This window comes from Dactylosporangium sp. NPDC049525 (assembly GCF_040676755.1).
Lineage (GTDB): Bacteria > Actinomycetota > Actinomycetes > Mycobacteriales > Micromonosporaceae > Dactylosporangium.
The window spans coordinates 135,363-193,033 of the sequence record NZ_JBFAPO010000014.1; the positions used below are offsets into that span (position 1 = coordinate 135,363).

Below are 57,671 nucleotides of genomic sequence, written 5' to 3' on the forward strand. Positions count from 1 at the left end.
CGCATTTGACAGACCCCCTTGGGACTGCCCGGGCAAGGGTGTAAGAAGTCATGCCGGGTGGCGGCAGTCAGTCGGCGGCTGGGCGGGGGACGATCGTCGGTGGGCGATGAAGGTTCCTCGTGCTCGGCCGCCTGCGCGAGCCGCCGCCACCACGACCACGGAGGCGCGCTGACTTGTCACCGGCTTGCGAACCAGGCGTGGTGGAATGTCCGGTGCCGGATCTCCACCGATACTTATGACCGCGGCGCATTCGTACCTCTGGCTAGGAGGGCGCAGCAAACGCCAACGCCGCTTCGACGCTCATCCCTGACGAATACTCCGAACAGCTCACCGACAAGACCGTCGCCCGCCAGGCCGAAGCGATCGCCAAAGGCGATCGGTGTGTCGCCGGGCATCGTGGCCGGTCGGCTCAGCCATCTGCAGCAGAACTTTGACGCGGTATTTCAAGCTCCGGCGCAAACTGCAGGACGTCACGTCGTAGTCCCTGCGTCTGGGCGTCGGTCGGGACATCCGCTGCGGCGTCCCCGGCGGTCATCGGCCCGGGCCGTTCGATGTCCGGTCCAGCAGCTGGCCGATAAACATGGCGTGGCGCAAAGTGGCCCAGGTCCGCCTCTTACAGAACAACCTCGCCTCCACCCAGCCCGGAAGCCTTCCCCACCTGTAGCAACGGTAGAGTGTTTGCCGCGGACATCGATACGCGCGGTGCCAAGGTCGCAGCCACCGCCTGGTTGGTGGGTGTTGAGCCGGATGACTTCAGTGTTCGTTGCAGGTCGTCGAACTGCCTTCGAATGCCCACAGCGGCAGGTCCAGGTAGCAACGAGTGCAGCGGCGCGTTGTCACCTTCCGGTCGCTGGCGGGTTCGCAGTCACAGCGGCCGCACGTAGGGCACTGCGGTTCACCGCAATGGTCGCAGGGCGGCTTCCACGCGGTGAACTCTTTGTCGCACGCTTCGCAGTAGCCGCTGTGGCCGACCGGGCCGCTGTCCAGCGGCACTGGAAGCGCATCCCATGCGGGTGAATCGGTCACCCACACCGCGAAAATGTAGCTGCCGGCTGCGACCGCCTCGAAGTGCATCTCACTGGACCGCACACCGCTGAGGAAGTCCGGTCGTTCGACACCTCGGGCGGTGCCACCCCGCAGCGCCTGCTGCAGCTTGACACCGGTCTGGACGCTACCGCGAGCGATACTGAAAAGGTCGCCGTGTCGGGCGGCGAACTGGCAACGCCCGTTCGTATCGAGCAGCATGACGTAGCCCGGTGCCGACAGTCGTTGCGCCGCGGCAACACAGCATGCCTCGCGGGAGGCTGATGTCGCCTGCCACAGGTCGACCACCGACGCCGCGTTCACCCCGTTGACGAAGGTGGTGGTGACCATGTCGAGCGGCAGTAAGATCGCTGCGGCGAACGCATCGACGAGGTCCTCCTCGATGGACGCGCCGCTGTCGGGCAGGTCCCAGAATGCGTCCGTTATCGCGGTGACGCGCGTGCAGAGGTGATGCCCGAACTCGTGCAACGCTGAGAAGGCGCACCGACCCGGTGATGCGTCCCTGGCCACGGTGATACGCGGAGGGTTGTCCCTGCCGTTGTAGAGTGCCGCGACCGAGCAGTCGGAGCCGATAGCGGCTGGCTCGACCCAGGTGAGCACGATGTCGTCGACGGTGGGGATGACGGCGGCTGGATTGTCGGCCAACTCGCGAAGGTCGACGCCGATCCCGGCTAGATGCGCGAGCATCAGCGGAACCAGTTCGTCGACCAGCTTCGACCGACTGCCGGACGTGCCTGTGGTCATCGTCGTCCTACGAGGATTCTCCCAGCTCCGCGAGGCGGTGCTGGAGATAGATGTCGACTTTTGCTGCCCAGCTCGCCTGCGCTGAGGTGGTTGAGGCGGATGCCGGCCGGCTGGACACGGTGCGGGCGGCGTGCGTCGAGACAGATTCTGCCGCCGCCCACCGTTGTGTGTCCTCGGTGCCATCCGCCTGTGCCAGCCGCCGTAGGGCCAGTCGACGGTGGGGGCTGCTCACTTCGACGACTAACTCGTCGTCGAGAGCAGGATTCGCGTCCAGCACGGTTTGCGCATCGGTGTCCAGGTACGGTGCTAGCTTCTCCGCTTCGGCCCGCGTGACACGGCCGCCCCGGTTGATCCGCATGAATACCTCCATGCCGATTCCGGTCTGTTCTGCCAGTGCGCTGGGTCGCAGGCCGAGATCCCGAACCCGCTGGGCGAGCGGCACGACCTCCCCTCGCGGACTGCCGGGAATGCAGGCGGACGCACCGACCAGCACGGTGAACGACGCGGCAATCACCGAGCGGAGTTCCCGTCGATCCAGATCGCCGTCGTCCAGCGCGCAGCCGTAGGTCAGGTTCGGTGGGACACCGCTACCTCGGCGCCATGCTCGCCATACGTCACGGGCGGCGTCCGGCGGTGGAAGCTGCGCCGCAGCCTGCTCATTGTCGAGCGTCGGGCGGCTCGCTGGCGCGATTAGTCGGTCGAAAACGAACAGCGGAACGGTGCACTCCAGGCTGAAACAGACCGCGATGGCTGTGTCGAGTGCGCTGGCCGTTGGTGGGAGTAGCACGCTGTACTCGTCAGCGGCGTTGACGTCCGTCGTCACCGGTGCGACCGTCACCCACCACCGGTCGATCCCGACGACAACGGCGAGTTCGGTGACCTGTCCCCATCGCAGTCGCCACAGCTGTCCGGCGGAGACGTCTTCACGCGCGATGGCATCACCGGTCAGCGCCTGTAGCTGCGGTGTGAGGCGGGTGAGGTGGGCCAACGCGGCAACGCCGCCCGTCTCGGCCCGTTGCCGGGCTGCATGCAGGAAGTCGTCATCGTCGAAATCGTCACGGTGGCGTTCGGCTGTCTGCTGACGCTGCTGGCACCAGCCACACTCGGCCAGGTGCTTCAACCCCGACGCTGCCGGGGACAGCAGGTCGACATCGAGGAGATGCGCGTCGGCGACCGCTGCCGGCGGGTTTACGTCGACGTCGTGGAACCCCGTTTGGGTGAAGGGCTGGACTGCCGCTCGAGACCGACGGTGCTCGGGCGCTGGGGCGCCGGTCATCGCTGTACACCGGCCGGGCGAATCCCGGCCTGTCGGAGTGGTGGATTCGCGTGTCGATAGCTCACCATGCGTCTGTCCTCCCGCAGTGAACGTCCCGAACTTTCATTCCTGCTCCATTAGCTGTGTACGTAGTTAAGACGGCGCACCGTCGCGAACTGTCCGGCACCCGCAGGTGACCTCTTGGCATGCCGTGGAGTTTTATCGGAATTATCGGGACTGCTACGTGTCGTGTGGTCGCGGCGCTGCTAGCCCTTGGGCCGTGCTGAGCATGTCGTCTCGGTGAGCTTCGGCGCCGAGGACATGACCTGCGATCTCGCGCACCCGGGCGGCGATCTGCGCTGCGGCGCTCTTGCCCAATCCGGTGCGGTCCGCGATCCGACGGACCGGCTCGTCCAGGTATGCGAGCACGAGGCGCTCACGCGGCGTCAGCTGCGCGAGCAGCCGTTCGGCCCCGGCGAGGACCTCTGCTTCGGTCTGCGCGTGATCGACCGTATCCACCCCAGGCAGCCATGGATCGACGTCGTCGACCGGAGTGATGACGGGGGTCGGGCTGACCGCGAAGCGGGCGGCGATGACATCGGCGAGGTCCCCGATGGTCAGCGACGCGCCCGCCGCCCGCAGGACTGCCTCGCAGACAGCCGCCAGGCTGGTGGCCTCGGCCACCGGCGACTCCCGCCGCGCGTCCGCACGCCACCGCACGATCGACACCTCAGTGACCTTGTACGCCGCAGTCACCAGGTCGTTCAGCCGGCCGTTCCACACCCCGGGGGTCGTCCCGTCGGCCAGCTCGATGTTCTGGCCCGCGCCCGGTTGTCCCGCCGGCACCACCGCGAACCGCGGATCGTCGTTGAGGACCTCACGCAGCCGCCGGATCAGCCGGCCTTTCGTCGTGGCTCGGGCACGGTCGCGCAGGAAGTTGCGGACCACCTGCTCGAGCAGACGGCGGAAGCTGCCGTCGTCGTGCGCCTTTACGGCGAGCTCGACGAGTCGCTGTGGTCCACGGGCGTCGGCGAACACGTCGTGGGCGGTCTCCTGGATGGCGTCGAGCGTCCATGACGGATGCCCGTCGGGCGGTGGGAAGTTGCTCGCCCGCGCGACGGCGCGCACGCACCGGTACAGCTCGACGGTGGCCTCTGTGCCGAACACGCCGTCGCGCTGCAGTTCCTCCCACGCGGTCATGAACGCTCCTCATAGGCGCGGATGATCCGGTCGAGCAGTGCGCCGCCCATCTTGGCGTGCTGTCCGACCTCCTCGTCGTCGTAGGCGGCGAAGTTGACCCGGTACGAGCGCCGCGGCTGCCACCAGCCCTGCCGGTCGCAGAGCAGCTCCAGGTCTTTGTCGTGCCAGATGTCATGGCGGTGCGGCACGAGGAGCTGGCTGGTCCGAGTCACGACGATACAGACGCGTTCCACGGGCAGGACCCGGACGACGACCGTCGGACGGCGCGCATGCTCGTCGTGCTCGTCGTAGTAGTCGCGGGGCAGCACCGCCACCAAGCCGATGTACGGCTGCCACAGCTTCTGCCCGGGCCACGTCATTGTGGACTTCTCCTACCTGCCGCCGGACAGGCGTCGGCGAACGGCGCCATACAGCATACGGACCCGTCCGGCCGGGTCGCGGCGCCACTCCGGACCTCGCGTCGAGGCGGCACGATCCCGAACGGGTTTCACCATGGCTGCCCCATGCCGTGGTGCGCCTGGCTCTCTCGCGTCGTCGCCCCGACGCAGGGCAGCGGCGCGGGAGAGAGAGCCGATTTCGGAACAGGGCCGGACAAGTCGGTGCGGTGCGCCGTCACACCAGGGCGAAGCACCGGCGCCGGAGTGCCCGAACCGGGGCATCACCAGCGCACACGCCCCTCAGGGCGCCAACCAACTGTGACACGAGGAGAAGCCGATGACCGCTGAGGTCGAGACCGACAAGCCGCACCCGGGCGGCCCGCACATCACGGTGACGGTGTTCGCGCCGCGTTCGCCGGACCCGAAGTCGTTCACGTTCCGGCGCAACGACACCGTCGGCGAGGCCGCGCAGCAGGTCGCCGCCGCGTTCGGCTACCAGGGCGGCAATCCGTCGCTGGCGACCGACGAGCAGGTGGTGCTCGACCGGGCCAAGACTCTCGCCGGCGCGCATGTGCGTGACGGGGACGTGCTGCACCTGGTCGACGTCGGCGGCGGGGTCTGACGTGATCCCCACGGTCGTCACGTCCGCCGTGATCACCGCCGAACTGCCGGCAGTGCATGCCTGGGCGGCTCGCCGCCCAGGCTGGACCGTCTGCATCGAGGACGCCCAGCCGATGCTCGTCCTCGACGCGGTACATCCGGTCACCGGTAAGTCGGTGCGGATCACCGCGGACCTGTCCGGATATCCGGCGGTGCCGCCTGCGTGGCGCTTCGCCGACCCCGCCGGCGGGCCGTCGGCGCCGTTCCCGCAGGCCGGCAGCAGTGGCGTGGTGACCGGTTCGATCTTCCACTCGAACCGGGTCATCTGCGCGCCGTGGAACCGGCTCGCGTACGCCGAGCACAGCGGCCCGCACGGCGACTGGGGTGCCCTGACGAACTGGAAGTCCGCCGGCGAGGGCTACACCAAGGCCGACACGATCGCCGACATGCTCAGCCAGATCTACCTGCACCTGTCGATGAGCCCGGGGATGAGTTGATGACCGTCTACCGCCGTACGACGCTGCCGACCGGACCGGCCATGGGGCGGCTGCTTGTCGCCGAGCAGGTCCTCGCCCCCACCCGGGCGGCGTTGCAGGCCAGCAGTGGTGAGCATCGCTCCCACGAGGGCCTGGTCTTCTGGCTCGGCCGCAACATCGGCGCCGACACCGTCGTCGTCGCCGTCGTGGCCCCGCCGACCGAGCACCGCCGCGCCGGCGTGTTCGTCGCCGAGCAGGCGGTCGCGGCCACCTCCCGCGCGGCCCGGGCCGCCGGTCTCGGACTCGTCGCGCAGGTCCACAGCCATCCCGGCACCGACACCCGCCACTCCGACGGCGACGACCAGCTCGTACTGATGCCCTACGACGGCATGTTCTCCCTCGTTGTCGCCGACTACGGCCAGGGCAGCATCCTGCCGGCACACGGAGCCGGACTGCATCAGTACCAGCAGCACCGCTGGGTGCACATCACCAGCGATACCCTCGTGGTGGTGCCGGCCGTTGTCGGGATCGGAGCACTGCGGTGACCGGCCGCCGCGACACCTTCTACACCGAGCGGGATCGACGCACCCGCCAGTACGGCGGGCACGACGACGCGCTGGAACGCCCGGTGTGCATCATCGTCGGTTCCGACGTCGCCAGCACCCGGGCGGGGCAGACGGCACTCCTCGCCCTAGTCAACCTCGCCACCCGAGTCCATCGCCGCGTCCACCTGCGCGTCCCGACGGCAGCCCTCCTGGCGCCGGGTCTCGTGCCAGCCGCCGACCTGGGCACCGCCGCCGCGGCTACCGCCCGGGCCATCAACCCGGTCATCGACCTCACCACCGACCCCGGGGCGACGGACAGGGACGGCGCCATCACCATCGGCCTTGGCCGTGAGGTACCAGAGGATCTTGAACTCCACCTCGGCTGGGCGGGCGGACGCGGACAGCTCACCACCTCCTACACCGCCGGTATCTGGGACCCGACATCCGTGTTCGGAGCGGCCACCGCAGCCGTACTCGGTGCCACCGCCCTGTTTCGCGCCGCCCACGATCAGCCGATCCGCGGCACCCGGTTCAACCCAGTCGAACTCGCCGCCGACGATCAGGCAGGTACCCGCGACCACACGGGCCCGATCGACGTCGGCGCCGTGCTGGTCATCGGAGCCGGCGCCGTCGCCTCCGCCCTCGCGTACTGGGCCCGGCATGTCGGCACCGTCGGCGCCGGATGGGACTTCGTCGACGCCGACATCGTCGAGCTGCACAACACCAACCGGTGCATGACCATGACCGCTGCGCACGCCGGCTGGCCCGACGGCGAGCCGACCAACACGCCGCAGACCAAGGCCCACGCCACGGCCTGGGCAGTCAACGGGCACGCCCACGACCAGTGGTACGACCAGTGGCAACCGGACCACGACGAACAACGCCACGATGTCGTGCTGACCCTGGCCAACGGTCGAGGCGTCCGCGCGGTAGTCACCCAACGCGGGGAGCCGCTCCTGCTGCACGCCACGACCTCGGCGAACTGGACCGCAGAGCTGCACCGCCACCTGCCCGACCGTGACGACTGCCCCGCCTGCCGGCTACCGGACAGCACCACACCGCAGATGGCGTGCTCCACCGGCCCGGCGGTCCCCGACCAGCCGGACAGCCCGGACGCCGCCCTGCCGTTCCTGTCCGCAGCCGCCGGACTCCTTCTGGCCGCCGCGCTCGCCGACATGCCGGCCACAGCGGCACTGGCCGGCCGGTTCAACCACTGGCAGTTCGACCTCACCCTGGCCTCGCCATTGTTGCAACCACGACAACACCCGCCGCGCGAAAGCTGCACGCACCAGCTGCCAGCCGCGGTGCGGCGCGCCGTGCACACTGTGCGGCCACGCCGGTGGGATCACCTCGACGTAGACCCGTCGTGACGACCATAGGGCCTATGCGCGCCGTCCACCCTTCCAACGCCGTGTCGACGAAGCCGCACGCACAGCTTGCACCAACGAGTGGCATCGACCGCCGGGGCGCGCCGACCCGCCGGACCCGCATACATGAAGGCTGTCGGCAGTTGGGGTCAAATTGGACGTCGACAGCAACGTCAGCTGGCCTTTGGGCATGGCCGTGGCCCTGATCCTGGACCTGGTGACGCGCGAGAAGTCGCTGTCCAAGAAGATGATCTAGATCTCGAAGGGCGCCGCTGAGGTGCCCCCGGAGTATCAGCCGGACCCGCGCCTCGAAATACTGCTTGGGGCGTTGGAACGGCGGCGGAGGGGTGAGGGATGGCCGAGGTGTCCTCGCGTCAGGAAGCGGACGCCTGGCTGTGTGCGCGTGCCCGGGGGATCGTGTGGGCGCACCTCGACATACGCGAGTTCGCTGACTTCGCCCCGAGCGTCAAGAGCATGATCGAGCAGACCCAGCGCGAGTACAGCGGCCGGTTCCTGTTCGAGCTCATCCAGAACGCCTACGACCGCGAGCCGCGGGACGGCGAACCCGGGCGGGTCACCATCGTCCTGGCCGAGGACGAGGGCGACCACGGCACGCTCTACGCCGCGAACACCGGCCGGGGCTTCGACGCCCTCGACGTCCGCCGCATCGGCAGCCTCGGGCTGAGCGACAAGCGAGTCGGCGAGGGCATCGGCAACAAGGGCGTCGGCTTCAAAAGCGTGCTCCAGGTCTGCACCGCCCCGGAGATCTACAGCACGCTGCCCGACGGCTCGCCCGGCTTCTGCTTCCGCTTTGCCACCCCGCAGGACATCCCGGCGCTCGTTGACGGCGACCCGGTGCGCGAGGCGCAGGTGCTCGACGAGCTGTCGCTGTACAACGTCACGGTGCCGGTCGAGCGTGTCCCGGCGCGCGTGGCCGGGCTCTGGGCGGAGGGCGCCGCGACGGTGGTGCGGCTGCCACTGCACCGGGCCGACGCGGCGGACGTCGTACGGGCGGGCATCGCCGACATCGAGTCGTCGGACGTACCGGTGATGCTGTTCCTGGACCGTCTGCGGCGGGTCGAGGTCCGCAAGGAGTCCGGCGGCGTGAGCACCGTGCTCGTCCTTGCGCGGGACCGCGGCCCTTCCCTGGGACTCGGCGAGGGGTTCGACGGCCACGTCGTGGATCTGGGCGGTGAGGGCCGGTTCCTGGTGTTCGAGCGGCACGTCGACCCTAACGCGGTGCAGGATGTCGTGCGCGACGCGATCGCCACGGACCGGCTCGACAAGCGCTGGGGAGACTGGACGGCGCCGGTGTCGGTGTCCGTCGCTCTGCCCCGCGGGACCGCCGACGCCGACACCGGCCGCTGCTACACCTACCTGCCGATGGGGGCCAAAGCGCCGTCGCCGCTCGCGGGACACCTCAACGCCCCGTTCTTCACCAACTTCGCGCGTACGGACATCCCGCTCGACCACCCGCTGAACGCCCTACTGCTGTGCGAGGTCGCCCAACTGTGCCTCGACGCTGCGGCGGCGCTGACGCGCTCAGATGACCCGTCGGCGGCGGCCGACGTGCTCGACCTGCTGACCTGGGCCGAGGGCTACCTGCCGGTCCTCGCCGCCGAAGCCGTGAGCACCGGCGCCACCCTCGCCGAGCGGCCAGTCGTGCCGACCCAGGACCTGCAGGTCTGGACGACGCTGCAGGATGTGTGGCAGTGGCCGTCGGCCGACACCACCGTGCTCACCTCGGAGCGTGCCCGGGCCGCGTGCGGCGTGCGGTTCCTTCCGGCGTTGCCACTCGGGCGGTGGGACCGGCTCGCCGCGCTGATGACCGCCCTGGACCTCGATCCGGACCCAGGGCCTGAACGGCTCGCCGACTGGGTGGAGGCCATGATGGCGGCGATGGCCGCCGAACAGCGGCCGATCCGCGACTGGGAGGCGGCCTACACCGACCTCGCGATCCTGTTCGCCCGGACCGCCGACGCCCTTCGCGGGCGGAATCTCCTGCTGACCGACGAGTGGGAGCTCCGGCCGTGCGCTGCGGCGCCGCGCATGAATGACCCGGCCGCCGCTGCTGCGGCGACGCCGTTTTTCCTGCCGGCGAGGCAGCGCGTCGACGACGAGGACGAGATCGACCCCGACGCCGACCTCGACCTTCCCCGGAGCCTGTCCCGCCGGGTGTTCTACGTACACCGTGACCTCACGTGGTACGTCAACCGCCAACAGACGCCGGCCAGGCGCTTCTTGCAGAGCAACAACCTGGTGCGCCGCTTCGACATGCGCAGCATCCTCGACCATGTGCGTGGCGAACTCGGCCGGACCCGTTCGGTTGGGGTTGCCCGCGACGCATTGCATCTGGCGTTCAACCTGACCCGCGCCGGCGGGTTCGGCAAGGTCGACCTCAAGGGTCTCGGCCTGCGCGTGCCGACGGCCGGCGGCGGCTGGACCGCAGCCAGGTCGTGCTACTTCTCCGCCGGGTGGCCGCCCGACACCAACGGCGACGACCTGTCCACGATTGGCGGCACGCCTGAGGACCGCTCGCCCGAGCTGCACGCCCTCGGTGGGCGGCTCCTCGCGCCGCCCGATGCGGTGATGGGGACATCGGGCGACCGCAAGTTGTGGACCCGTTTCCTGCGTGAGATCGGCGTCCGCGACGTCATTGCGCTTGCCAGCGTCAGGGACGAGCGGCTGGTCATGGGACAGGAGCTGATCCGGTGGCGGCTCGGCCAGGTCGGCCTGCCGGAGGCCGTAAACACTGCGTGGCTGCGCAGCCTGCCGACGGGGTCTGCGGCGACGGCCCCCTACACGCCATACAGGGCGCGGTCGCCGCTGTTCTGGCTGCCCGGCCAGGGTGACTGGGAACGCCTGACCGGCCGCGTGCGCGGCGCACTGGCCCGGCAGATCCTCATCGCCCTCAAGGGACCATGGGGAAAGGACACGCTCGCCACGGTCTGGGAGAAGGACCGCCAGTACAACAAGGATTACGTCGCCGTGCCGACGCCGCTGCACGCCTTTCTGACCGATACGGCGTGGCTGCCCGTTCAGCGGCCGGGGCTGTCGGGCAGCGAGCTTGTGCGACCCGGTCAGTGCTGGACCTTCCCGGTGCGCACCGACCGCAGCGAGAACGGCCCGCCGCGCTTCGCCCCACTGCTCACCAGGAATATGCGGGAACTGCTCGACGACCATCCCGTCGGCGTCGCGCAGCTGCGCGGCCTGGGCGTAGGTGTGTGGGGCTCCGATCCCGACGCGGCACGGCTCGTCCGCCACCTCGGTCACCTGGCGGCCAGCGACGTCGTCGCCGACGTGCACGGTCCGCAGTTCCAGGCGATGTACCGCGCGGCCTGGGTGGCGTGCACGACCTCCGGGCAGATGCCGTTCCCGGCCGCAACGCGTTCCTACCTGGTCGCCGACGTCGGCGGAGTCGCCACGCCGCTGATCGTCGAACCCGCGGGCGGCGGTGCGGAGCCGCTGCCACTCGTCGTCGCCTCCGCCGTGGACGACAGGAGCCTCCTCCGGCTGCTCGCCGACTTCCGTCGGCCCCTACTCACGATCGACGCGAACGTCGAGAAGGTCGTCGCGCTGCTGCGCCAGCGGCTCGGCGCACAGGTCGTCGCCGCGGCCGACGTGGCGCCGGCCGTCCTGGTCGACGGCGCGCCGTTCGACAGCGGCGCGGCGTATCCCTCGGAGACGCTCGTCGACCTTGTTCCGCAACTGCCCGTCCTGGTCGCGACCCTGCTCGAGTTCCGCCGGGGCTCGTTCGACCGCGGTGGCCAGCGCGCCTTCGACGAGACCCTCGACGCCCTCGGCCGCGTACGCGTGATCCACGCCGGCCGCGTCGAGGTCCGCATCGGCGACGACATCCGCCCGCTGCCCGAAAGGCTGTACGGCGTCCTGCCTATCCCGCACCCCGACCGGCCGAGCCTCGTCATCGAAGGCCCCGCCGGGCCGCTTACCTGGCAGGCGGTCGAGCTTCTCGCCGAGCCCCTGCTCTACCTGGTCGGGCGGCCACACTCCACCGACGCGCTGCGCCTCGCCGCCGCCCGGCTACGGGCCGCCGGCGTGCCGCTCGGCGCGCTCGACGACGACGATCTCGCAATCGCCTGCGGCGTCAGCCCCGTGGACGTGCGCACGACCGCCCGCCGCATAGAGACGGCCCTCACGCCGCTGCTGACCCGGCTCCATCCGGTCGTCGCGCACTACGCCGGAGCGGGAGCGGCGGCGGTGTTCGACCCCGAATCGACCACGATCACCAGCGAAGCAGAGGCCCGCGACGCCGTCGCGCGCCTGGCCGACCGCCTGCCGTGCCCGCCTGGCGAACTCCTCGACGCGGGGCTGAACGCGTCCTCCGTCGACCAGCTCCGCCGGGCACTGCGGATACCACTCAAAGCCATGAATGAGACCCTTGCGACGCTAGGCGGTCGGTACCCGGCGATCGACTACAGCCCGCAGCACGCCGACGACTTCGCCGATCATGTGCGGGCCGGGCGGGGCCGGATACTCGACCGGATCCGCTGGGCCCGCTGGCACTTGTTCGCGGGCTTCAAGCCCCAGCAGGACTGGACGGTCACCCGGGACACCAAGGCGTTGACGCCGGACCCCGTCTGGGGCACCACCCTGGATGAGCTGTCGGCGGACCTCGTGGAGCGGCGCATCGAGGCCGAACTCGCCCGCCTGCTCGGCGCACCGCCGCCGACGGCTGGCGACCCGCTGCGCGGCGTCGACGAGTGCGCCAAACACAACAAGGATCTCGTCGTATCGAACGTCGGGCGGCTGACCCAGCTGGTGCGGGCCTGGCTGACCGCCCGCGGGCGATCGATCGCCACGCCCTGGGCCGACCCCGAGTCGGCTGGGCGAGCCGTGCTCGAGGCCCTCGACGGCTGCGGCGCCCTGGACTTCGCCCCGCTGTCGCTGGCCGATGCGCTCGCCTGGCTGGGAAAGCTTGGCCTATGGCCCGCGGACATGCCGGCCACGGACGACCCGGCGGCCCTGGACCTGTCGCCCGCGGACCTGGACGCCCAGCGGTCCGAGGAGCAACGCCGCCGGGCGGAGGCGGCCCGCCAGCGACGCACGGTCGTCGTGGACGACCAGCCGTTCGACCTCGACGACGGGCTCGCCCAGTTCGCCGCCGCGCTCGATGCCTCGCTGGGCCGGACGCCGGCGTTCCTCGACGCGCCGCGCCGGCACACGACACTCATTCCCGTTGCCGACCGCCCCGGAGGCGGGTCCGGGGGCGGTGGCTCGGCCAGCGGCCCAGGCGATCGGGGAATGACCGACCAGCAGCGGACCGCCGTCGGCTTCGCCGGCGAGTGGCTCGCCTACCAATGGCTCCAGCACGTCCACGGCACGGATTTCACGCCAGCGTGCTGGGTCTCCGAGTACCGCCAGGAGATGTTCACCGAACCCGGCGACGACAGCCTGGGCTGGGACTTCGCGGTGCCGGCCCAGAGGCTTACCTACCTCTACGAGATCAAGACGAGCCGTCTCGACGGCGGGCAGATCGAGCTCGGCGAGACCCAGGTGCGGGCCGCGCAGCGCAACGCCAAGAACGAGCAGTGGCGCCTCATCGTCATCACAAACGTGCTCAACGAACACCGCCGGCTGTACGTGCTGCGCAACCCCTTCCACGAGCAATCCCGCGGCCTCTACACGTTCGTCGGCCAGGGCCTGCGCCTGCGGTACCGGTTCGAATGACCGCGCGGACACGAGGTCGACACCGCAAGCCATCTCTCGCGCGCCCGCGATACCGGTCTCGACCCACAACGACGTTCGACGGATGGTCGACTCAAGGAGACGGTGTTGAGGACTCCGGGGTGATGAGGGTCGTGAGGCGCCGTTCGAGCTGGTGTCGACTGCGCCGGTCAAACAGCCATCGTGGGATCTCCAGAAGTGCAACACCGTGCTCTCGATACCAGTTGATCTTCGCACGCTTTCTTTCGTCGTACGTTGCCGAACCGGCCATGCCCCATACCTCGATGTAGGTCTCGCCTACTTTGAAGTCGGCACGCCACCTGCTCGCGAACGGTACGGCCGGCTCGATCTCGTGGGCGAGACCGCGGGCTGACAGCCAGTCGTCAACGCGTTTCTCATAGGTGGACCGAACCGTGTGGCCGTCGGCGCAGTTGATCGGCGGGCCGAAGTACCAGCCGGTAGGTCGTAGCTCGATACCAGAGGCGATGGTGAGTTCGCGGATGGTTTGCCAGCTGACCGTGTAGTCGTCGGCGATCGCCCTGAGTGATTCTCCTGCCGCGTAGCGGGCTCGAAGTATGTCCGGTGTCGGCATATCGGGCGTTGCGCCAGCGCGGATCGTCTCCCATGTCGTGGGCCGTGGAATGCCGTACTTGTTCAGCCAGTAGGTGACAGCGCTCGGGTCGCACCTGTACATGAGAGCGATCTCCCGGTAGGGCCGATGCTCCTGCCACACGAGCCGTCTGAGCTCCTCGGCGGTGGGCGTTCGCAGCCCACGTGCCTGCACGCTGCGTCCGGGTGGGCGAAGCGTCACACCCGCTTCCCGAAGCCATCGCACAATGGTGGACGTCGACGCGAGACCGCAACGGCTCGCGATCTCGTCCGTCGTCATCAACTCCTCGACGTACCACCGGCACAGCCGGGCCGCGGGTGGCCGCGCAAGCCCGCCGTGGCCCGGCTGGGGTGCTGGCGGTCGGATGTCGATACCCGCCTCGACGAGCCAGCGTCGCGCGGTCCTCGCGCTCACCCTGGCCGCGACTGCGACGTCCTCGATCGCCAGGCCATCCGTAACATACATTCTCCTCAGCAGTGCAACCGATGGACGCGGCGGGCGGCCCTTCTTGCTTGGGCCGCGCATCGGGATCTGCGCCTCATTGACCCAACGGTGCACCGTCACCTTACTCACCCTGCATCGCGCCGCGATTTGTGCCAGATTTAGCCGTTCGACGCGGTACATCTGCCACAGCTCAGCGTCTGCCGGCCTCTTCGCATCGCTGACGCGAGAGCGGTCGGTCGGGCGAGTGATACCGGCGCGGCCCAGCCACCGGTGCGCCGTGGACTCAACCACACCGCACTGCTGTGCGATCGCCGCGACGGACCATCCGTCCTCGATCCAACGACGAAGCTGATCATCGGCCGGTCGCACGTGACGCCGTGCATGGCTCGGGCCGTATCCGCGGCGCCGGGCGGCAATGCAAGCCTCTTCGCCTCCGGCAACGCCGCAATCTGCCCTGAGATTCCGTGGCAGATCGTTCACCCGGTCTCTGCCAACCAATTTGAGCTGCCGCAGATCAGGGCCAGGATGGTGCCGCAGGTCAACGGGCAGACGACGACCGTGAACTAGCGAACGTGATCAAGAGCCCAGGCCATGGCGGCCCGTATGGCGCCGGCAACCGCACCCTGAACGGCGGCCAGCACGACACGCAACCTGACACTGATTTTGTCCGGCTCGGGGGTCGACATTAGTTCTCCTGCCTCGTAAGGAATGGTGGACCGGCCGCGTGGGCCGGCCTCCAGTTGTCCTCCTCAGGCGGCTTTCCGGCGATGCCCCGAGCCGCTACGGTACGCAAATGCGCAGTTCGCGGCGGGTGTCGACTGTTCCGGATGGCATCCGGACCGGAACCGGGTCCGGCCGCCAGCGGGCGCCACAGTGACCGACAACCCACCGGATCGGCAGTTCGCGCTGCATCTGGGGCAGCTGCACCGGGCGGCCGGCGCACCCAAGCCCGCCTCGCTGATCAGTCTGGGCCGCCAGCAGCAACCACCGGTCAAGCTGACCCACCAGAGCTGGTCTGACTGGATGAGCGGCAAGACCGTGCCCAAGGACCCGAAGGTCGTCAAATTCCTCGTCGAACATCTGGAGCGGCGGGTAGATCCCAGCGTCCATCCCCGACGTGGGATCGGCTGGTGGCTCGAGCTGCACCAGCGGGCGAGTGCGTACAAACACGCCAATCGAGGTCAGACCCCCGGCGCCCGCCCACGCCGCACCGTAGCGCGCTCGGCGTACCTCGAACGGCTACGTCAGGTCGCACCGCCAACATTGGTGGACCGAGATGCGGACCTCGCCGACCTCGCCGCGTACTGCACTGCCGCCGACGAAGCGCCATATCGGTGGTTACGTGCGCCGGCGTGGGCCGGCAAGTCCGCGCTAATGATGCGGTTCGTGCTGCAGCCACCGGCCGGGGTGCAACTGGTCTCGTTCTTCGTCACCGGCCGCGAGCCCGGGCAGAGCGACCGGAGCGCGTTCGTCGACGTCCTGCTGGAGCAACTGTCCGCCCTACTGCGGGTGCCACTGCGCACGGACCTTCGCGCGGCGAACCGGGAGCACTACCTGCAGCGGATGCTCGCCGACACAGCTGAAGACTGCCAGCGCCGAGGTGAGCGACTGATCCTGGTCGTCGACGGCCTCGACGAGGACAGCGGCGTCACCACCGACCCGGAGGTATACAGCATCGCCGGACTCCTACCGGCCCGGCCGGCGGCAGGAATGCGGATCATCGTCACCGGGCGCCCTCATCCACCGCTGCCCGCGGACGTGCCCGACCATCATCCGCTCCGCGATGTCGGCGTCGTGCGTGACCTTCCACCGTCACCAGCGGCCCAGGCCATCCGCCATGACGCCGAACGTGACCTGAAGAAATGGCTCAAAGGCAGCTCGGTGCAACAGCACCTCCTCGGTCTGATCACCGTGGCCGGAGGCGGACTCAGCGCCGCGGACCTTGCCGATCTGACTGACACAGACATGTGGGTCATCGAGGAGCACCTGCGGTCGGTGACCTCCAGAGTATTCCTCCGGTACGACGGTCGATGGCGACGTGACGTCGACGTGTACGCCCTGGGCCACAAGGAGCTGCAACGGCAGGCAGAACTGTTCCTCGGCGAATGGCGGGTATCCGAGTGTCGTGACCAACTGCACGCCTGGACCGAGACGTACCGGCAGGCGGGTTGGCCGGATACCACCCCTGAGTACGTGCTGGACGGCTATTTCCGGATGGTCAGCGCGACCGGTGACCTTCGCCGCGTGCTGGCCTGCGCCACGGACCAGCAACGTCATCTCCGGATCGCCGCCCTCAGCGGCGGCGACGGACCAGCGCTCGCGGAGATTACCGCCGGGCAGGAACTCGCCCTCCGGCTCGATCCCGTGGATCTTGCAGCGCTGGGGCGACTCGCTGTGCATCGGCACCGGCTGGCGATCCGTAACGAGACGATCCCGCCGATGCTGCCGGCCGTCTGGGTATACCTGGGCCGCCGTGACCGTGCAGAGGCCCTTGCCCGTGGTATTGGCGAGCTGGCTGGCCATCGCTCCGAGGCGCTGAGCCTGCTGGCAGAAGCCGTCGCGGAGGACGGCGACTACGATGAGTCTCATCGGGTCGCTGCTGACATCACCAACCCGTTCGTCCGCGCTCGGGCCTTCCTCGACCTCGCTCAGGTCGCCGCCGACGCTGAGGAGTCCGCCCAGGCGAACTCCTGGATCGCCGACGCGCGGAACGCTGCGGAAGCCATTCCCAACGGGGAATTGCGAAGGCTCGCACTAGCTGACGTTGCGGTAGCGGTAGCTGAATCCGGTGACTACGAGCAGGCCATGACCGTCGCCGATGAGGTTCGGTTGTCAATGCGGGCCTACACGGAACTGCTGCCAAGGCTGGCGAGCGTCTCTGCCCGTGCCGGCGATGCCGACTGGGTCGCGGCGCTGGTCGACCATTGCACGGCGATCGCCGAACGCTCTGACGATGAGCTGCGTCAGTGGGCGCGGATGATGTTGGTCCGGATTGCTGCAGCAGGTGGCGACCTGAGCCGGGCTGAAGTGTTTTTGCACGACGTGACAGATCCGTACCACCGCACGAAAGCATTTATCGGGCTGGTGGATGCCGCCTGTGACGCTGGCGACGACCAGCGTGCGGCCGACCATGCACGAGGGGCAGAAACGTGTGCGGGGATGATCGACCAGCCGCACCGCGATTGGACGATGCCGGAAGTGGTTGGGGCGCTGGCACGGGCGAGGCAATTCAACGAGGCTGAAGCAGCAGTAAGGCAGATCAGCGACGAGAGACCGCGCCATCAAGCTCTGCTAGCACTCGGGATCCACCTGGCCCTTGTCGGTGAGGTTGCGCGGGCCGAGCCGGTTCTGCGTCGTACGATGCAGTTCCTTCGGTCCGGCGAGCGTGCGTGGAACGCTCTGGTCGAGGCTGTTGCCCGCACGGGAGACTTCGAGCATGCTGAGGCGCTGGCCCGCGGCGCCCCCAGCGAACAACAGCAGCTCGCATCCCTAACCACGCTCGCGCGGACGATGACGGCCGCCGGCGAGCATGACCGAGCCAGCCGGGTCACGCTGGCCGTCGCCCACGCCGCCCACGGCCGCCCCGCCGAGCCCCAAGTCGACGCGATCGCGACCCTCGCTTGGGTGCTCTTCAAGGCCGGTCACCCTGAGAGGGCAATGACCGCAGTCGCGACCATCCGACGGATGCTTGCCGACCACAGCCCTGGCACTGAGGCCGACACCGAACCGCTGCCGCTAGGACGGCTCATCGCATCACTGATCGCACAGGCCCGGTTCGATGACGCGGAAGCCCTGCTCAAAGGAATGACCGGTCTATTCCAGGCGGCGGCAGGATGGCAACTCGTCGACGGGCTTGTCGACGCCCACCGCTATGAACAGGCCGAGCAGGTCGTGCAGTCTATCGACGACATCGACGAGCGGGTGGCGATGATGCATACGCTTGCGGAGCACCTGCTGTCGGCCGGGAACACCGGCAGAGCTGCCGCGTTGGCCGACGAGGCCGAACGGCTGGCGGGCGCACGCTCCGCGGACGGACGTGACGCCGAGGGAGGGGGCCTTGACGAAGGCGCTATGAACGTCCCCGATCCCACCGCCCGACCCGACCCGGCGCAGTCAGACGCAGGCCAGGAGCATCCCATCCCGGAAGTGCATTCCGAGGACCCAGACGCATTGCAGGGAGCACGTCCGCGTGGATGGTGGGTCGAGCAAATGCGGCACGTCGCCAGCGATGCGGCCGAGGTCGACGACATGTTCAGCGCCGCCCGCGCGGCGCTGAACATGGACTCGGATGCTGAAGACGACTATTCGAACCGGCAGGATGAGCTAGTCGACATGGTCTGCGTCGTCGCGGATTGCGGCCGTATCGACCACGCATGGAAGCTGGCCGAGCAGATCCCAGACCGGAACTACCAGTCCATGGCGCTGGGACAAGTCGTGCGCGCGGCCGTGGCCACAGGCGATGTCGACGTGGCTGAGCAGATCGCGCACCAGATCCCGACGGGGTGGGAACGCGCCGGCGGGCTGACGGCCGTCGCGGAGGCCGATAGTGGCAACAACGCGCGCGTGGATGCGGCCTTGATGTGTGCGCTCAACATCGATTTTGCGGAGGAGCGTTCGGAGGCGCTGGCGGCCTTGGCTGGCGCTTTGGCACGGGCGGGGCGGCTCGGGCGGGCCGAAGCGATCGCTCGTTGCGTCGAACTAACCGACGTCCGTGCGGAGGCGCTGGTGGGGCTTGCCGCCAAAGTTGGAACCCAGCGAGGCCGGAGCCTCATTGCCGAGGCGCTCACCGTCGGGACCTGGACGGTCGCGCTCGAGGCGCTGGCGGTGGCCTCCCCCGATGCGCTGCTTGCGGTAGCCGAGGAGGTACTTCGACCAGCTTCCTATCGCTAACAAAGCATCGGTGGCGTAAACATACCCTTAGGACTGGGTGCCCAGTGTCAACATCCCTTGCCGTCTGCCAGTTGACCTGAGACGCCGCCAGGAGCCAGCGGAGCAAGGTCACAGCGGACGCTCCAGCGCGCGAGTGGCGGCCCCGCCCGGGTCTCCGCTCGTCGTCCTCTGGAGGAATTCCGTGAGCCGATGCCAGAGGAACGCCGTAAGCGTCCACACTGCGCGTCGGTGAACGCCGCTCCTTGTCGTCGCCGTCGCTCGGAGGGCATTCACTGACTGCGGATGAGCTCAGCCGAGGCGCGGCTCCGACCGCCCATTTTCGAGGTCGTCGAGTTGCTCGCGTAGCCGCGCCGCTTCGGCCTCGACCTCGCGCAGTTCAACGCAATTCGGTACATAACTATGCGTCCCCGCCGATCGCACAGCGGTCGGTCGCGAGGGCGAAACCCGCCGCCACGGTCACGAATGCGCACGACACGGCCCTGCGGGACCATCACGGAGGCCAATTAGGAAACCGTTGCTCTATCCCTGGGCTACGAGGGCGCGATGAGCGGTCTACCGACGCCCACGTTGACCTGCGTCGGCACATCCCCGCTCGGCGTGGCCGTGGGCGTTCGGGCTGGTGGGACTGTCGACCGATCACGCAACCGGCGTTGTGACCGGCTTGGTCCGTCCGGTATGCCCGGTTGGTTCGTCGTGACCCTGGCTGGCTCGTTTCGCCGAGCACTCGTCGCGATATCGAGGGGTGCGTCAGCTGCCTCCGCCCCCGGCGCCGGTTCAGTCGAGCGATGGCCTCGTCCTGGTCATTTGCGTCACGTCCGGCCGCTGTGCCACGAGACATTCAAGGTGCTGGGTGCTCAATCTCGCCTCCGTGCCAGGGCGAAGGGTGTGACGTCTTGTGCCAGTAATCCGCTCTTCTGAAGGATGCGAAGTATGTCGACCTGAGGAGAATCTGCCGTGCGGCATCTTGGAACCCTGATCACCGCGATCGTCGTCGCCCCGCTCGCCTGGGTGCTGTTGGCGATCGGTCAGCAGCGGTCCGTCGCGGCGTTCTCTGGAGACCTGCAGCCCGCGGAGTTCGCGCGGCCGTTGCTGGTACTGGCGGCGGCCGGACTGCTCCTGGGCGTGCTCGGCACCCTGCGGTTCTCCCCGCTGGGTGCAATGGCGATCGGCATCGTGTACATCTTCAGCGACACGATGCTGCTCGTCTCGCCGTCGGCTGTGCTGCGCGTGTTCACCGACGACCTGCATGTCGCGGGTCGGCACATCGACCTGGCCGCGCCGATCCGGACCGGCACGGCGATGGTGCTCGGCGTGCTGCTGCTGGTCGGGGCGACCAGCATGCAGCGGTGGCGTCGCTGGCCACGGCCCGCCCGCGACGGGGCGCCCGAGACAGCCGCTGAGGACCGTCCGGTCGGCATCGACGGGCTCGGCCTGAACACTCCACAGCAGGACACCGAGCCCGAATTGTCCGTCCGGTACGCCACGAGCCCTGAGCCTTACGCAACCTCGCGCCGCGGCACCTCGGCGAGCGACGCCCCCTACGGCTGGTGAGCCGGCGACGGCCCAGGAGAAGGCCCAGGAGAAGCGGAGTGCTCAGTCCAGGAGCGGGCGCAGCAGGGCCGTGAGGGTGTCGGCGGTCTGTTCGTCGAGGTCCCTGTCGTCGCGCATGTCGTTGATCCGCCGCTGCAGGTCCTGGGCCGCCCTACGTTCCTTGCTGCGGCCGATGTTCTGGCGTAGGTCTCTGAGCTTGTCGCGCAGCTTGTCCGCGGCGTCGGAGTCGATCCTGCCGTCGGCGAGAGCGTCGGCGATGACAACGTCGAGTCGGTTCACGATGGCCTGCGGGGTGGTGGCGGAAGGGGCGGGTGACGCGGCCGCGGACGGGGACAGGGACGGCGGCGGGCTGGTCTGGGTCGGCGCGCCCGGCTGGGCGGTCCTGTCCGCGGGGCGGGACAGCAGCATCGTGGTAACGACGGTCAGCGCGAGCACCAGCACCACCACCGTGCCGATCAGCCCGCCCAGCAGCGGCCGCGACATGCGCCGCGCAGCGGGGACGTCCGGCTCCTCGGCAAGTACCGCCGATCGGGATTCGATCATGGTAGGTGGGTGTGGCAGTGGTGCCGATCCGACGGCGTATCCAGCGCGTGCGGTGTGCGTGGCCGGCGGTGGATCGGCAACGAGGATCGGCAGGGCGGTCGTGACCTGCGGCGGCTGGCCGGCGGCCGCGGCCAGATCCTGTGCCACGGCTTCGGCGCTGGGCCGTTGGGCGGGGTCGGGGGACATGCAGTCCATACACAGCCGGCGCACCTCGTGTGGCAGCCCCGGCACCTGCGGTGGCGGAACCGGCGGTCCGGTCCGGTGCGCCGCGGCCGCCTCCTGCCAGGTGGCGATCCTGACGGGCGGGTGCCCGGTCAGCGCCTCGTACAGCAGTACACCCAAGGCGTAGACGTCACTCTCGGGCAATGCCGCGCCGGGCCGGAGCCGCTCGGGTGCCGCGTATGTCGGGGTGCCGACCAGCCGGCCGCCGTCGCCGTCCGGTTCGCCGCCGCTCAACGCGGCGATGCCGAAGTCGAGGATCTTGGCGCCCATGTGGGTCAGCATCACGTTGCCGGGCTTGATGTCGCGATGTACTACACCGATGCGGTGGGCGGCGGCCAGCGCCGCGGCGACCTGAGCGGCCATGATGGTCGCCTGCTGCCAAGGCAGTGGCCCGAACCGCAGCCGATCCGCGAGGCTCTGCCCCTCGACGAGTTCCATCACCAGGTACGCCACCACTGCGCCGCTGGGCAGCGCCGCCTCACCGTAGTCGTACACCTGGGTCACGTGAGGATGGGCCAGGCGGGCCGCGGCGCGCGCCTCGGTCCAGGTTGCGGCGCGCAGCAACGGGTCGGCGGCCAGCGGGGTGGTGAGCACCTTCACCGCCACCTGGCGGCCCAGGACCTCGTCCTCGGCCCGCCAGACCTGGGACATACCGCCTACCCCGATACGGTCGCGCAGCGTGAACCGATCGTGGAGGCGTACCCCAGAAGCCAACGGCGACATGGACACCAGTGTGCCCGGCTCATGCGGCCACGGCGTCGCCGCCTGTCAGGGCATCCGCCATCACCTGGTCGTCGTGGTCACCGTTGCCGGAGCCGGTCCTGAGTCCATAACGAGTCGTGTCCGATTTGCCTTATATGAATACCTTTATGACGCTCGTACTATCTCCAACCTGTGCATCAGGTAACGAAGCCGCATCTTTGACTATCCAAACCCGCAAAAACTGCCATAACCTCCGCCCATGGGAGCGCTCCCGAGAGCTCATCGCACCAAGGAGGAGCAATTGGCAGGTCCACTCCGCATGCTGGCGAACGTCGGCGTGATCCTCGCAACCTCGTTCGGCGCCGTCGCCGTCACCGGTGGTGGGGCAGCTCAGGCGGACACCCAGCTCTGTGACAAGTACGGCTCGACGACCATCCATGACCAGTACATCGTCATGAACAACCGCTGGGGCGCCGACACCGCGCAATGCATCAACGTGACTGACCACGGATTCGCGGTCACCGCAGACCACCACAAGCAGACGAATGGCGCGCCGGCGTCGTACACCGCGATCTACTCCGGCTGCCACTACAACAACTGCTCCCCCGGCACGAACCTGCCCATGCAGGTCAGCCAGATCAGCAGCGCGACGAGCAGCGCCAACTTCTCGTACCCGAACAGCGGCGTCTACAACGCCTCATACGACATCTGGCTGGACCCGACGCCCAAAAAAGACGGGGCAAACCAGCAGGAGCTCATGATCTGGTTCAACCACAGTGGCCCGGTCCACCCGGTCGGCTCAAAGGTCGCGTCCGCAACCGTCGGCGGCCGTGCGTGGGAGGTCTGGACCGGCAACAACGGCTCCAACGACGTGATCTCGTACGTCGCGCCGTCGCCGATCAACAGCTGGGACTTCAGCGTCCTGGACTTCGTCAACGACACGAAGACCCGTAGCAAGGTCACCGACTCGTGGTACCTGACAAGCATTCAGGCCGGGTTCGAGCCGTGGGTGGGCGGCACGGGTCTCGCCATCAACTCATTTGCCGCCAGCGTCAACGGTGGCGGTGGCAGCGGTTCGACGCCACCCGTATCTCCTCCATCCCCCACGACCGCACCCTCCACGACCGCACCCTCCACGACCGCACCCTCCACGACTGCACCCTCCACGACTGCACCTTCCACGACTGCACCTTCCACGACTGCACCCCAGGCAACCGCACCCCCGACGACCCCGCCTTCCACCAGTCCACCTTCGCCCGGAACGCACGTCGACAACCCGTACGTGGGCGCCAAGGGCTACGTCAACCCAGAGTGGAAAGCGAAGGCCGACGCCGAGCCCGGTGGCAGCCGCATCTCCAACAACCCGACCGGCGTGTGGCTGGACCGGATCGCGGCGATCAAGGGCGTCAACGGCGGCATGGGCGTGCGGGCGCACCTCGACGCCGCGCTGGCGCAGCGCGCGGGCTACATCCAGTTCGTCATCTACAACCTGCCCGGCCGTGACTGCGCCGCGCTGGCCTCCAACGGTGAGCTGGGTCCGGCGGAGATCGACCGCTACCAGACCGATTACATCGACCCGATCGCGGCGATCCAGGCCGACCCCAAGTACCGCAACCTGCGGATCATCAACATCATCGAGGTCGACTCGCTGCCGAACATGGTCACCAACACCAGTGGCGCCAGTGCCACCGCCACGTGCCAGACGATGCAGCAGAACGGCAACTACCAGAAGGGCGTCTCGTACGCCCTGGGCAAGTTCCACCCGATCGCGAACGTCTACAACTACATCGACGCCGCGCACCACGGCTGGATCGGCCATTCGAGCAACTTCGGACGGGCTGCCGACCTCTTCGCCACCGTGGCCAAGTCCGCCACGGGCGGCCTTGCCACCGTGGACGGCTTCATCACCGACACGGCGAACTACTCGGCGCTGACCGAGCCATACGTCAAAATCGACACCACCGTCAACGGGACCTCGGTCCGGCAGTCCAAGTGGGTCGACTGGAACGACTACGTCGACGAGCTGACGTTCGCGCAGGCGTTCCGGAACAAGCTCATTGCGAACGGCTTCAGCCCCAGCATCGGCATGCTCATTGACACGTCCCGCAACGGGTGGGGCGGCCCCAACCGGCCGACCGGCCCCAGCACCTCAACCGACGTCAACACGTTCGTCAACGAGTCCCGTGTCGACCGCCGTATCCAAGCCGGCAACTGGTGCAACCAGAGCGGCGCCGGCATCGGCGAGCGTCCGAAGGCCGCCCCAGCCGAGGGCATCGACGCCTACGTTTGGATCAAGCCGCCGGGCGAGTCCGACGGTGCCAGCGAGGCGACCCCGAACGGGCAGGGCAAGGGCCTCGACCAGATGTGCGACCCGAAGTACACCGGTAACGCCGGCAACGGCAACAACCTGACCGGTGCTCTGCCCAAGGCGCCGCTTTCCGGGAACTGGTTCCCGGCGCAGTTCCAGGAACTGATGCGCAACGCGTACCCGACGCTGAGCTGAAAAGGATGACCACCTCGCCGTAGGCGAGACCATCCCCGGGCCTCGCCCATGGCCGTTCGTACGCCATGGCGAACATCCCATAGCTCGTCACTCCCGGACCCCGGCAGCACGCCTGCCGGGGTCCGGGAGTCTCAGACCTCAGAGAATCCCGCGCGCCTGGAACGCCGCGCGGACCTGGTTCGCCGCCGCCGTGCCGTAGAGGGCCTTCGCCGTCCGGACCGTCTCACGTGCCGCGGCCGGCATCTTCGTGTTGGGGGCGAACCCGAACTGGGCCTCGAGGATGACCTTGTTGGCCTTCGTCCGGCCGAGCGCCGCGTTGATGTCGAACAGCGCCCGTGACCAGATCTCGCCGTCGGCGTGCACCTCGCCCTCGAGGTCGGCCGGGTACATCTTCGAGCCGTCGACGCGGCGCAGGCAGTGCGGCTCGTCGTCGGTGTAGGAGGTCGCGTCCCAGTCGGCGATGCAGGCCAGCGGCGTGCGCGCGGTGTCCGGGCTGGTGGCCTGCGACATGGTGAAGGCCCAGTAGTCGCCGAAGCCCTCGCCGATCGAGCCGGCCTCGAGCTTCTCGCCGAAGCCCGGCACCTGGTCGTCCTGGATCGCGTGGCCGTATTCGTGCCAGATGACCTCGTTGTCCTCGGCGTCGTCGACGCCGCCGGTGCCGAAGGTGATGCCGTCGGTGTCGGGATCGTAGAACGAGTTGTCGTCGGTCAGGCCCGTGGTGGCGTACTTCTGTGGCTCGTTGTTGACGTCGTTGAAGCCAAGGTTGTGGATGTACTCCTGGGCCGACGTGATGCCGTGGTAGCCCATGACCTGCTCGAAGCCACGCTGGGCGCGGTTGTAGATGAAGATCCGCTGCTGCGAGACGACCGGGTTCGTGCTGATGTTGAAGGCGTAGGCGCCCTGCAGGGTGGTGGTCTGCGGGTTGAGGTGCGTCAGCGTCACCGTCTTGTACGCCGCTTGCAGGGCCGGGTAGTCGGCGTCCTGGCGGTCCTTCAGCGACTCGTTCTGCAGCGCGACCACCGGGTTGGGATCGAAGACCCGGCCGGTGCCGTCGGCCTCTTTGACCAGCTTCTGCTCCTGCAGCGTGGCGCCGCTGCCGGCATCGAGCACCGTGAGGACGGAACCATGGTCGGTCCTGGTCACGACCGTCCAGGCCAGCGTCGCGGTCGCGCCGGGCACCACGACGAGCTCGGAGCGGGCCGCCGGCCCGGCGAGCCGCCCGGATACCGCCGTTCGCGCCCGGTCGGCGGTGACCGCGGGCACCTCGGTCTTCAGCCCGGTCACCGCGAGCCGCCCGTCCTGCACGATGACCTCGCCGGTCCGGGCATCGCTGTGCGTGGCGTAGAAGCCGCCGAGGACCGGCAGGCCGTGGTACAGCTGCTGATACCACGTGTGTGTGCCCAGCAGCGACTGCCGGACCTGAATCTGCATGAGCTCGGCCGGCACCGCCACCGGCGCCGCGTGCGCTGCGTTCCCCGCCGTCGCGGCCAGCAGCACCCCGCCGACCAGCGAGGCCGTCCATCCGTTCGCCCGTCGATACATCACGACATCGTAGGACTGGGCCGTGAAGGATCTGCATGTCTTGATGCCCTGCGAGGGCCTCGTCGAGGGGCGCCGGTGCGGCATGCTCCAGCACGGTGGGCACTGCGGGAAAACCGGACTATTTCCTGCCGGCCGACACGCCGGCTGATACCCCGCCCGAGTCCGCCGTCGTACGGGGTGAGCCGGCGGTCAGCACCGACAATGCGTGCTCGACGACGGTGATCAGGAGCTGTTTCACCGATTCGCGGGAGCGGGCGTCGATGAGGACCAGCGGCACGTGATCAGCGATAGCCAGAGCCTCACGGACCTCGTCGACGTCGTACTGCGGGGCGCCGTCGAAGCAGTTGACCGCGGCCAGGTAGGGCAGGTCGCGGTGCTCGAAGAAGTCGATGGCGGTGAAGCTGTCCTGGACCCGGCGGGTGTCAACGATGACCACCGCGCCCAGCGCGCCACGGATCAGCTCGTCCCACATGAACCAGAAGCGGGTCTGCCCGGGGGTGCCGAACAGGTACAGGATCAGGTCGCGGGCGATCGTGATGCGGCCGAAGTCCATCGCGACCGTCGTGGTGTTCTTCGCCGGCACGGCGCTGGTGTCGTCGACGTGCACGCCGGCCGCGGTCATGACGGCCTCGGTGGTCAGTGGGGTGATCTCCGAGATCGCGCCGACGAGGGTGGTCTTGCCGGCGCCGAAGCCGCCGGCGATGACGATCTTCGCGGCGGTGACCCGGCTCGCGTTCGGGTGGAGCCGGTCAGAGGCTGCGGAGTCCAACGAGAACCCTTTCCAGTACGTTGATCCGCTCCTCTGTGTCGCCCGCGTCGAGCGGCTCGTAGAGGGTCAGGATCCCTTCGGTGATCATGTCGGCGACGAGTACCCGGGCGATGCCGAGCGGCACCCGCAGGTGCACGGCGATCTCGGCCAGTGACTGCGCGCGGCCGTTGCAGAGGGTGGCGATGAGATGCCGGTCCCGTCCGGCGTACCGGCTCTCCTCCACGCCCCGTTGCATGGTCAGCATCACCGCCTCGATGGCGATCTCCCGGGTGGGCTCGGTCCGGCCGCGGGTCACCGCGTACGGGCGAACGAGATTCCCGCGCGGGTCCTCCTCGCCGTACTGATCCATTGCCGCCTCCGCCCTCAGCCGCCCGCCCGCCTGCCTTCCTTACCGGGCCGCCGCCTCGCGGGGAGGTGACACCAGTGACTTGCCGACGCGCTCGACGAGCAGGGCCATCTCGTAGCCGACATGGCCCACGTCGCACTGCCGGGCCGCGAGCACCACGAGCGAGGAGCCGTCGCTGATCGACATGAGGATCAGGTACCCGGCCTCCATGTGGACGATGGTCTGCTGCACGTTGCCGCCCTCGAAGTGCCGCGCCGTGCCGTAGGTGAGGCTGACCAGCCCGGCCGTGACCGAGGCGAGCTGCTCGGCCCGCTCCGGCGGGAGGTCACCCGTGGCGGCCAGTAACAGCCCGTCGGAGGACACCACGATGACGTGGGCGATCCCGCTGAGTTGCTGGGCGAAGCTGTCGAGCAGCCAGCTCATGCTTTCCAACGCGCCGGATCCGGTCATCAGCGATTCTCCTCGGTTGCCTGTGCCGCATGGTCCGGGTTCGCCCCGCCCGCCTGCCGTCCACGTTGGACACCCCGCTGGTACGAGGAGAGCAGACCGCGCAGTTCCTCGGCGCTGGGCCGGTTGAGCTTGGTCGGCCGGGCGGGCACGCCGCCCGGCACGAGCTGGGCCTGCGGTGCGCGTTTGGGCAGGCCGGACCGGGTGCTGCCGGCGAGCGGCGGATGCTGCGCCGCGGACGCGGCGCGCCAGCCGTCGTCGGCCACGCTGCGCCAGTCGCCGCGTCCCGGGGCGGCGGCCCCGGCGCCGGCCGGCCGCCGGGCCGCGGACGGCGGTGCCGGCGCCGCGGCCGGTGCGGCCGATGCGGGTCTGGTGGCCGACGGTGGCCCCTGCAGCACGCTGTGGCCACGCTCGTGGAACCACGCCGTTTCGATCTCGCGGAATATCGGCAGCTCCGTGGTGTCCTCGGCGGCCACGGCCGCGTTCCAGACCGGCTGGGGCGGCGGGCTCACCAGGTCGGCCCATCGGCTGCGCCCTGGGTCGGTCGCCGGCACGGGCACGGGCCACTCGGGTGGCTGCCCCCGACCGGGATCCACCATCGTCGTGGTGCCGGCCGGCGCCGCCGCGCCGCTGCCGGTGTACGGCGCGCCGGCGGTGGTCGGCAGCGCGGCGGTCCGCCGCCGGGTCGGCACGGCCGGCGCCCGCCCGTTGCGTGGCAGGACGAGGACGCCGTGCGGCAGCACGATCTCCGCGACGGTGCCGCCGCCGGCGTTGTTGCGCAGCTGCACGATGATCCTGTGCCGGGAGGCGAGCCGTCCGACGACCGCGATGCCCATCAGCCGGAACGCGCCGATGTCGACCGGTGGCGGCTGGGCGAGCCGGCCGTTGTAGGCGGCCAGCGACTCCGGGTCGATGCCGAGCCCGCGGTCCTCGATCTGCAGGATCGCCCGGTCGCCGAGGCGCCGGCCGGTGAGCACGACCGGCGCGTTCGGCGGCGAGAACCGGGTCGCGTTGTCCAGCAGTTCGGCGAGCAGCCGGACGGTGTCGTTGACGGCCGAGGCGGCCACGAACACGTCGTCGTCGACCGCGGGGAACTCGATCCGCTCGTACAGCTCGATCTCGGACTGGGCGGCGCGCATCACGTCGATGAGCGGCGCGTCCTGGCGGCGCGGCGGGGTGGAGTCGGCGCCGGCGAGCACCAGCACGTTCTCGTCGTTGCGCCGCATCCGGGTGGCGAGGTGGTCCAGCTGGAAGAGGTCGGCCAGCCGCTTGGGGTCCACCTCGCCGCGCTCGATCCGGTCGAGCTGGCCGATCATCCGGTCGACCAGGGTCTGGCTGCGGCGCGCCAGGTTGAGAAACATGGCCGAGACGCTGTTGCGCAGCACGGCCTGCTCGGCCGCGACCCGGACCGCTTCGCGGTGCACGATGTTGAAGGCCCGCGCCACCTCGCCGATCTCGTCCTTGCTGTGGAACCCGATCGGGTCGCGGACCCGATCGGCGAGTTCCTGAGGTGATCGTTCCTGCAGCGTCTGGGCGTCGCGGAACTGGCTGACCGCGGCGGGCAGGTCGTGCTCGGCCACGGCGAGTGCGCTCTGCCGCAGCCGGCGCAGCGACACGACCATGGAGCGGGCCGTGACGAGGGCCAGGCCGAGCACGACCGCCAGGACGAGCACCACGATGGCCGACTCCACGACCACCTGGCGGCGCACGGTGGCGCTGATCCCGGCGGCGTCGGCGATGAGCCCGTCGTCGAGCTGCTCCTCGGTCCAGCGCATGAGGTCGTTGACCGCGCCGAACACGGACACGGCGTCATCGGCGGAGATCCCGGGCGGCTGGCCGACCGACCGCTGCAGCGTGCTGGTCATGTCGTCGGCCATCTGGGTCGCGTCGCCGGCGATCGTGGCCTCCACGACCCGGCGCTGCTCCACGTTCGCCGAGAGCGAGAAGGCGACGAACGCCTCCTGCTGGCCGGTGAGCGTGGCCAGCAGCGCGGACAGCTGATGGGCGTCGAGCGGGCCGGCCTTCAGCGCCGTGTAGACGATCGCCTCCTGCTCCGCCACGCGCGCCTTCGCCTTGGAGAACGCCGCCGCCGCCCGCAGCGCGTCGGCGAGGTCCGGGTCGGTGCTCACCTGCCCGAGGGCCTCGCGGTAGGAGACGAGGTCCTCGACGATCACGCCGTACCGCAGCAGGACCTCGGCGGCCGACGCGCCCTGCCGGCTGCTGACCTCCGCGCGGATCGCCGAGACCGCCTCGAGCTGGTCGTTGACGCGCTGCAGCCGCTCCCGGATCGCGGCGGGCACGGCGCCGAGCGACTCGCGGCGCTTGGTGTAGGCGGCGATGGCCTCGTCGGTGCGCAGGATCTGCCGGTTGAACGCCTCCAGCGCCGGCGCGGGGGAGGAGAGCAGCGCCGCGGCGGCCATGCGTTCCAGGTGGATCTGCTGGGAGAGGGCGGACACGTCGGCCGACAGCCGGGTGAGGGCACCCACCCGGCTGGCGTCGCCCGCGCGGCCGGCGGCGCTGTTCAGCCGGAGCGCGGCCAGCGTCATGATCGCCACGATGGGGATCAGCAGGATGAGCCCGAGCTTGGCGCGGATCCTGGTGTTGGCCAGTCGGGGCCGACCGATGCGCAACCTACTACCTGCAGGCTTCTTCGATGCGGGCATGCAAGGTCTCCGCGTGCTCGTGGTCGCCTAGGACGGTCCGGCGGATCGACGGTCGCGCAGGATGGTGACCCGGCGGGCCCGGGGGCGCAGGACAGCGCATTCCACCATGTCCGACATTCCTGAGGAAACCCCATGCAGCGGCGGACGGTCGGCTTTTTCAAGATCTACAGTCCTGAATTTCCTGGTCACCGGCGTTCGTACGCAGGGTATTTACGGAAGTCGCTGAGTACTCGCGAGGATGTCAATTGAGTATGATCAAATATTCTTTCAGTAATGGTGTCGGAACGCGTATTTCGAGCCTCTTGACCGTCCTGGTACGAGTTGGCAAGGTGTTGGCGGTCATCGCCGTCCAGACGGACCGGGGCATCGAGCGAGGGGAATCGACTTGCGACGCTGGCGATCTTTTGCGGCGATGCTTGCGGTGGCCCTGGTACCCACGGCCGGATGTACGCACGTCAATTCTCCTACCGAAACCGACGTCGTTGTCGCGGCCAGTCTGGAGCTTTCCGGCAGCGCGGCGGACCTCGGCACGGCGTACAAACGCGCCTTGGACCTGCGGGTGGCCCAGATCAACTCCGCCGGCCTGCTGGGCCGGCGCCGGATCAGCTTGCGGGTCCGCGACAACCGCAGCGACCCGGCGATCGCGCTGACCCAGATCACCGAGTTCACCGGCGATCCCGGCGTCACCGCGATCATCACCGGCGCCTGCGCCGAGTGCGTGACCGGAGCCGCGAAGGTGATCAACGACGGGCGCCTGCCGACGATCGCGCTGTCGCCGGTGGCCGAGGTGAGCACTCCGCTGGCCGATCGCAAGTACATCTTCCGGCTGGCGCCCAACGTCGACGACGACGCCAGCGTCCTGGCCGGTGAGCTGGCCCGGGCCGGGCGGCGCAAGGTCGCCTTCGTCTCCAGCGACGACGCCTACGGCCGGGGCGGCGCGGAGGCGCTGGCCCGCGAGGTCACCAAGATCGGTGCCAAGGTGGTCGCCCACGGGCAGTACGCGCCGACCGACAGCGATCTCAACCGGGCGGCCCGCGCGGCGATCGCCGGCAACCCCGACGCGATCGTGGTCTGGGGTTATCCACCGCAGGCGGCGACGGCCATCGGGGCCGTCCGCGACGCCGGCTACCGCGGCCAGGTGTACCTGGACGCCGGCGCCGCCGGGGAGCTCTTCCTCGGCGGACCGTTCGCGACCACCGACGGCACGGCGCTCGTCTTCACCCAGACGCTCGCCATCGACGACGTCATCGCGACCACCCCCGCGAAGGCGGCCCGCCGGCAATGGTTTCAGGACTACATGTCCCGCTACGGGACCTACCACGGGCACGCGTCATTTGCCGCGGACGCCCTGCAGCTCATCGTGAATGCGGTCGTCAAATCCGGCTCGGTCGACGGAGACACGCTGCGCGCGGTGCTGGAAACCTCGCAGCTGGACGGTCTCAGTGGACAGATCAGATTGACACCCGGCAATCATTCCGGGTTCATGCCGCAGTCGCTGACGATGCTCGAGGCGCGCGGCGGCCGCTGGCGCCTGCTCGGTTAGCACATTCGTTCGGACTTTTCGAAAATGCCTGCGTTGACAGGTGACGGCAAGAGAATTGGGGAATCCGCGATGAGGCGTTACCGTGCATTGCTGGTGGCGGTGCTGGCCACGGCACTGATCGGTGCGGCAGGGGGCTGCACGAGTCCGAAGGCCGAACCCGCCGCCTCGGAGAAGAAGCTCGACCAGGTCACCTACCTGACGGCGTTCGGCGCCGTCGGTCGGGACGCCTTCGCCTGGGTGGCCCAGGAGAAGGGCTACTTCAAGGAGTCCGGGCTCGACGTCACCATCCAGCTCGGCGCGGCCACGGGCGAGAACCTCAAAGGCCTCGCCGCCGGCCAGGCGCAGTTCGCCAACCTGGACTTGATCGGGGCCTGGATCCTCGCCGGCAAGGGCGACTACAAGGACTTCCGGACCATCGCCGCGATCCACCAGCAGTCGCTGGTGTCGATCGTGACGCTGGAAGGATCGGGCATCACCTCGCCCAAGGACCTCGAGGGCAAGAAGGTCGGCGCCGCGACCGGCTCCGTCAACCAGCTGCTGTTCCCGGCCTACGCCAAGCTGGCCGGCATCGACGCGAGCAAGGTCCAGTGGGTCAACGCCCAGCCCCCGCAGCTGCCCGCGCTGCTGGCCGGCGGTCAGGTCCAGGCGCTGAGCACGTTCCTCATCGGCTCCAAGGGCATCGAGAAGGCGGCCGGCGGCAAGAAGGCCGTGATCCTGCCCTACAGCAAGTACCTCGGTGACCTGTACGGCAACGGCATCATCACCACCGCGAAGATCGCCAAGGAGAACCCGGACCTCGCCCGGCGGTTCCGCGACGCCTCGCTCAAGGCCGTCAAGTACAGCATCGACCATCCCGACGAGGCAGCGCAGATCCTGAAGAAGGCGCAGCCCGCCGCCGACATCACCGCCGCCGTCGGCGAGATCACGCTGATGACGCCGTACGTCAGCTCCGGCGCGGCGATCGGCGCCATGGACCAGGAGCGCGTCGCCCGGGCCATCGCCACCCTGCAGGCCGGCGGTCTCATCCCGGCCGGGCTGACCCCGGACGCGGTCGTCGACTTCGGCATCACGCCGAAGGCCTGACATGACCACCTCCATCGATCCCAGCAGGTCCCGGTACTCGTTCGACAACGACGACCCCGAGTCGGTGGGGCGGCACAGCCACCTGTCCGCCATGCTCGACGGCTTCACCTTCAGCCGGCTCGGCACGGTTGGCGACCTGACCGGCCGGCGCTGCCTGGAGGTCGGCGCCGGCGGCGGCAGCGTCGCCCGCTGGCTCGCCGACCGGACCGGCCCGAACGGCCGGGTGCTGGCCACCGACCTCAACGTCCGGCACATCCCGGTCGGCGACGGATACACCGTGCTCCAGCACGACCTGGTCACCGAGCCCGTGCCGGAAGGCGCCTGGGATCTCATCCACGCACGACTGGTGCTGCTGCACATCCCCCAGCGCGCGGAGATTCTCGCGCGGCTGGCGGCGGCCCTCGCCCCGGGCGGCGCGCTCGTGCTGGAGGAGTGGGCGACGGAGTTCGGCAACCTGTGCCTGTCGGCACCGGACCGCGAAACCGCCGAGCTCATCGACCACTACCAGGACGTCCTGGTCAACCACGTGCTACCGGCCCGGGGCAACGATCCGACCTGGGCCGCACGGGTGCACGACACGATGCTGGCCGAGGGGCTGGTCGACGTCGACACGGCCATCCACGCGGACTCCTGGCCCGGTGGTACCCCGGGCGCGTTGCTCATCGCCGTCAACGTGGCCCAGCTCCGCGAGGAGTTCATCGCCGCCGGATTCACCGCGGAGCGGATCGAGCGCCTCGATGCGGCGGTACAGGACCCGCGCCTGGTCGTCCGGGGACACTTCACCTACTCGACCATCGGTCGCCGTGCCTGAGGAACGGACGTCGTCGCCGTGGTACGTGGTGGCCTTGCCGGCCGCCGGTGCCACGGCGGCGATCGGCCTCTGGTGGGGCACCACCGTGATCTTCGGCATCCGGTCGTTCTTCCTGCCGGCGCCGCCGGACATCATCGCCTCGTTCCGCGCGCAGCCCGCCTACCTGCTCCGGGAGACCTGGGCCACGCTGTCGGAGACCCTGCTCGGCTTCGCGATCGGGGTGGCCGCCGGCCTGGCCATCGCCATGATGCTCACCGCATGGAAGGCGGTCGAACGGGCGACGTTCCCGCTCCTCGTCGCCCTCAACTCGATCCCGAAGGTCGCGATCGCGCCGCTGCTGGTCGTCTGGCTGGGATACGGGCCGAAGCCGAAGATCGTGCTGGTGGTGCTGATCTGCTTCTTCCCGATCGTCGTGTCGACGGTCGCCGGGCTGACCTCCACCCCGGCCGACCTCGGCGAACTGGCCCGGTCCCTGTCCGCCTCCTGGTGGCAGGGCTACGTCAAGGTCCGGCTGCCGTGGGCGCTGCCGCAGGTCTTCGTGGGGCTGAAACTGGGCATCTCGCTGGCCGTCATCGGCGCGGTGGTGGCCGAGATCAGCAGCCCGAACCAAGGGCTCGGCGCCGTCATCGTGCTGTCGGGCAGTTCCCTGGACACCCCGCTCGCGTTCGCCGCCATCGTCCTGCTGGCGTTGCTGAGCATCGTGCTGTTCTACCTCATCGTCGCCCTGGAACGGCTGCTGCTGCCGTGGGCGCGGGCGATCTCCGCGTAACCCTGGAGGGGCCATGATCGAGCTTGCCGGGGTCTCCCGGACCTTCCGCACCCGCTCCGGCGACATCGAGGCGCTGCGCGGCATCGACCTGACGGTCGCCGAGGGGGAGTTCCTCGCCGTCATCGGCCGCTCCGGCTGCGGCAAGTCGACCCTGCTGCGGCTGGTGGCCGGCCTGCTGCCGCCGACGGCCGGCAAGATCCTCATCGGCGGCGCCCCCGTCACCCGCCCCCGCCGCGACGTCGCCCTGATGTTCCAGCGACCGGCCCTGCTGCCGTGGCGGTCCGTGCTCACCAACGTGCTCCTGCCGGTGGAGATGCACGGCGGCTCGCGCGCGCCGCACCGCGAGCGGGCCCGCCAGCTGCTCGACGCGGTCGGCCTGGCCGGCTTCCACAAGCGGCTGCCCCACGAACTGTCCGGCGGCATGCAACAACGCGTCGCGCTGTGCCGCGCCCTCATCCAGCAGCCGAAGGTCCTGCTCATGGACGAGCCGTTCTCCGCCCTCGACACGCTGACCCGCGAAGAACTGGCGGGCCAGCTGCAACAGGTGCACATGGAACTGCGGCCCACGACCGTCTTCGTCACCCACTCCATCCAGGAAGCGGTACTCCTGGCCGACCGCGTCGCCGTCCTCAGCGAGCGCCCGGGCCGCGTCCGTCACGTCCTCACCGTCGACATCCCCCGCCCCCGCTCATTCGGCCGCAACGCACACCTCGCCGACGTGGCAACCTGCGTGGCCGAGCTGACCGACCTCCTGCACGACACAGACACCCCCGCCCCCATGCACATCACCTGACCCCCTCGCCTATTGCCCATGGCGGGCGGCGATGGTGAAGAGGTCGCGTTCCGGGCCGGTGAGCTGCATGCCCGCCGGCCAGATGGCTCGAAGTTCGCGGCGCAGGTCGACGCCCGTGACCGGGATCGCGGTCAGGGTGCCGGCGGCCAGGTCGGCGGTGACCGCCAGCGAGCTGAGCACCGCGGGGGTGTCGCCGTACGCCACCGCGTGCTTGATCGCCGTTGTCGAGGAGAGCTCCAGCAGCGGCGCGGTCGACGAGCCCAGGGCCTGTTCCAGGGCGCGGCGGGTGCCGGAGCCGGCCTCGCGGGTGACGAGCGGCGTCGTGGCGAGTTCGGCGGCGGTGATGCCGCGGCGGCGGCGGGTCCAGGGGTGGGCGGGGGTGACGACGACGGTGAGGCTGTCGGTGGCGACGGTCGCGGCGTGCAGGCCGGGTGGCAGGTCGGGGCCTTCGATGAAGCCGAGCGGAGTCTCGCCGGCGAGGACGCGGGCGGCGACGTCGGCGGAGTTGGCGGCCTGCAGGACGACGCTGAGGTCGGGGTGTGCGGCGCGCAGGGCGACGAGCCAGGCGGGCAGCAGGTATTCGGCGACGGTCTGGCTGGCGGCGACCGCGAGGCGGCGGGTCTGGGTGTCGCGCAGCGCTGCCACGCCGAGGGCGAGCGCGGATGCGGCGTCGACGGCGGTACGGGCCCAGTCCGCCACGAGCGCACCCGTCGGCGTGAGGGTGGAGCCGCGGGTGGTGCGGTGCAGGAGGGTGAGGCCGAGCCGGCGCTCCAGCTGGCGGAGACGGGCGCTGGCGGCCGGTTGGGAGACGCGGTGTTCCAGGGCCGCGCGGCCGACGCTGCCGAGGCGGGCCACGGACAGCAGCAGGTCGAAGCTGGTGAGGTCGGCGACCTGTGGTGGCAGCGGCATAACCGCAGCCTATGGCTGCATTAGGTGGAGACCGCTACCGGGACGCCGGGAGACGATCAAGGCTGATCGGCGTGAAAGCCAATCGGTTCGCCGCGGTCATGGGTACCGGGATCGTCGCGAACGCCGGCGTGACGCTGCCGGTACAGCTGGACGGCCAGCGACAGGCAGCGGCTGTCGTCTGGGCGGCAGCATCAGCACTCATGCTGCTATTAGCGATACATCCGAAAAAGGCGGACACCCGGAACGGCGCGCTGCCGATGGCGATCATGACGGTGGGTGCCGGGGCGCTTCTCGCCGGTCGGGTGTGGATCGGTGACGCGGCGGCGGTGGCGCTGGACGCCGTCCTGTGGAGCGCCGGCACCGCCATCGGGCTCGCGACCGCCGGTGCCGCGTTGCGCCGCCGGCCCGCCGCAGGTCCGGCCGACCCGACCTCGCTGCTGCCCGTGGTGCCGCCGCTGGTGTCGGCGTCCACCGGCGCGCTGCTGCTCCCGCACGTGCCCGACGCCATCCGACCGGGCCTGCTCGGCGCCTGCGTGGTGCTGTTCGCCGCCGGGCTGCCCGTCGCGGCGTGCACCCTCGCCAGGGTGTGCCGGGCGCCGCGGACCGCCCCGGCGGTGTGGATCGTCCTCGGGCCGCTCGGCCAGTCGGCGACCGCGGCGCTCCTGCTGGGCGGGGCCACCGGACATGGGACCGCGGCGCTGCTGTTCGCCCTGCCCGTCCTCGGCGCCGCACTGTTGTGGGGCGCGGGCGCGACGATGGTCACGGCGGCCGCGGTACGACGAGGGCTCCCCTTCTCCATCGGGTGGTGGAGTCTCACGTTTCCCGTGGGCACCGTCGTGACCGGGGTGACCGGCGTCGCGGCACAGACCGGGTTGGCGGCGGCCGGTTGGCTGGCCGTCGCGCTCTACGCGGTGCTGCTCGCCGCCTGGGTCACGGTGGCGGCTCGCAGCGTGACTGCGGGAAAAAGCTGGCGGTGGCGTCAACAGGTGGAGCCCCGTACGGCCTCTGTGTGGTGACATGGTCCTACAGAGGGGACGAGGCGTGGTGACCCTGCAACCGTCCGAGGTCCACGTTCTGGGCTTCGAGGCGTTCGTCGCCGCCCGGGGTGCGGCGCTGGTGCGCTTCGCGATCCTGCTCACCGGCGACGACCACCGGGCCGAGGATCTCGTGCAGGAGGCGTTGGCGAAGGCATACCTGCGCTGGTCGCGGATCCGGCGCGCCGACGACCCTGAGGTCTACGTACGCAGGCTGGTCCTCAACGGCTCGCGGTCCTGGTGGCGCCGGCGGGCCAACCGGGAGGTCCCCGTCGAGCGGGCACCCGACGCCGTCGCCCCCGGCGACCTCAGCGGGGAGACCGCCGACCGGGACGAGCTGTGGCGGCTGGTCGCGGCCCTGCCGCTGAAGCAGCGCGCCGTCGTCGTCCTGCGCTACTACGAGGACCTCGACGACGCGGCGATCGCGCTGATCCTGGAATGTTCGCAGACGACCGTCCGCACCCACGCCATGCGTGCCCTGACCAGGCTGCGTGGCCACCTCGACACGGAGGGCCGGACATGACCGGCCCGCAGCGGAGCGAGGAGCTGGTCATCATGGGCGCAGGCTTCAGGTCAGGCCGACGCCGGAGCGAAGCGGAGGCGGCGGCATGACCGACATCGAGACGAGACTCGCGCGGAGTCTCACCGCACGGGCCGATCGCACCGTCGAGGTCGGCGCGCTCGCCCACCGCGCGGTGGTCAGGGCAGGGCGGATGCGGGCGCGGCGCCGGGCCGGCGGAACCGTGGCCGTCACGGTGCTGCTCGTGGCCGGTTTTCTTGGCGTACGCGCGCTGCTGCCGGAGCGGAAGGACACGACGCTGCCCGTCGCGCTCGGCATCCCGCCCGCCGCGAGCCGGCCCGAGGGGATCGGCACCGACCCGGCCCTGTTGCACTTCGACGTCGACCTCCGCGCGTTCGAAGCGGTGACCGGCAAGCGGCCGGCGTTCACCGACTGGATGTCGGCCGAGGATCACGAGTCGGTGAGCGTCTACGGGTCCGACAACAGTCTGCTCGCCGGGGTGTACCTGGCGCCGACCGCGACCGACCTGAAGCGGGCCCTGCGCCCGGTGAGCTCGGCCGCCGTCGACACCACGGTCGGCGGGCGGCCCGCCAAGGCCGACACGTTCGACATCGGCGTCGCCGGATTGCAGTACACCGACCTGCGCTGGCAGCCGCGGGACGGCATCTTCGCCGCGGTGTGGGCGCCCGACCTGGCGACCGCGACGAAGGTGTTCGACGCCGTCCGGCTCGACCGAGCGCAGCGGTGCGTGACCCCGATGCGGCTGTCGCCGCTGCCGGCCGGTGCCCGCTGGACCGAGTGCCAGACGGCGGTTAGCGCCGGGCAGGTCCCCGGGCAGCACGTATGGCGCTGGTCCGGCCTGACCGTCCAGCAGCGTGACGCCGAGCGGGTCCTGCTGTGGGCGGCGGCGGAGCAGGACACCGCCGAGTTCAAGCCGGACCGGGTCGTCACCGGCCGTCCCGCGCAGTGGGTCACCGACGGCATGCGCGGGATGTGGATCCCCGGGTTCGGGCCGGTCAGCCTGTTCGTCGGCGAGCGTGACTCGTTCCACGCGGACCTGCTGAGCGAGGAGGAAGCGGTCTGGTACGCCGAGCATCTCCAAGTCTTCGACGACCTCACCAACCCGGCGGCCTGGCCGACCTCCGCCACCCGGTGAAGCGCGCCGCTGAAGCGCAGCGCCCCGCTGAAGCGCAGCGGCAGCGCCGCGTTACAGCAGGGCCGCCAGCGGGGCGGCGGCGCCGATCAGGCAGTGCGCGGCGACGCTGACCCGCACGCTGTCGAGCCGCACCGTCACCGCCGTCAGGATCAGCTGCACGACGAGCATGAACACGAGGAGCTGCGGATGCCCGGCGTATTGGACGGTGGACAGCGCGGCCGACGTGACGACCGCGAGACCGCCGCCGACCGGCAGCCGGGGCAGCAGGTATGCCCGGAAGTACACCTCCTGCACCACCGGGCGGAGCAGACCGTTGACGGCCAGGGTCGCGGCGAGGACCCCGGCGCCGGAGCCCTCCGGCACGAGGTCCGGGTCGAGCAGCATGGCGACGCCGAGCGCGATCGCGGCCAGGCTCGGCAGCAGCATCAGGTACAGCCGCGGCGGCAGCCGGCGCTGGAAGGACAGCACCGACGGCAGCGCCAGCAGCGACCACCGGCCGGTGGCCCGGTGCGCGGCGTGCAGCAGCAACCCCAGCTGGATCGGGGTGAGCACGAACGCGAACGCGAGCGTCAACGCGAACTGCGGCGACAGGCCCAAGGCGCGCAGCGCCGCCTCGAAGGCGAACATCGCGGCGGCCGGCAGGAGGTGCAGGGCGAGGGTCGCGGGCCAGTCGAACCGCCGGACCGGGTGCCGCGCGACGCGGGTCCCGGCGCTCCGAGTCATCGTCACGGTCATAGATGTGACGGTATGAAAGCCGGGCGGCCGGTCCCAGCCCGCTGTCTACCGTGTCGGGGGTAGTGCCAGCCCTACCAAGAAATATCTTGGGAGGCGTGTCGGATCGGGGCCGACCCATTCGAGGTACCGGTGAAGACACCTGTTGATGGGAGATGGACATGCGCTACCTCGTGCTGCTGAAGGGGACGACCCCCGGCACCCCGCCCCCGCCCGAGCTGATGGCCGCGATCATGCAGCTCGGCGAGGAGGCCACCGCCGCCGGCGCGCTGCTCGACAACGCCGGCCTCGCCCCGAGCGCCGACAGCGCCCGGGTGACCGTGACCGGTGGTGCGCTGGACGTGCTCGACGGGCCGTTCGCCGAGACCAAGGAGATGATCAGCTACGCGCTCTACCAGGTCCGGACCAAGGCCGAGGCCACGGAGTGGACGAGCCGCTTCATGAAGGTGCACCGCGACCTGTGGCCCGGCTGGGAGGGCGAGGCCGAGGTGCACCGCGTGTTCGGCCCCGAGGACTTCAGTCCGGCAGGCTGACCCCGGCCGGGACGGGCGCCAGGAACTCCGCGGACGGCGGCGCCGTCACCGTGACCCGCTCGTCGCCCAGGTCGAACGACAACCGCCACGCGTGCAGGTGCGTCCGCCCGGCGCCGGCCTTGTCGAACAGCGGATCGTTCAGGATCGGGTGACCGATCCAGGCAAGGTGCACCCGGATCTGGTGGCGCCGGCCCGTCAACGGGTTCGCGATCACCAGGGCGTGCCGCTCGTCCTGCCACGGCACCCGCAGCTCGGTCACCGACGGGTACGTCGGGACCTGGTCGAACACGGCTTCGGCCGGCACCGACCAGGTCCCGTCGGCCAGCTCGATGCGCTCCCGGGCGGCCGCGATCCTGACCCGGTTCTTGCGCCCCACGCTCAGCGGCAGGTCGATGGTCGCCGCGGCGGGCAGCCCGCCGGGGGTCACCACCGCCAGGTACGCCTTCGACACGGTCCGCTTGTTGAACTGCCGGGTCAGCCCGCCATGCGCGGCGAGGTCCTTCGCGAACAGGATCACGCCGGAGGTGACCTTGTCGATGCGGTGCACCGGGTACAGGGTCTCGCCCGCCTCGGCGGCCATCCGGACCAGATCCGTCTCGTGCCGCTCGCCCATGACGGACACCCCGACCGGCTTGTCCAGCGCCAGCACCGCATCGTCCTCGAACAGCGTGTGCTTCCGGTAGTCCGCCCACATCGCCCTAACATACGGTGGTGGAGGAGTACCGCCGCGAGCTGGAGGTCCACTGCTACCGGATGCTCGGCTCGCTGCACGAGGCCGAGGACCTGGTGCAGGAGACCTATCTCAAGGCGTGGCGCGCCCGCGACGGCTTCGACCACCGCTCGTCGATGCGGACCTGGCTCTACCGCATCGCCACCAACGCCTGCCTCGACGCGCTCAAGGCCCGCCCCCGCCGCGCGCTCCCGGTCGATCTCGCGCCGGGTGAGGCCGAGCACTGGCTGGAGCCGATCCCCGACAGCGTCCTGGACGCCGCCGACCCGGCGGCCGCGTTGGTCGCGAAGGAGGGTGTGGAGCTGGCGTTCCTCGCCGCGTTGCAGCACCTGCCGCCCCGGCCGCGGGCCGTGCTGATCCTCCGCGACGTGCTCGACTGGTCCGCCGCGGAGACCGCGACCCTGCTGGACATGAGCGTCCCGGCCGTCAACAGCGCCCTGCAACGGGCCAAGGCGCGCATGCCCGCCGAGTCGAGACCGGCCACGGCGGCCGAGCACGAGGTCGCCCGGCGCTATGCCGACGCGTTTCAGCGGGCCGACATCCCCGCGATGGTCAGCCTCCTGGCCGAGGACGCCAGGGCCTCCATGCCGCCATGGCGCATCTGGTACCAGGGGAAAAACGCCATCGAACAGTCCCTTCGGGAAGGTCGTCCGGGCCTCGGCGAGCTCCGGGTCCGTTGCACCGGCGCAAACCGTCAGCCCGCCGTCGTCGCCCATGTCCGTCCGCCGGGCGCAGCGCAGTGGCAGCCGTTCGCGGTGTCGGTCCTGCACGTCGCGGCCGGCCGGATCACGGACATGATCGCGTTCCACGACCCCGCGGTGGTGGCGCTGTTCGACCGCTCGGAGAGTGGCCGCCCGGACGGCGGTGGGGCCAGCACCCCAGCGGATCGGCAAGGTGGCACTGGTGTCGCGGAGCGGCGTAACGGGCACGGTTGAGGTGTGCAATGGGCCTATGTCGTGATCTTCGTGCTGCTGGTGCTGGACTGCCTGCTGCCGGTGCTCCCTGCGGAGACCAGCGTCATCGCCGGCGGCGCCCTCGCCGCGGGCGGGCAGTTGCGGCTGCCGGTGGTGCTGTTCGCGGCGGTGACCGCGGTCGCGGCGGGGGACCTCCTCACCCATGAGGCCGCCCGGCGGGGTGGACGCAGGCTGTTCGGCCGCTGGACCCGCGAGGGGCGGCCGCGGCGGGTCCTGGCGAAGACCACCGCGGCGCTGCACCGGTGGGGCGGCGCGATCGTGGCGACGGGCCGGTTCGTGCCGATGGGGCGCACCGCGGTGGCGGTGGCGACGGGGTATGCGAGGTTCCCGCGCCGGCGGTTCCTGCCCGCGCTGCTGGTCGGCGCGGTGCTGTGGAGCTGCTACATGGTGGCGCTCGGCTACGTCGGCGGGCGCGTCTTCGACCAGCCGTTCGCGGCCGCCGGGGTGGGCACTGTGGTGTCCGTCGCAATGACCGCGGTGTTTGCGGCATGGCAAATACGGGCACCCCAGAGAGTGCAAGACGGGACTAAACGGAAGGATCAGCGATGAGCTTCACGGACAAGGTCGAGCACAAGGCTGAAGAGCTCAAGGGTGCCGCCAAGGAGAAGTACGGCGACGCCACCGACAACGAGCGGTTGCAGGCCGAAGGTGCCGCCGAGCGTGCCGCCGCCAAGGCGAAGCAGGCCGGCGACCATGTCAAGGACGCCGGCGCTGACGTGAAGGACGCGTTCACGAACTGACCGCACCTCTGACACCATCGGGCCCGCCCCCAGCATCACGGGGGGCGGGCCCGAAGTCTGTCAGGACGCCGCGGACAGCCCCGTGCAGATCAGCATGACCAGGCCGACGGCCAGGTCGTTGGCGGTCGGGGCGCTCCAGCCGTACTGCAGGACCAGCGGCGCGACCAGCAACCAGCCGGCGAGACCGGCGGTGACCCAGGCCAGGGCCGGGGTCGGGCGCAGCAGCCGGACCATGGTGACGATCGCGACGGCGATGCCGACGACCGTGTCACCCCAGAAGACGTCGTAGCGGGCGGCGCCGATGTAGCCGATCGGCACCGCGGACACCACCAGCCAGACCGCGGCCAGGAACACCACGGCGAGGAACGGCGCCGGCGAGGCCTCCCGGCGTTCGGTGCGTTCCTCGAAATCGGCGGTGACCCGGGCGTTCGCGGGGGTCGTGAAGTCCTGGTCGGAGATGAAGCTGGTCATCGCCCGAACCTCGCGCGGATCGGGATGAGCCGGGCTCACCTCGCCGGAGTGCTCTCATTCCACGAGCGGTCCAGCGCCGTCACGCAGTAGGTGCCGGCGGCGTCCGGGACGGTCAGGGAGCCGTCGCCGCCGCGGCGCACCGCCAGCAGCGTGGCCTTGTCGCCCTGCACGCGGTACACGGCGGAGTTGGTGCCCTTGCCCTTCCAGGTGAGCTTGGTGCCGGACACCTCGACGCGGGGCGGGGCGGGAATGTCGGACGGCAGCTGCGACATGATCGGCGGCAGCGCCGGCGTGGCGTAGAAGTTCGCCGCGTACTTCGTCACCGAACCCAGCGCGTCGCTGCGCATGCTCTTCGCGCTGAAGTGGACACTGCCGGTGACCTGCGGATACTTGCGGTTCAGGGCGAGCTGGCGGTCCAGTTCGCCGGCGTCGGACCAGGCGCCGGCCTGCCCGACGCGATAGTCGGCCTGGCCGATCCACAGCTGCACGTCGGTGTCCTTGACGACGCCGACCCACCAGGGCAGCAGCTTGGCGTAGTCGGCGACGTCGAAGCCGATGTTCCAGTACAGCTGCGGCACGATGTAGTCCAGCCACTCCCGCTGGACCCACAGACGGGTGTCGGCGTAGATCTCGTCGTAGGACTGCAGGCCGCGGGTCGGGGAGCCGGCCGGGTCGGTCCGGTCGTTGCGCCAGATGCCGAACGGGCTGATGCCGAACTTCACCCACGGCTTCAGCTTGCGGATCTTGTCGTGCATCTCCTGGACGAGCTTGTTGACGTTGTCGCGGCGCCAGTCGGCGCGGCTCATCCCGCCGCCGTACTGGGCGTACGCCGGCCCGTCCGGATAGTCCTGCTTGTTGACCGGGTACTGGTAGAAGAAGTCGTCGAAGTGCACGCCGTCGACGTCGTAGTTCTTCACGGCTTCGAGCATCGAGTCCTCGACGAACTCGCGGGCCGCCGGGATGCCCGGGTTGAAGTGCAGGCGGCTGCCGCCGGTGCCGGCCGCCGGGTAGACGACCGCCCACTCGGGGTGCTGGCGCAGCGGGTGGTCCGGGGCGAGGGCGTTGATGTCGGGCCCGGCGCCGTTCGGGGCCGGTTGGCTGCCCCGGTACGGGTTGAACCACGCGTGGAACTCCAGGCCGCGGGCGTGGGTCTCGTCGATCATCCAGCGCATGAGGTCGAAGCCGGGCGCCTTGCCCCGCACGCCGGTGATCCACTCGGACCACGGCGCGTACTTCGACGGCCACAGCGCGTCGCCACTGGGTCGCACGTGCACGAAGACCGCGTTGAGGTTGCGCTGGCCGGCGAGGTCGAGCCAGCCCAGGTACTCCGACTTGATCTGCTCGTCGGGCAGCCCGGGGCGGCTCGGCCAGTCGATGTTCTCGACCGTGGTGATCCAGATGCCGCGCAGCTCCCGCGGCGCGCTCAGCGGCTTGCCGTCGCAGCGCAGGTCGGCGCGGGGCTGGGACCGGTCGGCGCGGCCCTGGCCACGTTCCGACGGCGCGGCGTTGGAAGAAGTGGAGCTGACCCAGACCGCCCGGACGGCGCCGACGCCGGCGACCACCGCGAGGACGATGCCGATCACGATCGGCAACACCGGGGGGCGGCGGGGCAGGCTGTGACGCACGTCGACCAGTCTGCCCGGAACCGAAGGCCCCATTGCAAGCGATTCAGGAACTTCTGGACGAAGAGGGGAGGGACTGGTCCTCCAGTTCCGCCATGAGGCGGGCGGTGGCCTGTTCGACGGCGGCGTCGACGAGGCGCCGCTCCGCGACGACGGTGTCCAGGCCGTCGCCGGCGACCTCCGTGGCCGCCTCGGCGACGCGGAGTTCCTGCTCGTGGCGTTTCGTCGCGGTCAGTTCCTGGCGGCGGGCGGCGCGGGCCTCGGTGCGTTCGTACGCGTTGCCGTGCGAGACCAGCTTCAGCCACACGGCCGCGCAGTCCAGGCACACCAGCAGCGCGGCGACGCCGAGATAGAAGAAGCCGAAGCCCCAGAAGTCGGTCTTGACCAGGTGCCACATCGCGGTGGTGCGGGCGCCGAACCCGGCGCCGGCCTCGACCGAGCGCCGGTTGTCGGTGCGCTGCTCGGCGATCTGTGCGTTGAGCGCCGCCATCTGCTTCGCCCGGTCCGCCCGGGCGCTCTCCTGCGTCTGCTGCAGCGCGGCGGCCTCCTCGTCGAGCCGGGTCGCCTCCGCGCTCAGCGCCCGCGACTGCTGCACGAGGGTGTCGCAGAAGCCGCCGGCCGGGCAGCCGGCCCGCCGGGTCACGCCGTCGGCGCGCGAGTCGGCCAGGGCCCGGTCGTATACCTCGGCCGCCTCCTTCCGCTTGGCGGCGGCGAGGCCGTGCAGGTCGGCGACGGCGGCGTCATCGGCGGTGTCCTGCTTGCGCAGCGCGTCGACCTGCTCGGTGAAGGTGGCGATCGCGCCGGAGCGCTCCAGCTGGATGAGCTGCTGGTTGTGCACCGTGCCGAGGTACGCGTCGATCTCGCCCTTGTACCGGGCGAGCATCAGCGGCTCGGTGATGACGACCGCGAACAGCAGGGCGAGCAGCAGCCGGCCCGCGTACAGCCCGACCGTGTGCCGGCGTAACAGCAGCCGCGGGTCGGGGGAGTCGAGACTGTCATAGCTGACCGCGACCCGGCCGACGACGGCCCGGTCGTAGGCGATCACCGCGGCCGCGACGGGCGGCCCGACCAGCCACTGCCACCACGGGTGGGCGTAGTTGGTGCTCGCGTCGATGAACGTCGCGGCGCCGACGATCGCGTAGATGCCGTACAGCAGGATGAAGACCCCGATCGAGCGGTACAGCGCCCGGTCGGTGTGCGTCCGCACGCTCGCGGGGTTCACGTTCGCGACCCTGAGGAGGAAGGTGCGGGTCATGCGGCCACCTCCGCTTCGCTCCGGCGTCCGCATGCCCGGACCCTGCGCTGCCGATGCCCGGCCCCTCTGCTGCGCTCCGGTCCGGTCATGATCCCGACGGTACGCGAGCATAAGTCACATTTGTGGCTTTTATCCAAGTCCTTCTACTGGTGAAACGGCTTCACCTCGCGGACCCAGGTCGCCGGCCAGGCCGAGGACCGTCGGCAGCGCGGCGAGGATCCTGGCCCGGCGCGTACCAGCGCTCGTTGTTACGCGTCATCACCCACGCGACGACGGTGAGCATCCGATCAACAACACGGTCGAGCGGCGCAGCCCGATCCGAGCGATCCGACCGGTCAACGCACACCGTCCAGCGCGCGGTCCCTGTGGCCCGCATGAGCGGGCAGGTCGGTCGCAGGACGGCCACGCCAGGAAGCCAGGAGCACGGCCGCCACGATGATCTGGACCGCGAGGACGGCTGCCTGGGTCGCGGGTGACTTGACGGTCAGCAGCGCCATCGTGGTGTTGACGCCGAAGTGGACCACGATCGACGCGACGACGCCGGCCACCTCGTACGCATACCCGGTCAGCAGGGCCATCGGGAAGACACTGAGCGTGAACAGCAGCCCGCTCCAGCTGAACAGACCGAGTTCGTTCTGCACGGTACCGGTGATGAAGAACAGCGGCAGGTGCCAGACCGCCCAGGCGGCGCCGAGCACCAGACCCGTCTGGAGACGGTTCATCGTGGCGCGCAGACGTGGGTACGCCGTGCCGCGCCATCCTGGTTCTTCGGCGATCGGCCCGGCGATGAGCATGCTGATCAGGAACGGCACCGGTCCACCGGCCGTGGCGACGAGGTCGCGGCCCTCGGTCAGATCCACCACGGGACCGCCCAGGGCTGCCGCGAGCAGTGCGGCACCCACCACCGTCGCCACCGCCAGGACGAGGAGCGGCAGAGCCAACAGCAGTCGTCCGCCCTGCCGCAGCCGCACGGTGTGGGCCGGGACGGGTTCGCGGCGGCGGGCCCGGAGGATCCGGACCGCGATCGCGCCGTACACCGGGCCGAAGCCGCCGAGCAGGTACGGAATGGCGGTGGGGAAGCTCGTCGGCTCGCCGCCGATGACGATCGCGGTGAGCCAGCACGCCAGGGTGGTGGTGAACGTGACGGCCCAGAAGAGCGCGAGGCCGCTACGCCGGCGTACCGGGGAAGGGGTGGTCACGAGGTCGTTCCTTTCACGGAGGTGTGGAGCCGGATGGTGAGCCATGCGGTGATCTGGGCGAGCAACTCGGGGTCGACCGGCCGGCGCAGTTGCCGGGCGTAGGTGCGCAGCGAGGCGGGGCCGGGGTCGCGGCGCAGCAGGTGGGTGAGGTCGCCGATGCGGTGGATCTCCGCTCCGCCGGGTACGAGGCGGTGGATGTCGTCCAGGTCCGCAGGGTCGACCTGGATGTCGTTGCCGCCGGTGACGGCCAGGACGGGGACCCGGATGTTCGCCAGGTCCAGCCGTGAATCATGGGTGAGCAGTTCGCGCATCCAGCGGGCGTTGACCCGCATGCCGGCGACGCGGGCGACGTCGGTGCTGGTCGCCCTGACCCGCGCGAGATACCGCGTGAACAGCGCCAACAGCGGCTTTCGTACTGGGGTGGGCAGACTGCTGACGATCATGTCTGCCTGGCGGCGGAGCGCGTCCTCACCGGTGCGGGCGAATCCGGCCAGCAGCACCACCGCCGCGACTGCCGGACGCGTACCCAGGGGCTGGGCGCTGAGCGCCATAGCATGGACGGCACCCTCGCTGTGCCCGACGACACCGACGGCGTCCGCCTGGATGTCGGGCCGGGCCGCGAGGGCCCGTAGCGCGGCGGCGGCGTCGCGGCGCGTGCCGGTGAATCCGGTCGCTCGCCAGTCTCCGGGCGTGGCTCCGACACCGCGCCGGTCGTACCGCAACGTCGCGATGCCGTGCTGCGCGAGCGCGGCCGCGAGCGGCGGGCCGAGTTCCAGCCGTTGCCGGCGGGTGTTGCCGTCGCGGTCCAGCGGGCCGGAGGCGTGCAGCAGCAGGACGGCCGGGTGCGGGCCGGGCCCGCCGGGCAGGGTCAGCGTGCCGGACAGGAGTAGTCCGTCGTGCGCCTCGGCCGTCATCTCGACTTCCGGCATGACCCGCCTCTCGTGTATCTGTCCTGGTCACTATCGTTCTCAAGAACATTATCAGAATCGATAGTATTATCGTATGTGGGAAGATGGGGTCATGGCAAATGCGGACGTCCTGCTGCATCCGGTCCGGATGCGCATCCTGCAAGCGCTGTTCGACACCGACCCGATGACCACGGGCCAGCTGCGTGAGCGTTTGCCCGACATCCCACCGGCCACGATGTACCGCCATGTCGCGGTCCTGGTCGATGCGGGCGTCCTGGAGGTGGTGGACGAGAAGCGGGTCCGCGGCACCGTGGAACGCAGCTACCGGGTGAGCCAGGAGCAGGGCAGAATCGATCCTGCGGCCCGGGCGGCGATGACCCGCGACGACCACCGGCGGGCGTTCACCACGTTCGCGGCATCGTTGATGGGCGACTTCGACCGCTACCTCACCCACGACGACGTCGACCCGCACCGTGACGGCGTGGTCTACCGGCAGGCCGTGGTGTGGCTGACCGACGAGGAGTTCGCCGCGATGGTCGCCGAGATCGAGCACGCAGTCGTCTCCCGGGTCGGCAACACCCGCGACGGCGGCCGGATCCGCCGCGTCGTCAGCCTCGTCGTCGTACCCGACGAACCCACGACGTGACCCGCTCCAACTCGGCGAACCCACGCTCACCCAGCGCACCGGCGAAGTCCTGCAGCTGGATCCGCGGCCGGCCCGGCCCGTCGAACTCCACGGCAGGTCGGCTCCGGGAACGCCCGCGCCGCGGTCGTCGAGGCGGAGTGCGGCCCCACCGCTGACGGTGTACCGGATGTGCGTGACCTGCGGGGTGTGGACGACTCTGGTCGGCGTGAGTTCGATCGCCTCCTTGTCGGCCAGTTCGAGGTCGGCGTCGAGCAGCCGCAGCCCGGCGCCGAGGACGACCGGGGCGACATGCATTTCCAGTTCGTCCAGCAGGCCTGGCCCTCAGCACCTGGCGGACCAGGGTGCCGGCCACGTCCTTGCCTTTCGCCGCGCGCCTGGCAATCCGACGACTTGACCGACTCGGCGGCATCCGCTCGAGTGACCTTCTGGGATGTCAGAAGTGTGCCACGACTGCCATGCCGTCACTGGCCGTGGCAGTACTTTGACATCGTCATTCCACGAGTTTCCACGTATTTGCAGGGCTATTGGACTGCGGTCGGACTCCTGGTTACAGAGTTGGAACGGTCAAGAAATGTCAGAGCAATGACGCACGGTCAGCCTGCTCTCACCTGCACAGTCGGCTGCACCTGGCCGGCGACACGGGGTGGGGCGCTCGGGACGCCGGCGGTTCGCCCTGGACATGCGTATCCGCACGATCCGCCGTGCCGCGACCCAGGCGTCGCGTCCCTTCACCAGGAATGGGAGTTCTCACATATGTCCACCACCAGCAAGCGGCTGCGCGCGCTTGTCGCCACGGGCGCCATCGGGACGACGGTGGCCCTCGTGCTCGCCGGCTGTGGCGCCAAAGCCGGCGACGAGGAGAAGCCCGGCGGGGCGGCTTCGGCGGCCAGCTGCATCGACACCTCCGGCGACACCATCAAGCTCGGCTTCCTCAACTCCCTTACCGGCGGCATGGCGATCTCCGAGAAGACCGTCTCCAACGTGCTGCACATGGCCGCCGACGAGATCAACGCCAGCGGCGGCATCCTCAAGAAGAAGATCAAGTACGTCCAGGAGGACGGCGCCACCGACTGGCCTACCTTCGCGGAGAAGACCGAGAAGCTGCTCACCCAGGACTGCGTCGGCGCGATCTTCGGCGGCTGGACCTCGTCCTCCCGCAAGGCCGTCAAGCCGGTCGTCGAGAAGAACAACGGCCTCTTCTTCTACCCGGTGCAGTACGAGGGCCTTGAGGCGTCGCCGAACATCTACTACACCGGTGCGACCACCAACCAGCAGATCATCCCCGCGATGGACTTCCTCGCCTCCAAGGGCGTGAAGAACCTGTTCCTCGCCGGCAGCGACTACGTCTTCCCGCGCACCGCGAACGCGATCATCAAGCTCTACGCGGCCAAGCTCGGCATCAAGATCGTCGGTGAGGAGTACGTACCCCTCGACAAGGACGACTGGACCACCCAGGTAGCGAAGATCAAGGCGGCCAAGCCCGACTTCATCTTCAACACCATCAACGGCTCGTCGAACGTCGGCTTCATCAAGGCCTACTACGACGCCGGCCTCACCGCGGAGACGACGCCCATCATCTCGGTGTCGATCGCCGAGGAGGAGGCGCCGGCCATGGGCCACGCGGTCACCGGCCACTACGCGTCCTGGAACTACTTCCAGTCGCTCAAGACCGACACCAACCAGAAGTTCATCGACAGCTGGAAGGCCTACCCCAACAGCAGCGGCGTCACCTCCGACCCGATGGAGGCCGCCTACATCTCGCTGTACCTGTACAAGGCACTCGTCGAGGCGGCCGGCTCGTTCGACGTCAACGCGGTGAACGCCGCGGCGAAGAAGGGCGGCATCACGTTCGCCGCGCCGGAGGGCACCGTCACGCTCGACGGCGAGAACCACCACATCTCGAAGCCGGGTCACATCGGCAAGATCAACGCCAGTAACCAGTTCGACATCGTCTGGTCCTCCGACGCGTTCATCAAGCCCGACCCGTTCCTCAAGGGCTACGACTGGTTCCCGGCGAGCGTCCGCGACCAGCTCGTGAAGTCCGCCGGCTGAAAGGTTCCACCCGGGCGCGGGGTTGCGTCAGACAACCCCGCGTACCCCGGATCCCCCCGCACGTCACCCCCGCACAGAGAGCGAGAGCACGTGGACGCATTGATCCCACCGCTGCTGAACGGCAGCGCACAGGGTGCGCTGCTCCTGCTCGCCGCGCTTGGCCTCTCGCTCACGTTCGGCCAGATGGGCGTGATCAACATGGCCCACGGCGAGTTCCTCATGATCGGTGCCTTCACCGCCTACCTCGTTCAGCAGGTCATCGACTCCAGCAACCTGTCGATCCCGGTCGCGCTGCCCGTCGCGTTCCTCGTCGCCGGACTGTTCGGTCTCCTGCTGGAGGTCAGCATCATCCAATGGATGTACCGCAGGCCGCTGGACACCCTGCTCGTCACGGTCGGTGTCAGCCTGATCCTGCAACAGGCGGCGCTGCAGATCTTCCCGTCCCAGGGCGTCCCGGTGGAGAAGCCGGGCTGGCTCGACGGGCAGCTGACCATCCTCGGCTACGACTGGCCGCTGCGGCAGGTGTTCACCATCCTGCTCGCGGCCGTCTGCGTCGCCGCGCTGGCGGCCTGGCTCAAGTACACCTCGTTCGGCCGCCGCATCCGGGCGACCGTGCACAACCGGGATCTCGCCGAGACCGCGGGGATCTCCACGCGCACCGTCGACCGCCTGACCTTCTTCGTCGGGTCGGGGCTGGCCGGGGTCGCCGGAGTGGCCGCGTCGCTCATCGGCGGTACGAACTCCACAATGGGCGCGCAGTACATCATCCCGGCCTTCCTCGTCGTCGCCGCCGGCGGCATCGGCCAGCTCAAGGGCACCATCGTCGCCGCGTGGGCGGTGGGCGTCGTCCTCTCGTGCTTCGCCTACTGGACGACCGGCAGCCTCGCGCAGGTGCTTGCCTTCATCCTCGTGATCGTCTTCCTGCAGGTGCGCCCGCAGGGCCTGTTCACGGTGCGAACCAGGAGTCTGGTATGACCAAACTGAAGCCCTGGCTTTCCCTCTCCGGCATCGGGGTGTTCGCCGTCCTGCTCCTCGCGGTCGCTCCCCTCGTGCTCACCGATCACTGGCTCAGCAACCTCGGCAAGTACTGCTGCTGGGCGATGGCCGCCGTCGGCATCGGCCTGGCGTGGGGCCGCGGCGGGATGCTCGTGATGGGGCAGGGAGTGTTCTTCGCCCTCGGCGCCTACTCGATGGCCATGCACCTCACGCTGGAGTCCGCCGGTGACGGGGTCCCGGGATTCATGGTGCTCTACGACCCGCTCGCGCCGCTCCCGGCGTTCTGGGAGCCGTTCCGCAGCTCGGCGTTCACCCTGCTGGCGATCGTGCTGCTCCCGGTGATCGCGGCCGGCATCCTCGGCTACGCGCTGTTCAAGCGCCGTGTGAAGGGCGCGTACCTCGCGATCCTGACGCAGGCGCTCGCCGTCGCGCTCGCCACCCTGATCAGCTCCACGATCCGCGAGACCGGCGGCGACACCGGACTGAGCGACTTCAAGTACTTCTTCGGTTTCGTGCTGAAGGACCCGGCGAACAGGACCATGGTGTACCTCATCACGGCCGGGCTGCTCGTCGTGTGCCTGCTCGTGGTGTGGCAGCTCTACCGCAGCCGCTTCGGTGAGCTTCTCGTCGCCACCCGGGACGCCGAGGAGCGCGTGCGCTTCCTCGGCTACGACCCGGCCAACATCAAGCTCGTCGCCTTCGTCGGCGCGGCGCTGATGGCCAGCATCGGCGGAGCGATGTTCGTGCCCCTCGTCGGCATCATCACTCCGGCCGAGATCGGTGCCGCCGCCTCGATCCTCATGATCGCGGGCGTTGCTCTCGGCGGCCGCGCCTCGCTCTTCGGCCCCGCGCTCGGCGCGATGGCGGTCGGCTGGGGGCAGTCGAGCCTCGGCTCCACCTGGCCCGACGGCTGGACCTACATCATCGGCCTGCTGTTCATCGTCGTCATCCTCTTCCTGCCGAAAGGACTGTCATCGTTGCCGGCCAGGTTCACGGCGGCGCGACGGGGCCCGGACGAACAGCCCGCAGCGCCGACCGCCCCCCTGCAGCTCGAGGAGGCGAAGTCGTGACCAGGCCCACTTCCTCAGGCGACTCGCTCGTCGTCACGGACCTCCACGTCGAGTTCTCGGGCTTCGTCGCGGTCGGCGGCGTCTCCTTCGACGCGCACCCTGGCGAGGTCCGGTTCCTCATCGGCCCGAACGGTGCCGGCAAGACGACCTGCATCGACGCCATCACGGGGCTCTCCGCGGCCACCGGGTCGGCGCGGCTCGGCGAGCAGGAGCTGCTCGGCAGGCCGGTGCACAAGATCGTCCGACTCGGGGTCGGCCGCACGTTCCAGACCGCGAGCGTCTTCAACGAGCTCTCGGTGCTGCAGAACCTCGACATCGCCGCCGGACGCCACCGCCACTGGACCTCGCTGCTGCGGACCCGGCGTGGCGTCGACCCGTCGATCATGCAGGCGCTCGAGGAGACAGGACTCGCCGGCGAGCTCGCCACGCCGGCCGGCATCCTGTCGCACGGCCAGAAGCAGTGGCTGGAGATCGCGATGCTGCTCGTGCAGGACGCGAGGGTCCTGCTGCTGGACGAACCTGTCGCCGGTATGAGCCACGACGAGCGCACCGCGACCGGCGAGCTCCTGCAGCGCGTCGCGGCGAAGCGCATCGTGCTGGTCGTCGAGCACGACATGGACTTCATGCGCCGCTTTGCCACCCGCGTGACGGTGCTGCACCAGGGCAAGGTGCTCTCGACCGGCACGGTGGCCGAGGTGCAGGCCGACCCCAAGGTGCAGGAGGTCTACCTCGGCACCGCGGGTGCCGCGACCACGGCCGCCATGTCGGTCGTGCCCGACGTGGTAGCCGTCGGGCTCGCAAGCTCACCGGAGATGGCAGCCGGGACACAGCAGCAGGAGGAGGACCTACATGCTTGAGCTCACCGACATCGAGGCCGGCTACGGGCGCACGCGGGTGCTGCACGGGGTGACGGTGCCGGCCGGAAAGATCGTGGCCGTGCTCGGCCACAACGGCGCCGGCAAGACGACGCTGTTGCGTGTCGCGATCGGGCTCATCAAGCCGACGAAGGGCCGCGTGTACTTCGACGGCGAAGACATCGCGTCGCTGGCCCCCAACAAGCGCGTCGCCCGCGGCATGGCATACGTGCCGCAGGGTCAGCAGGCGTTCGGCCAGCTCACGACGCTTGAGAATCTGCAGCTCGTCGCCGACGGGCGCCGGGGCGGCAAGGCCCTTATCGACGCGCAACTGGCTCGCTTCCCCGCACTGGAGCAGTTCGCATCCCGCAAGGCCGGCCTGCTCTCGGGCGGGCAGCGTCAGCAGCTCGCGATCGCCCGCGCCCTGATCACCGAGCCGAAGCTGCTCATCCTCGACGAGCCGACCGAGGGCATCCAGCCCACGATCGTCGCCGAGATCGAGCACACCATCGTGCAGCTGGCCAGTGAGGGCATCCACGTGCTGCTCGTCGAGCAGCACATCGGCTTCGCCCTCGAGGCCGCTGAGCGTTACGTCGTGCTCGCCTCGGGCTTCGTCACACAGACCGATGACGGGGGCTCGGCAGCCCTCTCCACCGTGCGGGCCGCCATGGCGATCTGAGCCGACATTGCCGTTTTCCTGGCCTGCAATGCGGTCGTAACAACGGACCCGGATCATGCCCCACGCGTAGCGTGAGGGGATGCCATTGTGAGCAGAACAGGCAACGCGCGTGCGGCCGCGGAGGACAGCCTCGAGGACTATGCCTTCCGATATGTGCCGCGCACCTTCCGGCGCTGGAGCGCGGCCTCCGTCGGCGCGACCGCCCTCGGGTCCATCGCGTTCCTCGCCGATTTCTCGATCGGCGCGAGCGTCGGCATCGACCACGGCACCGCCAACGCCGTGCTCGGCATCCTGTTCGCGTCGGTCATCATCATCATCGTGGGCGTGCCCGTCGCCTACTACGCCGCCCGCTACAACCTCGACCTCGACCTCATCGCCCGTGGCTCGGGATTCGGCTACTACGGCTCGATCATCACAACAGTGGTCTTCGCGGGCTTCACCTGCATCTTCTTCGCCCTGGAGGGCGCCATCATGGCGCAGGGGCTGCAGGTGGCGACGGGGACGCCGCCGTGGCTCGGCTATCTCGTCTCGACCGTGGTCGTGATCCCGATCGTCATCTACGGCATGCGTGCACTGGAGCGCCTGCACTTCTGGACCACGCCCATGTGGCTCGCCCTCGCCCTGCTGCCGCTGCTGTGGATCCTCGTCTCCGACCCCGAGTCGGTGCGCGCCTTCACGTCGTTCAGCGGCAATTCCGACGGCTCGATCACGTTCGGCGCCGTTGTCTCAAGCGCGGCCGTGTGCTTCGCCCTCACCCCGCAGCTGGCGGAGCAGATCGACTACATCCGCGCCATGCCGCCGCGAACGCCGGCGAACGCCCGCTCGTGGTGGACGTCGTTCGCGTTGTCCGGCCCCGGCTGGGTCATCTTCAGCAGCATCAAGCAGGTGATCGGGGTGTTCCTCGCCGTCTACGTCCTCGTGAAGGTGGATCCCACGCTCGGGCACAGCGCGACCGAACCGGTCAAGCAGTTCGTCGGCATGTACCAGACCCTGTTCCCCGACTGGCTCGCCATCGTCCTCGCCCTCGTGCTCATCGTGGTCGCGCAGGTGAAGATCAACGTGACGAACGCGTACTCGGGCTCGCTCGCCTGGTCGAACGTCTTTACCCGGGTGGCGAAGCACTATCCGGGTCGCACGATCTTCGTACTGCTCAACCTCGTGATCGCATACGCGCTCATGATGATGGACGTCTTCACCCTCATCTCCTTCGTGCTGAGCCTGTACGCGAACGTCGTCATGGCGTGGCTCGTGACGATCGCCACCGATATCGCGATCAACAAGTGGGTGCTGCGCATCTCGCCGCGCTTCCCGGAATTCCGCCGCGGCATGCTGCACGACTGGAACCCGGTGGGGCTCGTGTCGGTGGGACTCGCCTCGGTGCTTTCACTGCTCGCGTTCGCCGGGCTGCTCGGCACCGCCGTCAAGCCGTTCTCGGTGCTCATCGCGATCGGCGTCGCGTTCGTCGCCACGCCGGTCATGGCCCTCGCCACGCGGGGGCGCTACTACCTGCGCCGCCGCTCCGACGGCATCGATTCCCCCCGGTTCGACGAGCACGGCAACCCCTCGGGTGAGCGGTTCCGCTGCCATGTCACCGGATATATGTTCGAGCGGCCGGATATGCTGGCCTCGGCCCAGCGAGGGTCGCACGGCCAGTTGCAGTACGTCTCGTCGCTGGCGCTCACGCTCGACAGTTCCGATCGCTACGTGCTTCCGCCGGAAGTCACCGGCCCCCCGCACCGGCGACCGATCGAGGCAGGGGAACGTGATGGAGGAGCCGGTCGACACCGCGACCGCGATTCTGGCGAGCGCTGCGGCCCTGCTGCGTGAGCACACGTTCGACGACATCTCCTACCGTGCCCTCGCCGACGAGGTCGGCATCTCGGAGCGCACGGTCTACCGCCAGTACCCCACGCGTGCGCACCTGCTCGCCGCACTGTCGAACTGGATTGAGCAGACCCATTTCCCGCTGCCGCCGTTCGTGACCGTGGCCGATTTCCGCGCCGCCGTGCACGAGCGCTTCCGCGCCTTCGACGCGTCGCCCGCGTATGCATACGTCGGCGCACGGGCGTCCGCGATCTCGCTGACGGTCGACGCCGAGCCTGCCTACATCACGCGTGCGATCGAGGCGATGCTCGACGTGTCGGCTTCGACGCTCAACCGACGGGATCGGCGGCGGGTCGCGGCATCCCTGCGGTACTTCTCGTCGGCGATGTTCTGGGCGCGACTGCGCACGGGTTTCGACATGGATGCCGACGAGATCTGCGACGCGTTCGATCGCGCCGTGGGCGCCGTGCTCGCGAGGCTGCTCGACGCGACGTGGGCGAAGCCGTGACCGGGTCGACGGACGTCCCGGCGCTGAGCGGCACGCAAGCGGCGATCCTCGCCGCCTATGCCGAGCTGATCGAGGAAGTCGGCAGCGACGACGTGTCGTTCCGGCTCGTCGCGCGCCGGGCCGGCATCGCCGAGCGCACGGTGTTCCGCAACTATCCCACGCGGGTCGACCTGCTGCTGGCGACCGCGACGTGGATCGAGGCGACGGTGTTCGCCCGCGAGGAGTCGCACTCGATCTTCGACATCCCCCTCGCGATCCGCGACGCGATGCAGCGGTACGACGAGCGGCCGGAGCTCGCGCACGTCGTCGCCGAGACGGCAATGCGCGGCGTGAGCGGCACGGCGCCGTCGCTCGGCCGGCCGCACCTCGAGCGGCTGCTGGATGCCGAGGTGCCATCCCTCGATGAGCCGCAGCGCAGGGCGGTCATCGTGGCGCTGTCCCACCTCGACTCCGCCGCGACCTGGGTGACGTTTCGCCGCGAGTTCGGCATGGACCGGCGTGACATCGCCGACGCCGCCGCGTGGGCGGCGGAGGCGGTGCTCGACAGCATCCGCGACCGCGTCGCCCAGTAGCGCCGCGTCGTCGAAATGCTCGGCGACAGTTTCGTCATCATGGACACAGGCGAGGTCGTGCGGGCCGGCGACAAGGCCGACCTGCAGGACCCCGCCCTGCGCTCGCTACTGACCGTCCCGATCGTCCAGGTCCTTCACCAGAATCCTGCACAGCTCGGGTTCG

At 69.7% G+C, this 57,671-nt stretch carries 51 protein-coding genes (2 of these 51 cut by a window edge); 31 read left to right on the forward strand and 20 right to left on the reverse strand.

Annotated elements, in window-relative coordinates:
* Positions 1 to 9, forward strand: partial view of an RNaseH domain-containing protein gene (locus tag AB0K00_RS21820; protein ID WP_363523315.1) — the end only. 2,448 nt of this gene lie to the left of the window's left edge; only the last 9 of its 2,457 coding nucleotides appear in the window; the start codon falls outside the window, past its left edge; its stop codon occupies positions 7 to 9.
* Positions 10 to 753: 744 nt separating this feature from the next.
* On the opposite strand, the gene AB0K00_RS21825 is transcribed toward AB0K00_RS21820, so the two are convergent.
* From AB0K00_RS21825 to AB0K00_RS21840, 4 genes are all read right to left on the reverse strand, one after another.
* Positions 754 to 1,788, reverse strand: a complete 1,035-nt coding sequence (locus tag AB0K00_RS21825; RefSeq protein ID WP_363523316.1) for an ImmA/IrrE family metallo-endopeptidase — start codon at positions 1,786 to 1,788, stop codon at positions 754 to 756.
* Between the two features lie 7 nt (positions 1,789 to 1,795).
* Positions 1,796 to 3,064 (reverse strand): hypothetical protein, encoded by a 1,269-nt coding sequence (locus AB0K00_RS21830; RefSeq protein WP_363523317.1) that lies wholly within the window; start codon positions 3,062 to 3,064, stop codon positions 1,796 to 1,798.
* 219 nt (positions 3,065 to 3,283) lie between these two features.
* On the reverse strand, positions 3,284 to 4,243 hold the full coding sequence (locus AB0K00_RS21835; RefSeq protein ID WP_363523318.1) for a hypothetical protein: 960 nt from the start codon (positions 4,241 to 4,243) through the stop codon (positions 3,284 to 3,286).
* Positions 4,240 to 4,602, reverse strand: coding sequence for a hypothetical protein (locus AB0K00_RS21840; RefSeq protein ID WP_363523319.1), 363 nt, complete (start codon positions 4,600 to 4,602; stop codon positions 4,240 to 4,242). The genes AB0K00_RS21835 and AB0K00_RS21840 overlap by 4 nt, the downstream gene beginning before the upstream one ends.
* 355 nt (positions 4,603 to 4,957) lie before the next feature.
* Between AB0K00_RS21840 and AB0K00_RS21845 the strand changes: the two genes are divergently transcribed.
* The 5 genes from AB0K00_RS21845 (at position 4,958) to AB0K00_RS21865 (ending at position 13,296) form a co-directional block, all read left to right on the forward strand.
* The gene (locus AB0K00_RS21845; protein WP_363523320.1) at positions 4,958 to 5,242 is read left to right on the forward strand and encodes a hypothetical protein; all 285 of its coding nucleotides are present in this window, start codon (positions 4,958 to 4,960) and stop codon (positions 5,240 to 5,242) included.
* Between the two features lies 1 nt (position 5,243).
* A complete protein-coding gene (locus AB0K00_RS21850; RefSeq protein WP_363523321.1) occupies positions 5,244 to 5,717 on the forward strand; it encodes a hypothetical protein in 474 nt (157 codons plus the stop codon).
* Positions 5,717 to 6,241 (forward strand): Mov34/MPN/PAD-1 family protein, encoded by a 525-nt coding sequence (locus AB0K00_RS21855; protein ID WP_363523322.1) that lies wholly within the window; start codon positions 5,717 to 5,719, stop codon positions 6,239 to 6,241. The genes AB0K00_RS21850 and AB0K00_RS21855 overlap by 1 nt, the downstream gene beginning before the upstream one ends.
* On the forward strand, positions 6,238 to 7,611 hold the full coding sequence (locus tag AB0K00_RS21860) for a hypothetical protein (protein WP_363523323.1): 1,374 nt from the start codon (positions 6,238 to 6,240) through the stop codon (positions 7,609 to 7,611). Before AB0K00_RS21855 ends, AB0K00_RS21860 begins: the two co-directional genes overlap by 4 nt.
* A gap of 360 nt (positions 7,612 to 7,971) precedes the next feature.
* Positions 7,972 to 13,296 (forward strand): ATP-binding protein, encoded by a 5,325-nt coding sequence (locus AB0K00_RS21865; protein ID WP_363523324.1) that lies wholly within the window; start codon positions 7,972 to 7,974, stop codon positions 13,294 to 13,296.
* Positions 13,297 to 13,387: 91 nt separating this feature from the next.
* Here the strand turns inward: AB0K00_RS21865 and AB0K00_RS21870 are convergent, their stop codons facing one another.
* Entirely contained in the window at positions 13,388 to 14,467 is a 1,080-nt protein-coding gene (locus AB0K00_RS21870; RefSeq protein WP_363523325.1) for a hypothetical protein, read from the reverse strand.
* Between the two features lie 150 nt (positions 14,468 to 14,617).
* Between AB0K00_RS21870 and AB0K00_RS21875 the strand changes: the two genes are divergently transcribed.
* From AB0K00_RS21875 to AB0K00_RS21885, 3 genes are all read left to right on the forward strand, one after another.
* The gene (locus tag AB0K00_RS21875) at positions 14,618 to 14,914 is read left to right on the forward strand and encodes a hypothetical protein (protein WP_363523326.1); all 297 of its coding nucleotides are present in this window, start codon (positions 14,618 to 14,620) and stop codon (positions 14,912 to 14,914) included.
* 306 nt (positions 14,915 to 15,220) lie between these two features.
* Entirely contained in the window at positions 15,221 to 19,237 is a 4,017-nt protein-coding gene (locus AB0K00_RS21880; RefSeq protein WP_363523327.1) for a hypothetical protein, read from the forward strand.
* 954 nt (positions 19,238 to 20,191) lie between these two features.
* Positions 20,192 to 20,788 carry a hypothetical protein gene (locus AB0K00_RS21885; RefSeq protein ID WP_363523328.1) on the forward strand — a complete coding sequence of 199 codons (597 nt, stop codon included), beginning with the start codon at positions 20,192 to 20,194 and terminating at the stop codon, positions 20,786 to 20,788.
* A 42-nt stretch (positions 20,789 to 20,830) separates the two neighbouring features.
* On the opposite strand, the gene AB0K00_RS21890 is transcribed toward AB0K00_RS21885, so the two are convergent.
* Complete coding sequence (locus AB0K00_RS21890; protein WP_363523329.1) at positions 20,831 to 22,276, reverse strand: serine/threonine-protein kinase; 1,446 nt, start codon at positions 22,274 to 22,276, stop codon at positions 20,831 to 20,833.
* 280 nt (positions 22,277 to 22,556) lie between these two features.
* On the opposite strand from AB0K00_RS21890, the gene AB0K00_RS21895 reads away from it, so the two are divergent.
* Positions 22,557 to 24,758, forward strand: coding sequence for a glycoside hydrolase family 6 protein (locus AB0K00_RS21895; RefSeq protein WP_363523330.1), 2,202 nt, complete (start codon positions 22,557 to 22,559; stop codon positions 24,756 to 24,758).
* Between the two features lie 138 nt (positions 24,759 to 24,896).
* Here AB0K00_RS21895 and AB0K00_RS21900 read toward each other — a convergent pair whose 3' ends face one another.
* The 5 genes from AB0K00_RS21900 to AB0K00_RS21920 all read right to left on the reverse strand — a co-directional run bounded on the left by AB0K00_RS21900 (position 24,897) and on the right by AB0K00_RS21920 (position 30,492).
* Complete coding sequence (locus AB0K00_RS21900; protein WP_363523331.1) at positions 24,897 to 26,300, reverse strand: M36 family metallopeptidase; 1,404 nt, start codon at positions 26,298 to 26,300, stop codon at positions 24,897 to 24,899.
* A gap of 118 nt (positions 26,301 to 26,418) precedes the next feature.
* A complete protein-coding gene (locus AB0K00_RS21905) occupies positions 26,419 to 27,069 on the reverse strand; it encodes an ATP/GTP-binding protein (RefSeq protein ID WP_363523332.1) in 651 nt (216 codons plus the stop codon).
* Positions 27,050 to 27,418, reverse strand: a complete 369-nt coding sequence (locus tag AB0K00_RS21910) for a DUF742 domain-containing protein (protein ID WP_363523333.1) — start codon at positions 27,416 to 27,418, stop codon at positions 27,050 to 27,052. The genes AB0K00_RS21905 and AB0K00_RS21910 overlap by 20 nt, the downstream gene beginning before the upstream one ends.
* Positions 27,419 to 27,457: 39 nt before the next feature.
* A complete protein-coding gene (locus tag AB0K00_RS21915; protein ID WP_363523334.1) occupies positions 27,458 to 27,865 on the reverse strand; it encodes a roadblock/LC7 domain-containing protein in 408 nt (135 codons plus the stop codon).
* Positions 27,865 to 30,492 carry a nitrate- and nitrite sensing domain-containing protein gene (locus AB0K00_RS21920; RefSeq protein ID WP_363523335.1) on the reverse strand — a complete coding sequence of 876 codons (2,628 nt, stop codon included), beginning with the start codon at positions 30,490 to 30,492 and terminating at the stop codon, positions 27,865 to 27,867. Before AB0K00_RS21920 ends, AB0K00_RS21915 begins: the two co-directional genes overlap by 1 nt.
* Before the next feature lie 445 nt (positions 30,493 to 30,937).
* Between AB0K00_RS21920 and AB0K00_RS21925 the strand changes: the two genes are divergently transcribed.
* From AB0K00_RS21925 to AB0K00_RS21945, 5 genes are all read left to right on the forward strand, one after another.
* Positions 30,938 to 32,068: an ABC transporter substrate-binding protein gene (locus AB0K00_RS21925; protein ID WP_363523336.1), complete on the forward strand. Its 1,131-nt coding sequence runs from the start codon at positions 30,938 to 30,940 to the stop codon at positions 32,066 to 32,068.
* A gap of 69 nt (positions 32,069 to 32,137) precedes the next feature.
* Positions 32,138 to 33,151: an ABC transporter substrate-binding protein gene (locus tag AB0K00_RS21930; protein ID WP_363523337.1), complete on the forward strand. Its 1,014-nt coding sequence runs from the start codon at positions 32,138 to 32,140 to the stop codon at positions 33,149 to 33,151.
* A gap of 1 nt (position 33,152) precedes the next feature.
* A complete protein-coding gene (locus tag AB0K00_RS21935) occupies positions 33,153 to 33,962 on the forward strand; it encodes a class I SAM-dependent methyltransferase (RefSeq protein WP_363523338.1) in 810 nt (269 codons plus the stop codon).
* Positions 33,955 to 34,731, forward strand: coding sequence for an ABC transporter permease (locus tag AB0K00_RS21940; RefSeq protein ID WP_363523339.1), 777 nt, complete (start codon positions 33,955 to 33,957; stop codon positions 34,729 to 34,731). Before AB0K00_RS21935 ends, AB0K00_RS21940 begins: the two co-directional genes overlap by 8 nt.
* A gap of 13 nt (positions 34,732 to 34,744) precedes the next feature.
* Positions 34,745 to 35,524: an ABC transporter ATP-binding protein gene (locus AB0K00_RS21945; RefSeq protein WP_363523340.1), complete on the forward strand. Its 780-nt coding sequence runs from the start codon at positions 34,745 to 34,747 to the stop codon at positions 35,522 to 35,524.
* Between the two features lie 9 nt (positions 35,525 to 35,533).
* Here the strand turns inward: AB0K00_RS21945 and AB0K00_RS21950 are convergent, their stop codons facing one another.
* Complete coding sequence (locus tag AB0K00_RS21950) at positions 35,534 to 36,433, reverse strand: LysR family transcriptional regulator (RefSeq protein WP_363523341.1); 900 nt, start codon at positions 36,431 to 36,433, stop codon at positions 35,534 to 35,536.
* Positions 36,434 to 36,504: 71 nt separating this feature from the next.
* Between AB0K00_RS21950 and AB0K00_RS21955 the strand changes: the two genes are divergently transcribed.
* The 3 genes from AB0K00_RS21955 to AB0K00_RS21965 all read left to right on the forward strand — a co-directional run bounded on the left by AB0K00_RS21955 (position 36,505) and on the right by AB0K00_RS21965 (position 39,143).
* On the forward strand, positions 36,505 to 37,449 hold the full coding sequence (locus AB0K00_RS21955) for a C4-dicarboxylate ABC transporter (RefSeq protein WP_363523342.1): 945 nt from the start codon (positions 36,505 to 36,507) through the stop codon (positions 37,447 to 37,449).
* Between the two features lie 58 nt (positions 37,450 to 37,507).
* Positions 37,508 to 37,990, forward strand: coding sequence for a SigE family RNA polymerase sigma factor (locus tag AB0K00_RS21960; RefSeq protein ID WP_363523385.1), 483 nt, complete (start codon positions 37,508 to 37,510; stop codon positions 37,988 to 37,990).
* An 85-nt stretch (positions 37,991 to 38,075) separates the two neighbouring features.
* Positions 38,076 to 39,143 carry a hypothetical protein gene (locus tag AB0K00_RS21965; RefSeq protein WP_363523343.1) on the forward strand — a complete coding sequence of 356 codons (1,068 nt, stop codon included), beginning with the start codon at positions 38,076 to 38,078 and terminating at the stop codon, positions 39,141 to 39,143.
* A 51-nt stretch (positions 39,144 to 39,194) separates the two neighbouring features.
* Here AB0K00_RS21965 and AB0K00_RS21970 read toward each other — a convergent pair whose 3' ends face one another.
* Entirely contained in the window at positions 39,195 to 39,878 is a 684-nt protein-coding gene (locus AB0K00_RS21970) for a CPBP family intramembrane glutamic endopeptidase (RefSeq protein WP_363523344.1), read from the reverse strand.
* A gap of 158 nt (positions 39,879 to 40,036) precedes the next feature.
* Here AB0K00_RS21970 and AB0K00_RS21975 point away from each other — a divergent pair, with 158 nt between their 5' ends.
* Positions 40,037 to 40,408, forward strand: coding sequence for a YciI family protein (locus AB0K00_RS21975; protein ID WP_363523345.1), 372 nt, complete (start codon positions 40,037 to 40,039; stop codon positions 40,406 to 40,408).
* Here AB0K00_RS21975 and AB0K00_RS21980 read toward each other — a convergent pair.
* Positions 40,392 to 41,102, reverse strand: coding sequence for an RNA pseudouridine synthase (locus tag AB0K00_RS21980; protein WP_363523346.1), 711 nt, complete (start codon positions 41,100 to 41,102; stop codon positions 40,392 to 40,394). The genes AB0K00_RS21975 and AB0K00_RS21980 overlap by 17 nt on opposite strands.
* Positions 41,103 to 41,119: 17 nt before the next feature.
* Here AB0K00_RS21980 and AB0K00_RS21985 point away from each other — a divergent pair, with 17 nt between their 5' ends.
* Genes AB0K00_RS21985 through AB0K00_RS21995 form a run of 3 tightly spaced genes read left to right on the forward strand, consistent with a single transcriptional unit; the run spans position 41,120 to position 42,852 of the window.
* A complete protein-coding gene (locus AB0K00_RS21985) occupies positions 41,120 to 42,073 on the forward strand; it encodes an RNA polymerase subunit sigma-70 (RefSeq protein ID WP_363523347.1) in 954 nt (317 codons plus the stop codon).
* Between the two features lie 3 nt (positions 42,074 to 42,076).
* Positions 42,077 to 42,661, forward strand: coding sequence for a VTT domain-containing protein (locus AB0K00_RS21990; RefSeq protein WP_363523348.1), 585 nt, complete (start codon positions 42,077 to 42,079; stop codon positions 42,659 to 42,661).
* Entirely contained in the window at positions 42,658 to 42,852 is a 195-nt protein-coding gene (locus tag AB0K00_RS21995; protein WP_363523349.1) for a CsbD family protein, read from the forward strand. Before AB0K00_RS21990 ends, AB0K00_RS21995 begins: the two co-directional genes overlap by 4 nt.
* 60 nt (positions 42,853 to 42,912) lie before the next feature.
* On the opposite strand, the gene AB0K00_RS22000 is transcribed toward AB0K00_RS21995, so the two are convergent.
* The 5 genes from AB0K00_RS22000 to AB0K00_RS22020 all read right to left on the reverse strand — a co-directional run bounded on the left by AB0K00_RS22000 (position 42,913) and on the right by AB0K00_RS22020 (position 48,328).
* Positions 42,913 to 43,323, reverse strand: a complete 411-nt coding sequence (locus AB0K00_RS22000) for a hypothetical protein (protein WP_363523350.1) — start codon at positions 43,321 to 43,323, stop codon at positions 42,913 to 42,915.
* Positions 43,324 to 43,358: 35 nt separating this feature from the next.
* A complete protein-coding gene (locus AB0K00_RS22005) occupies positions 43,359 to 44,948 on the reverse strand; it encodes a family 10 glycosylhydrolase (protein WP_363523351.1) in 1,590 nt (529 codons plus the stop codon).
* Positions 44,949 to 44,991: 43 nt separating this feature from the next.
* The gene (locus AB0K00_RS22010; RefSeq protein ID WP_363523352.1) at positions 44,992 to 46,200 is read right to left on the reverse strand and encodes a DUF4407 domain-containing protein; all 1,209 of its coding nucleotides are present in this window, start codon (positions 46,198 to 46,200) and stop codon (positions 44,992 to 44,994) included.
* 335 nt (positions 46,201 to 46,535) lie between these two features.
* A complete protein-coding gene (locus tag AB0K00_RS22015; protein WP_363523353.1) occupies positions 46,536 to 47,399 on the reverse strand; it encodes a CPBP family intramembrane glutamic endopeptidase in 864 nt (287 codons plus the stop codon).
* Positions 47,396 to 48,328, reverse strand: a complete 933-nt coding sequence (locus AB0K00_RS22020) for an alpha/beta fold hydrolase (RefSeq protein WP_363523354.1) — start codon at positions 48,326 to 48,328, stop codon at positions 47,396 to 47,398. Before AB0K00_RS22020 ends, AB0K00_RS22015 begins: the two co-directional genes overlap by 4 nt.
* Before the next feature lie 91 nt (positions 48,329 to 48,419).
* On the opposite strand from AB0K00_RS22020, the gene AB0K00_RS22025 reads away from it, so the two are divergent.
* The 9 genes from AB0K00_RS22025 (at position 48,420) to AB0K00_RS22065 (ending at position 57,508) form a co-directional block, all read left to right on the forward strand.
* Positions 48,420 to 48,953, forward strand: a complete 534-nt coding sequence (locus tag AB0K00_RS22025; RefSeq protein WP_363523355.1) for a helix-turn-helix domain-containing protein — start codon at positions 48,420 to 48,422, stop codon at positions 48,951 to 48,953.
* Positions 48,954 to 49,706: 753 nt separating this feature from the next.
* Positions 49,707 to 51,005 carry an urea ABC transporter substrate-binding protein gene (urtA, locus tag AB0K00_RS22030; protein ID WP_363523356.1) on the forward strand — a complete coding sequence of 433 codons (1,299 nt, stop codon included), beginning with the start codon at positions 49,707 to 49,709 and terminating at the stop codon, positions 51,003 to 51,005.
* A gap of 90 nt (positions 51,006 to 51,095) precedes the next feature.
* Complete coding sequence (urtB, locus tag AB0K00_RS22035; RefSeq protein WP_363523357.1) at positions 51,096 to 51,980, forward strand: urea ABC transporter permease subunit UrtB; 885 nt, start codon at positions 51,096 to 51,098, stop codon at positions 51,978 to 51,980.
* The gene (gene urtC, locus AB0K00_RS22040) at positions 51,977 to 53,071 is read left to right on the forward strand and encodes an urea ABC transporter permease subunit UrtC (RefSeq protein ID WP_363523358.1); all 1,095 of its coding nucleotides are present in this window, start codon (positions 51,977 to 51,979) and stop codon (positions 53,069 to 53,071) included. The genes urtB and urtC overlap by 4 nt, the downstream gene beginning before the upstream one ends.
* Positions 53,068 to 53,928, forward strand: a complete 861-nt coding sequence (gene urtD / locus AB0K00_RS22045) for an urea ABC transporter ATP-binding protein UrtD (RefSeq protein ID WP_363523359.1) — start codon at positions 53,068 to 53,070, stop codon at positions 53,926 to 53,928. Before urtC ends, urtD begins: the two co-directional genes overlap by 4 nt.
* Positions 53,921 to 54,604: an ATP-binding cassette domain-containing protein gene (locus AB0K00_RS22050; RefSeq protein ID WP_363523360.1), complete on the forward strand. Its 684-nt coding sequence runs from the start codon at positions 53,921 to 53,923 to the stop codon at positions 54,602 to 54,604. Before urtD ends, AB0K00_RS22050 begins: the two co-directional genes overlap by 8 nt.
* 87 nt (positions 54,605 to 54,691) lie before the next feature.
* The gene (locus AB0K00_RS22055) at positions 54,692 to 56,431 is read left to right on the forward strand and encodes a hypothetical protein (RefSeq protein WP_363523361.1); all 1,740 of its coding nucleotides are present in this window, start codon (positions 54,692 to 54,694) and stop codon (positions 56,429 to 56,431) included.
* Positions 56,370 to 56,936, forward strand: a complete 567-nt coding sequence (locus tag AB0K00_RS22060) for a TetR/AcrR family transcriptional regulator (protein WP_363523362.1) — start codon at positions 56,370 to 56,372, stop codon at positions 56,934 to 56,936. The genes AB0K00_RS22055 and AB0K00_RS22060 overlap by 62 nt, the downstream gene beginning before the upstream one ends.
* On the forward strand, positions 56,933 to 57,508 hold the full coding sequence (locus tag AB0K00_RS22065) for a helix-turn-helix domain-containing protein (protein WP_363523363.1): 576 nt from the start codon (positions 56,933 to 56,935) through the stop codon (positions 57,506 to 57,508). Before AB0K00_RS22060 ends, AB0K00_RS22065 begins: the two co-directional genes overlap by 4 nt.
* Positions 57,509 to 57,613: 105 nt before the next feature.
* On the opposite strand, the gene AB0K00_RS22070 is transcribed toward AB0K00_RS22065, so the two are convergent.
* Positions 57,614 to 57,671, reverse strand: the end of a protein-coding gene (locus tag AB0K00_RS22070) for a GNAT family N-acetyltransferase (protein ID WP_363523364.1). Its footprint extends 461 nt past the window's final position; only the last 58 of its 519 coding nucleotides appear in the window; its start codon lies beyond the right edge, outside the window; it ends in the stop codon at positions 57,614 to 57,616.

Bases quoted from the DNA above. Each gene is read 5' to 3' on its own strand.
- AB0K00_RS21825 (WP_363523316.1), bottom strand. From the start codon at position 1,788: ATGACCACAGGCACGTCCGGCAGTCGGTCGAAGCTGGTCGACGAACTG.
- AB0K00_RS21830 (WP_363523317.1), bottom strand. From the start codon at position 3,064: ATGACCGGCGCCCCAGCGCCCGAGCACCGTCGGTCTCGAGCGGCAGTC.
- AB0K00_RS21835 (WP_363523318.1), bottom strand. From the start codon at position 4,243: ATGACCGCGTGGGAGGAACTGCAGCGCGACGGCGTGTTCGGCACAGAG.
- AB0K00_RS21840 (WP_363523319.1), bottom strand. From the start codon at position 4,602: ATGACGTGGCCCGGGCAGAAGCTGTGGCAGCCGTACATCGGCTTGGTG.
- AB0K00_RS21845 (WP_363523320.1), top strand. From the start codon at position 4,958: ATGACCGCTGAGGTCGAGACCGACAAGCCGCACCCGGGCGGCCCGCAC.
- AB0K00_RS21855 (WP_363523322.1), top strand. From the start codon at position 5,717: ATGACCGTCTACCGCCGTACGACGCTGCCGACCGGACCGGCCATGGGG.
- AB0K00_RS21890 (WP_363523329.1), bottom strand. From the start codon at position 22,276: ATGTCGCCGTTGGCTTCTGGGGTACGCCTCCACGATCGGTTCACGCTG.
- AB0K00_RS21900 (WP_363523331.1), bottom strand. From the start codon at position 26,300: ATGTATCGACGGGCGAACGGATGGACGGCCTCGCTGGTCGGCGGGGTG.
- AB0K00_RS21910 (WP_363523333.1), bottom strand. From the start codon at position 27,418: ATGGATCAGTACGGCGAGGAGGACCCGCGCGGGAATCTCGTTCGCCCG.
- AB0K00_RS21915 (WP_363523334.1), bottom strand. From the start codon at position 27,865: ATGACCGGATCCGGCGCGTTGGAAAGCATGAGCTGGCTGCTCGACAGC.
- AB0K00_RS21925 (WP_363523336.1), top strand. From the start codon at position 30,938: ATGCTTGCGGTGGCCCTGGTACCCACGGCCGGATGTACGCACGTCAAT.
- AB0K00_RS21930 (WP_363523337.1), top strand. From the start codon at position 32,138: ATGAGGCGTTACCGTGCATTGCTGGTGGCGGTGCTGGCCACGGCACTG.
- AB0K00_RS21935 (WP_363523338.1), top strand. From the start codon at position 33,153: ATGACCACCTCCATCGATCCCAGCAGGTCCCGGTACTCGTTCGACAAC.
- AB0K00_RS21945 (WP_363523340.1), top strand. From the start codon at position 34,745: ATGATCGAGCTTGCCGGGGTCTCCCGGACCTTCCGCACCCGCTCCGGC.
- AB0K00_RS21950 (WP_363523341.1), bottom strand. From the start codon at position 36,433: ATGCCGCTGCCACCACAGGTCGCCGACCTCACCAGCTTCGACCTGCTG.
- AB0K00_RS21965 (WP_363523343.1), top strand. From the start codon at position 38,076: ATGACCGACATCGAGACGAGACTCGCGCGGAGTCTCACCGCACGGGCC.
- AB0K00_RS21970 (WP_363523344.1), bottom strand. From the start codon at position 39,878: ATGACCGTGACGATGACTCGGAGCGCCGGGACCCGCGTCGCGCGGCAC.
- AB0K00_RS21975 (WP_363523345.1), top strand. From the start codon at position 40,037: ATGCGCTACCTCGTGCTGCTGAAGGGGACGACCCCCGGCACCCCGCCC.
- AB0K00_RS21980 (WP_363523346.1), bottom strand. From the start codon at position 41,102: ATGTGGGCGGACTACCGGAAGCACACGCTGTTCGAGGACGATGCGGTG.
- AB0K00_RS21995 (WP_363523349.1), top strand. From the start codon at position 42,658: ATGAGCTTCACGGACAAGGTCGAGCACAAGGCTGAAGAGCTCAAGGGT.
- AB0K00_RS22000 (WP_363523350.1), bottom strand. From the start codon at position 43,323: ATGACCAGCTTCATCTCCGACCAGGACTTCACGACCCCCGCGAACGCC.
- AB0K00_RS22010 (WP_363523352.1), bottom strand. From the start codon at position 46,200: ATGACCCGCACCTTCCTCCTCAGGGTCGCGAACGTGAACCCCGCGAGC.
- AB0K00_RS22020 (WP_363523354.1), bottom strand. From the start codon at position 48,328: ATGCCGGAAGTCGAGATGACGGCCGAGGCGCACGACGGACTACTCCTG.
- AB0K00_RS22025 (WP_363523355.1), top strand. From the start codon at position 48,420: ATGGCAAATGCGGACGTCCTGCTGCATCCGGTCCGGATGCGCATCCTG.
- urtA (WP_363523356.1), top strand. From the start codon at position 49,707: ATGTCCACCACCAGCAAGCGGCTGCGCGCGCTTGTCGCCACGGGCGCC.
- urtC (WP_363523358.1), top strand. From the start codon at position 51,977: ATGACCAAACTGAAGCCCTGGCTTTCCCTCTCCGGCATCGGGGTGTTC.
- AB0K00_RS22050 (WP_363523360.1), top strand. From the start codon at position 53,921: ATGCTTGAGCTCACCGACATCGAGGCCGGCTACGGGCGCACGCGGGTG.
- AB0K00_RS22060 (WP_363523362.1), top strand. From the start codon at position 56,370: ATGGAGGAGCCGGTCGACACCGCGACCGCGATTCTGGCGAGCGCTGCG.